At 65.4% G+C, this 57,045-nt stretch carries 50 protein-coding genes (2 of these 50 running past the window's edge); 27 read left to right on the forward strand and 23 right to left on the reverse strand.

Annotated elements, in window-relative coordinates:
- The 3 genes from AC0WRY_RS23945 to AC0WRY_RS23955 form a co-directional block, all read right to left on the reverse strand.
- On the reverse strand, window positions 1-88 hold the beginning of the coding sequence (locus AC0WRY_RS23945; protein ID WP_194403258.1) for a flagellar hook-basal body complex protein. The gene continues 2,171 nt to the left of window position 1, outside the view; 88 of the gene's 2,259 nt are visible here — the first part of the coding sequence; it begins with the start codon at window positions 86-88; its stop codon lies off the left edge, out of view.
- A 177-nt stretch (window positions 89-265) separates the two neighbouring features.
- The gene (msrB, locus tag AC0WRY_RS23950) at window positions 266-778 is read right to left on the reverse strand and encodes a peptide-methionine (R)-S-oxide reductase MsrB (RefSeq protein ID WP_211419746.1); all 513 of its coding nucleotides are present in this window, start codon (window positions 776-778) and stop codon (window positions 266-268) included.
- 85 nt (window positions 779-863) lie between these two features.
- The gene (locus tag AC0WRY_RS23955) at window positions 864-2,333 is read right to left on the reverse strand and encodes an NAD(P)/FAD-dependent oxidoreductase (RefSeq protein WP_491121247.1); all 1,470 of its coding nucleotides are present in this window, start codon (window positions 2,331-2,333) and stop codon (window positions 864-866) included.
- A 92-nt stretch (window positions 2,334-2,425) separates the two neighbouring features.
- On the opposite strand from AC0WRY_RS23955, the gene AC0WRY_RS23960 reads away from it, so the two are divergent.
- From AC0WRY_RS23960 to AC0WRY_RS24005, 10 genes are all read left to right on the forward strand, one after another.
- The gene (locus AC0WRY_RS23960) at window positions 2,426-2,962 is read left to right on the forward strand and encodes a SixA phosphatase family protein (RefSeq protein ID WP_491121249.1); all 537 of its coding nucleotides are present in this window, start codon (window positions 2,426-2,428) and stop codon (window positions 2,960-2,962) included.
- Between the two features lie 66 nt (window positions 2,963-3,028).
- Window positions 3,029-3,454, forward strand: coding sequence for a universal stress protein (locus AC0WRY_RS23965; RefSeq protein WP_194403262.1), 426 nt, complete (start codon window positions 3,029-3,031; stop codon window positions 3,452-3,454).
- A 182-nt stretch (window positions 3,455-3,636) separates the two neighbouring features.
- Complete coding sequence (locus AC0WRY_RS23970) at window positions 3,637-3,924, forward strand: hypothetical protein (protein ID WP_491121252.1); 288 nt, start codon at window positions 3,637-3,639, stop codon at window positions 3,922-3,924.
- 96 nt (window positions 3,925-4,020) lie between these two features.
- The gene (locus AC0WRY_RS23975; RefSeq protein ID WP_491121254.1) at window positions 4,021-6,201 is read left to right on the forward strand and encodes a GmrSD restriction endonuclease domain-containing protein; all 2,181 of its coding nucleotides are present in this window, start codon (window positions 4,021-4,023) and stop codon (window positions 6,199-6,201) included.
- 43 nt (window positions 6,202-6,244) lie between these two features.
- Window positions 6,245-6,847, forward strand: a complete 603-nt coding sequence (locus tag AC0WRY_RS23980) for a hypothetical protein (RefSeq protein WP_491121256.1) — start codon at window positions 6,245-6,247, stop codon at window positions 6,845-6,847.
- Window positions 6,848-7,315: 468 nt separating this feature from the next.
- Window positions 7,316-8,320 carry an alpha/beta fold hydrolase gene (locus AC0WRY_RS23985; protein ID WP_491121258.1) on the forward strand — a complete coding sequence of 335 codons (1,005 nt, stop codon included), beginning with the start codon at window positions 7,316-7,318 and terminating at the stop codon, window positions 8,318-8,320.
- 244 nt (window positions 8,321-8,564) lie between these two features.
- Complete coding sequence (locus tag AC0WRY_RS23990) at window positions 8,565-9,371, forward strand: transglutaminase-like domain-containing protein (RefSeq protein WP_211419751.1); 807 nt, start codon at window positions 8,565-8,567, stop codon at window positions 9,369-9,371.
- Window positions 9,358-9,486 (forward strand): hypothetical protein, encoded by a 129-nt coding sequence (locus AC0WRY_RS23995; protein WP_256438851.1) that lies wholly within the window; start codon window positions 9,358-9,360, stop codon window positions 9,484-9,486. The genes AC0WRY_RS23990 and AC0WRY_RS23995 overlap by 14 nt, the downstream gene beginning before the upstream one ends.
- A gap of 233 nt (window positions 9,487-9,719) precedes the next feature.
- Entirely contained in the window at window positions 9,720-9,914 is a 195-nt protein-coding gene (locus AC0WRY_RS24000; protein ID WP_491121260.1) for a hypothetical protein, read from the forward strand.
- 437 nt (window positions 9,915-10,351) lie between these two features.
- Window positions 10,352-10,558, forward strand: coding sequence for a hypothetical protein (locus AC0WRY_RS24005; RefSeq protein WP_249132327.1), 207 nt, complete (start codon window positions 10,352-10,354; stop codon window positions 10,556-10,558).
- Window positions 10,559-11,508: 950 nt separating this feature from the next.
- Here the strand turns inward: AC0WRY_RS24005 and AC0WRY_RS24010 are convergent.
- Window positions 11,509-11,745 carry a DUF1127 domain-containing protein gene (locus AC0WRY_RS24010; protein ID WP_491121262.1) on the reverse strand — a complete coding sequence of 79 codons (237 nt, stop codon included), beginning with the start codon at window positions 11,743-11,745 and terminating at the stop codon, window positions 11,509-11,511.
- A gap of 187 nt (window positions 11,746-11,932) precedes the next feature.
- Here AC0WRY_RS24010 and AC0WRY_RS24015 point away from each other — a divergent pair, with 187 nt between their 5' ends.
- Window positions 11,933-13,276, forward strand: a complete 1,344-nt coding sequence (locus tag AC0WRY_RS24015) for an aminotransferase-like domain-containing protein (RefSeq protein ID WP_491121264.1) — start codon at window positions 11,933-11,935, stop codon at window positions 13,274-13,276.
- Between the two features lie 153 nt (window positions 13,277-13,429).
- Here the strand turns inward: AC0WRY_RS24015 and AC0WRY_RS24020 are convergent, their stop codons facing one another.
- Window positions 13,430-14,017: a hypothetical protein gene (locus AC0WRY_RS24020; protein ID WP_491121266.1), complete on the reverse strand. Its 588-nt coding sequence runs from the start codon at window positions 14,015-14,017 to the stop codon at window positions 13,430-13,432.
- Window positions 14,018-14,110: 93 nt separating this feature from the next.
- Between AC0WRY_RS24020 and AC0WRY_RS24025 the strand changes: the two genes are divergently transcribed.
- Complete coding sequence (locus AC0WRY_RS24025) at window positions 14,111-14,545, forward strand: hypothetical protein (RefSeq protein ID WP_211419755.1); 435 nt, start codon at window positions 14,111-14,113, stop codon at window positions 14,543-14,545.
- 3 nt (window positions 14,546-14,548) lie between these two features.
- On the opposite strand, the gene AC0WRY_RS24030 is transcribed toward AC0WRY_RS24025, so the two are convergent.
- From AC0WRY_RS24030 to AC0WRY_RS24040, 3 genes are all read right to left on the reverse strand, one after another.
- Window positions 14,549-16,948: a bifunctional diguanylate cyclase/phosphodiesterase gene (locus AC0WRY_RS24030; protein WP_491121269.1), complete on the reverse strand. Its 2,400-nt coding sequence runs from the start codon at window positions 16,946-16,948 to the stop codon at window positions 14,549-14,551.
- 116 nt (window positions 16,949-17,064) lie between these two features.
- Complete coding sequence (locus AC0WRY_RS24035) at window positions 17,065-18,474, reverse strand: MFS transporter (protein WP_491121271.1); 1,410 nt, start codon at window positions 18,472-18,474, stop codon at window positions 17,065-17,067.
- 138 nt (window positions 18,475-18,612) lie between these two features.
- The gene (locus AC0WRY_RS24040) at window positions 18,613-19,119 is read right to left on the reverse strand and encodes a YciE/YciF ferroxidase family protein (RefSeq protein ID WP_194403272.1); all 507 of its coding nucleotides are present in this window, start codon (window positions 19,117-19,119) and stop codon (window positions 18,613-18,615) included.
- A gap of 426 nt (window positions 19,120-19,545) precedes the next feature.
- On the opposite strand from AC0WRY_RS24040, the gene AC0WRY_RS24045 reads away from it, so the two are divergent.
- From AC0WRY_RS24045 to AC0WRY_RS24085, 9 genes are all read left to right on the forward strand, one after another.
- Window positions 19,546-20,628 (forward strand): lysylphosphatidylglycerol synthase transmembrane domain-containing protein, encoded by a 1,083-nt coding sequence (locus AC0WRY_RS24045; RefSeq protein ID WP_194403273.1) that lies wholly within the window; start codon window positions 19,546-19,548, stop codon window positions 20,626-20,628.
- Window positions 20,629-20,714: 86 nt separating this feature from the next.
- Entirely contained in the window at window positions 20,715-22,667 is a 1,953-nt protein-coding gene (locus tag AC0WRY_RS24050; protein WP_491121274.1) for an SGNH/GDSL hydrolase family protein, read from the forward strand.
- Between the two features lie 297 nt (window positions 22,668-22,964).
- On the forward strand, window positions 22,965-24,317 hold the full coding sequence (locus AC0WRY_RS24055) for an MFS transporter (protein ID WP_259214283.1): 1,353 nt from the start codon (window positions 22,965-22,967) through the stop codon (window positions 24,315-24,317).
- Between the two features lie 125 nt (window positions 24,318-24,442).
- The gene (locus AC0WRY_RS24060; RefSeq protein ID WP_194403276.1) at window positions 24,443-25,348 is read left to right on the forward strand and encodes a LysR family transcriptional regulator; all 906 of its coding nucleotides are present in this window, start codon (window positions 24,443-24,445) and stop codon (window positions 25,346-25,348) included.
- A 131-nt stretch (window positions 25,349-25,479) separates the two neighbouring features.
- Window positions 25,480-26,424 carry a 5-dehydro-4-deoxyglucarate dehydratase gene (gene kdgD / locus AC0WRY_RS24065; protein ID WP_259214290.1) on the forward strand — a complete coding sequence of 315 codons (945 nt, stop codon included), beginning with the start codon at window positions 25,480-25,482 and terminating at the stop codon, window positions 26,422-26,424.
- 24 nt (window positions 26,425-26,448) lie between these two features.
- Window positions 26,449-27,792: a glucarate dehydratase gene (gene gudD / locus AC0WRY_RS24070; RefSeq protein ID WP_491121277.1), complete on the forward strand. Its 1,344-nt coding sequence runs from the start codon at window positions 26,449-26,451 to the stop codon at window positions 27,790-27,792.
- Window positions 27,793-27,867: 75 nt separating this feature from the next.
- Window positions 27,868-29,316 (forward strand): aldehyde dehydrogenase family protein, encoded by a 1,449-nt coding sequence (locus AC0WRY_RS24075; protein ID WP_491121279.1) that lies wholly within the window; start codon window positions 27,868-27,870, stop codon window positions 29,314-29,316.
- A 138-nt stretch (window positions 29,317-29,454) separates the two neighbouring features.
- Entirely contained in the window at window positions 29,455-30,996 is a 1,542-nt protein-coding gene (gene garD, locus AC0WRY_RS24080) for a galactarate dehydratase (protein ID WP_491121281.1), read from the forward strand.
- A 190-nt stretch (window positions 30,997-31,186) separates the two neighbouring features.
- A complete protein-coding gene (locus AC0WRY_RS24085) occupies window positions 31,187-31,456 on the forward strand; it encodes a hypothetical protein (RefSeq protein ID WP_491121283.1) in 270 nt (89 codons plus the stop codon).
- A gap of 54 nt (window positions 31,457-31,510) precedes the next feature.
- Here AC0WRY_RS24085 and AC0WRY_RS24090 read toward each other — a convergent pair whose 3' ends face one another.
- From AC0WRY_RS24090 to AC0WRY_RS24100, 3 genes are all read right to left on the reverse strand, one after another.
- Complete coding sequence (locus tag AC0WRY_RS24090) at window positions 31,511-31,867, reverse strand: hypothetical protein (protein WP_491121285.1); 357 nt, start codon at window positions 31,865-31,867, stop codon at window positions 31,511-31,513.
- A 248-nt stretch (window positions 31,868-32,115) separates the two neighbouring features.
- A complete protein-coding gene (locus tag AC0WRY_RS24095) occupies window positions 32,116-32,709 on the reverse strand; it encodes a DUF2147 domain-containing protein (RefSeq protein ID WP_194403283.1) in 594 nt (197 codons plus the stop codon).
- A gap of 105 nt (window positions 32,710-32,814) precedes the next feature.
- On the reverse strand, window positions 32,815-33,843 hold the full coding sequence (locus AC0WRY_RS24100; RefSeq protein ID WP_491121287.1) for an NAD(P)/FAD-dependent oxidoreductase: 1,029 nt from the start codon (window positions 33,841-33,843) through the stop codon (window positions 32,815-32,817).
- Window positions 33,844-34,025: 182 nt separating this feature from the next.
- Here AC0WRY_RS24100 and AC0WRY_RS24105 point away from each other — a divergent pair, with 182 nt between their 5' ends.
- A complete protein-coding gene (locus AC0WRY_RS24105) occupies window positions 34,026-34,493 on the forward strand; it encodes an acyl-CoA thioesterase (RefSeq protein WP_285807086.1) in 468 nt (155 codons plus the stop codon).
- A gap of 44 nt (window positions 34,494-34,537) precedes the next feature.
- Here AC0WRY_RS24105 and AC0WRY_RS24110 read toward each other — a convergent pair whose 3' ends face one another.
- Together AC0WRY_RS24110 and AC0WRY_RS24115 are read right to left on the reverse strand one after the other, a co-directional pair.
- On the reverse strand, window positions 34,538-34,858 hold the full coding sequence (locus tag AC0WRY_RS24110) for a 2Fe-2S iron-sulfur cluster-binding protein (RefSeq protein WP_194403286.1): 321 nt from the start codon (window positions 34,856-34,858) through the stop codon (window positions 34,538-34,540).
- A 164-nt stretch (window positions 34,859-35,022) separates the two neighbouring features.
- A complete protein-coding gene (locus tag AC0WRY_RS24115) occupies window positions 35,023-35,397 on the reverse strand; it encodes an Hpt domain-containing protein (protein ID WP_491121290.1) in 375 nt (124 codons plus the stop codon).
- Window positions 35,398-35,795: 398 nt separating this feature from the next.
- Between AC0WRY_RS24115 and AC0WRY_RS24120 the strand changes: the two genes are divergently transcribed.
- Window positions 35,796-41,570: an apolipoprotein A-IV repeat region-like domain-containing protein gene (locus tag AC0WRY_RS24120; RefSeq protein WP_259214320.1), complete on the forward strand. Its 5,775-nt coding sequence runs from the start codon at window positions 35,796-35,798 to the stop codon at window positions 41,568-41,570.
- A 70-nt stretch (window positions 41,571-41,640) separates the two neighbouring features.
- Here AC0WRY_RS24120 and AC0WRY_RS24125 read toward each other — a convergent pair whose 3' ends face one another.
- From AC0WRY_RS24125 to AC0WRY_RS24155, 7 genes are all read right to left on the reverse strand, one after another.
- On the reverse strand, window positions 41,641-42,294 hold the full coding sequence (locus tag AC0WRY_RS24125) for a response regulator (protein ID WP_491123497.1): 654 nt from the start codon (window positions 42,292-42,294) through the stop codon (window positions 41,641-41,643).
- Window positions 42,291-45,836, reverse strand: a complete 3,546-nt coding sequence (locus tag AC0WRY_RS24130) for a hybrid sensor histidine kinase/response regulator (protein ID WP_491121292.1) — start codon at window positions 45,834-45,836, stop codon at window positions 42,291-42,293. Before AC0WRY_RS24130 ends, AC0WRY_RS24125 begins: the two co-directional genes overlap by 4 nt.
- Window positions 45,837-45,978: 142 nt before the next feature.
- Entirely contained in the window at window positions 45,979-47,472 is a 1,494-nt protein-coding gene (gene mctP, locus AC0WRY_RS24135) for a monocarboxylate uptake permease MctP (RefSeq protein WP_259214323.1), read from the reverse strand.
- Window positions 47,462-47,638, reverse strand: coding sequence for a DUF3311 domain-containing protein (locus AC0WRY_RS24140; protein ID WP_194403291.1), 177 nt, complete (start codon window positions 47,636-47,638; stop codon window positions 47,462-47,464). Before AC0WRY_RS24140 ends, mctP begins: the two co-directional genes overlap by 11 nt.
- 323 nt (window positions 47,639-47,961) lie before the next feature.
- On the reverse strand, window positions 47,962-48,834 hold the full coding sequence (locus AC0WRY_RS24145; protein ID WP_194403292.1) for an MlaD family protein: 873 nt from the start codon (window positions 48,832-48,834) through the stop codon (window positions 47,962-47,964).
- Window positions 48,835-48,890: 56 nt separating this feature from the next.
- On the reverse strand, window positions 48,891-49,673 hold the full coding sequence (locus AC0WRY_RS24150) for an ABC transporter ATP-binding protein (RefSeq protein WP_259214328.1): 783 nt from the start codon (window positions 49,671-49,673) through the stop codon (window positions 48,891-48,893).
- 2 nt (window positions 49,674-49,675) lie between these two features.
- Entirely contained in the window at window positions 49,676-50,809 is a 1,134-nt protein-coding gene (locus tag AC0WRY_RS24155; protein WP_285807090.1) for an MlaE family ABC transporter permease, read from the reverse strand.
- A gap of 134 nt (window positions 50,810-50,943) precedes the next feature.
- On the opposite strand from AC0WRY_RS24155, the gene dgcA reads away from it, so the two are divergent.
- Window positions 50,944-51,939, forward strand: coding sequence for an N-acetyl-D-Glu racemase DgcA (gene dgcA / locus AC0WRY_RS24160; protein WP_211419773.1), 996 nt, complete (start codon window positions 50,944-50,946; stop codon window positions 51,937-51,939).
- Here dgcA and AC0WRY_RS24165 read toward each other — a convergent pair.
- Window positions 51,909-53,105, reverse strand: coding sequence for an MFS transporter (locus AC0WRY_RS24165; protein WP_491121297.1), 1,197 nt, complete (start codon window positions 53,103-53,105; stop codon window positions 51,909-51,911). The genes dgcA and AC0WRY_RS24165 overlap by 31 nt on opposite strands.
- 75 nt (window positions 53,106-53,180) lie before the next feature.
- Between AC0WRY_RS24165 and AC0WRY_RS24170 the strand changes: the two genes are divergently transcribed.
- A complete protein-coding gene (locus AC0WRY_RS24170; RefSeq protein ID WP_491121299.1) occupies window positions 53,181-54,638 on the forward strand; it encodes a hypothetical protein in 1,458 nt (485 codons plus the stop codon).
- A gap of 221 nt (window positions 54,639-54,859) precedes the next feature.
- Here AC0WRY_RS24170 and AC0WRY_RS24175 read toward each other — a convergent pair whose 3' ends face one another.
- Complete coding sequence (locus tag AC0WRY_RS24175) at window positions 54,860-55,219, reverse strand: hypothetical protein (RefSeq protein ID WP_211419776.1); 360 nt, start codon at window positions 55,217-55,219, stop codon at window positions 54,860-54,862.
- Window positions 55,220-55,368: 149 nt separating this feature from the next.
- Here AC0WRY_RS24175 and AC0WRY_RS24180 point away from each other — a divergent pair, with 149 nt between their 5' ends.
- A complete protein-coding gene (locus AC0WRY_RS24180; protein ID WP_491121302.1) occupies window positions 55,369-55,752 on the forward strand; it encodes a VOC family protein in 384 nt (127 codons plus the stop codon).
- On the opposite strand, the gene AC0WRY_RS24185 is transcribed toward AC0WRY_RS24180, so the two are convergent.
- Complete coding sequence (locus AC0WRY_RS24185; RefSeq protein ID WP_211419778.1) at window positions 55,749-56,192, reverse strand: RbsD/FucU family protein; 444 nt, start codon at window positions 56,190-56,192, stop codon at window positions 55,749-55,751. The two genes, AC0WRY_RS24180 and AC0WRY_RS24185, sit on opposite strands and share 4 nt — an antisense overlap.
- Before the next feature lie 159 nt (window positions 56,193-56,351).
- Between AC0WRY_RS24185 and AC0WRY_RS24190 the strand changes: the two genes are divergently transcribed.
- Window positions 56,352-57,045, forward strand: partial view of a caspase family protein gene (locus AC0WRY_RS24190; protein WP_491121304.1) — the start only. 1,109 nt of this gene lie beyond the right edge of the window; the window shows 694 of its 1,803 coding nt (coding positions 1-694); it begins with the start codon at window positions 56,352-56,354; its stop codon lies beyond the right edge, outside the window.

Raw genomic sequence — 57,045 nt, forward strand, 5'->3', positions numbered from 1 at the left:
TCGCGATGTTGCCGGAAATGTTCTGCAGCGCGTAGGACTGCGCCTGCAGGCCACCCACCGAGGTGTTCATTGCATCGAAGATACCCATAACTTTGTCTCCAAATCCGATCTCGGCGGCCGGTCGACCATGGCCGCAGTCGGTGGAGACAGTCGCAAGGGCCATGCCAATGCGGGTATCTCTAAGAAATCAATGGCTTAACGAAAAAGCCCCGGCCTGACGACCGGGGCACAATTGCCGGGACCGGCAACAATTGCCGGGGCTTTCTTACGTCGCCGACGCTGCTGCGGGATGGAAAACCAGCCCGAAACCGTCGATGCAATAGCGCAGGCCGGTCGGCTTCGGACCGTCGTCGAAGACGTGGCCGAGATGGCCACCGCAGCGCCGGCAATGCACCTCAGTGCGGACCATGCCGTAGGCCCGGTCTTCGGTCTTGCCGACATTGCCTTCGATCGGCTGGTAGAAGCTCGGCCAGCCCGTGCCGCTCTCGAATTTGGTTTCGGACGCGAACAGCGGCAGGTCGCAGCCGGCGCAGGCGAAGGTGCCCTTGCGGTGCTCCTTCAACAGCGGGCTGGAGCCCGGCCGCTCGGTGCCGTGATTGCGCAGGATCTCATATTGCTGCGGCGTGAGCTGGGCGCGCCATTCAGCCTCCGTCTTCGTGATCTCGAATTTTTCCGCGGTCTTCTCGCCGGCCTCGGCGGGCGTTGCTCTGAGCCAGCGGAAGGCCCCAAGGCCGAACAGGCCGGCGGCGGTCGTCAACAGGATGCGGCGATCAAACATCTCATTCTCCGTGCGGGAGCTCCACGCCCTGAGATACGGGCTCTAACGGCCGAAGTTACACGTCCGGGCGGAATTTTTCGCCGGTTTATCGCGCAACGCCGGCGTCGTGGGAGGCCGGTTCCGAAGGCGGGTCGCCGGCTTGGGCTGCGGGTTTCGGCGGCGGGGCCGGGCGCGGCCTGACGCCGGGCGGCGGGCGGCGCGGACCGGTGCCGGCGGCGCGGTTGGCTTCGGCAAGACGCGCCTCGCGCTGGTGATCCCTGAGCTTGGCCCGTTCACGGTACCGGGCGAGCGAGCCTGCGGCTGCGGAACTCGCCCTGCCCCAGATCCCGACCAACTGGCCTGCGACCCGTCCCGTGGCGCCGCCAGCCCAGACCAGCTCGAACGGCGAGAACAGCTTCCAGCGCTCATCGCCCCACAGGATGCTCCGCACGATCATCTGCCCGGCCATGGCCGAGGTATTCATGCCCTGGCGCCCGAACCCGCTCGCCACCCACAGGCCTTTGCGCAACTGGCCGATCTGCGGCATGCCGTGCACGGTCTGGCCGGTGGCGCCGCCGAACATGTCGGTGACCTCGACATTGCCGAGCGCCGGAAAGATCGTGCGGATCCGCCGCCTGACGGCGCCCGCAAAGCGCTGCGGACGCGCGGCCCAGGTGGTCTCGGGGCTTTCCCACATCAGCCGGTCGCCGTCGACGATGCGGAAATGGTCGACGCCGTCGGAGTCCATCACCGACCCCTTGAAGGCGATGATCTCATGCACGCGCTCGCCGAGCGGCGCGGTGATTCCGGCATAGCGCCAGACCGGCAGCAGCGTCTCCGACAGGCGCCGCAGGGGCGCGCCGAGATGGATGTTGCCCGCGAGCACGATGTGGGTGGCGCGCAGCCGCGCCGAGGGCGTGACGATGCGCTTGCGGATGCCGGAATGATCGATGCTGACGACCGGCGTGTCCTCGAAAATGCGGGCGCCTGCCCGACGCGCCAGCGCCGCGAGGCCATGGACATATTTGCGGCCGTCGACCTGAAACGCCTTCGGATAATGCACGCCGTGGAAGTAACGATCGGTCTTGAGCACCTCGCGGACGCGATCGACCTGCCAACCCTCGACCTCGGTGTCGAAATCCTCGTTGAGCATCTGCAACCGGCTGATCAGCCGGTCGCCGGCATCGACGTTGGAGACCTCCAGCACACCCTCGCTCAGTCCGATCCCCGGCATGTTCTCTTCCGTGGCGTTGGCCCGGACGAATTCTGCGCCCTCCTTCGACAGCGTCCACAATTCACGCGCGTCCTCGAAGCCGATGCGCTCGATCAGGTCGGTGAGCGGCAGCGCAAAGCCCGGCATCACCGTGCCGAGTTGGTTGCCGGACGCGTTCCAGCCGATATGACGGCCCTCGAGCACCGCGACACTGGCCCCCAACCGGGCCGCCTCCAGCGCGATGGTGAGCCCGGCCAGCCCGGCGCCGATGACGCAGATGTCGGCGTCAAGGTCGAACGACAGCCGTGTGCGGTCGCGAAAGCCGGCTTCGTCCTGGGACACGCTTGTGTAAGTCTCGCTCATGTCGTTTCTTAAGATACCAACCGGGCGCCTGTCACCTTGTCCTCAACCGGCACCTGTAGATTATTCTGGACGTGGAACGATTCGAGAATGCCATGCGCCGTTTGATGCTGCTGCGTCACGCCAAGACAGAGACTGACGCGCCGAGCGGCCGTGACCAGGACCGCCGCCTCGACGACCGCGGCCATAAGGATGCCGAGCAGATCGGCGACTGGATCGCCAGCCATCCGCCCTTCCCCGATACCGTGCTGGTGTCGCACGCCGTCCGTGCCAGGCAGACCTGGGACACCGCCTGGGCGGCGATGAAGGACCGCGTCCCGGTGCCGCAGGTCGAGATCCTGCCGGAACTCTACGGCGCCGATCCCGCGCAAATTCTGGACTCCATTCGCACTGCAACGGCTCCCGCCAATCCCAGGCAATTGCTGTTGGTCGCCCATAATCCCGGCATGCACGAGGCCGCGCTGATGCTGATGGGCGGCGGCGATCCTGCCGGTGCCAAGGCGCTCGCCGACAATCTGCCCACCTCGGGGCTTGCGATCTTCGACTTTGACGTCAAGGATTGGGGTGACGTGGCCTACCGCCGCGGCAAACTGGTGCTGTTCACCAGCCCCAAGCTGCTTCGATCGGCTTGAGACGCGCGAGCGCCGTCTCGACCGGTTGATGCAGTGCGATCAAGGGCTGAAGATTTGGAGGCGCAGATGTTCAAGTCCATCCTCGTGCCCATCGACCTCGCCGACACCGATCTGGCCAAGCCGGCGATCGCGACCGCGGCGACGCTGTCGCAAACGTGGAGCGGCCAGGTGCGGCTGCTCAACGTGCTGCCGATGACACCGGTGATGCTGGCCGAATACGTGCCGGCCGATTTCGACGAGCAGCAGCGCCAGACCTCGGAGGAGGCGCTCGCCATCGTCGCGCGCGAGTCCGGCATCGACCCCGCCCGCATCTCCAGCGTGGTCCGCCAGGGCGGCATCTACCACGAGATCCTGGAGGAAGCCGTGCACATGAAGGCCGATCTGATCGTGATGACCTCGCACCGGCCGGCGATGCGCACCTATTTCCTCGGCTCCAACGCCGGCCACGTCGTGCGCTACGCAAAATGCTCGGTGCTGGTGGTGAGGCACTAGCTCAGCAAACGCGGTCGTAGCCCGGATGGAGCGCAGCGTAATCCGGGGCGGCTGCTTTTGCGCGACTCGTGATCAGGCACAGCTCAGAGCAATGTCATGAAGCAATAGTGACGACCTACCTGACGGTACAAAGGTCGTCGCCTTCATCCCCACCGCGATCCTCGTATGCAATAGGCACAAAGATGAGCGCCGAACGATTTTGGACAGATGCTATTCGGCTTCGCTCCGAGACCGAAATCAGGACATGGGGCCGGGAAAGCGGATACGGCGTTGCCTTCAAGATCTACGAAACGAGGCCGCAGTCGATCACGATCTACTCCACGACGATCTCAAAGCCGCGGTCCATCAGCCAGAAAGACTTTCTGAAAATCGCCGAGTTCTGGTCTGCTTATTGCGGTGGCCGAACTGGACGCGAGGCGCTCGGCGCGCTCTCGCAGAACACTTCGTACATCTTTGGCATTCTCAAATAGCTAGAAGACAAAGACTAAGCTTGATGGCAACGTTGCACAAAAGCTTCTGGCAGGCCGACGCGTGTGAATCGGACGCGACAACCCAGAGACTAGACCATGGAAACGCAGGTTCGCACGCCTCAGTTGGTATTCATGCAGCCGCAGCGGCTGATCGTCCCTCTATTTCAAAGGCCGTACGTTTGGAACCAGGAAACCCAGTGGGAGCCGCTTTGGGAAGATCTCAGCCGCATCGCTGAACGTCTATTTTCCAAGCCTGAGGATAAGCACCAGCCGCACTTTCTCGGCGCTGTTGTGCTCCAGCAAATGCCAAACCAGGCTGGCCTGATGCAGCAGCGGACAATAATCGACGGTCAACAGCGCCTGACAACCTTGCAACTCCTCCTTGATGCGTTGGCTGCCGAGCTCATAGCTGTAAATGCCAACTCGTCAGCAGCGCGCATCGAACCGCTCGTTCTCAATGCCGAGCCTTTCTGTACAAAGCCAGAAGACCGTTTCAAAGTTTGGCCGACCAACCGCGACCGTCCTGCCTTCAACGAAGTCATGGGCGCCAAGCCTCCTGTTAACCACGCGAGCTTGGTTTATTGTAAAGAGAAGATGGCGCAGGCCCACCGGTACTTCAGCGAGCAGGCGCGCGAATGGCTGCGAGAAAAGGGCGCGGATTGCGAGCAAGCTCGAGGCGCAGCGATTGAACGTGCGGCGAGGGAGCTTCTGCAAATCGTCGTTATTGATCTTGCGCCAGACGAAAATGCCCAGGAGATTTTTGAGACGCTGAACGCGCGCGGCGCCCAGCTGACGGCCGCTGACCTCATCAAGAACTTTGTTTTTCAGCGCCTGCTGGAGTCGGAGGCGGATGTCGAGGACGCATACCAAAGATACTGGAAAGACTTCGAAACAGGGTTTTGGGAGACCGAAATCAGCGTCGGTCGCCTTCGCTATCCGCGATCGTCCGTGTTTCTAAACCATTGGCTCGCTGCGCAAACGACAGAGGAAGTTGTTGCACGTGAGGTCTTCGACCGCTTCAAACGGTATGCCGACCACGAATCTGGGCTCTCGATGCTCGAACTATTGCGGCGACTCCACGCCGCAGCTGACCGCTACCGCAAATTTATCGACGGCGCGGCTCGCGAGACTGGGCCTGTAGACCGCCTTGGGTTGTTCGGATATCGGACCGGCGTTCTCGAAAGCGAGATCATCAAACCGCTCGTCCTTGATTTGCTCGACCCAGACCGACCGTCAATCCCGTACGATCAACTGGTCAAAGCATTGGACGTCGTAGAGAGCTGGATGGTCCGGCGCATGCTGGTTCGAGCCCCGGCAAAGAGCTACGGACAAGCGGTAGCCGAGATCATCAAGCTCCTGCACACGGACGAGAGGCTACGCGCGGGCGACACCATCGAGAAGCAGCTGGCTGCGCAACCTAGCGGCGGCCGTTACTGGCCGGATGACGTTGAGCTGGAGCAAGCGCTTGTGGACCTGCTTGCCTATCGCCGCATTCGCCGCGGACGGCTGCGGATGGTGCTGGAGGCCATCGAAGACTATCTGCGGGGATGGCGTGACGGCAAACAGGGGTTGGGGGGTGAAAGAGTCGCTCGTGGAAGGCTGGCTATCGAACACGTAATGCCCCGGAAATGGCAGGCAAATTGGCCTCCCCCGACCGACGAAACAGAGCGAGATCGTCTTATTCACACCCTCGGCAATCTTACACTTTTAACAGGTAAGCTCAATTCTAAGGTTTCGAACGGCCCGTGGATGGGAACGGACAGTAAGCGTGCTGGTCTTGAAGGACATGATGTCCTCATGCTCAACCGCGAGCTTTTGAAGGCAGCCGGTGATCAGTGGACTGACGAGGGTATTCGGAGTCGCACGTCGGCTTTGGTGAAACTAATTAGCGCTATCTGGACAGTTCCCGCCGGCCATCGCTCAGGGTTCGCGGCAGCACGGCCCAAACCAGGCAGAAAGGTAGAGCTCTCCGACCTGCTCAATGCCGGCTTACTCCAACCAGGCATGTCACTGATTCCGAAGCGTAAGAAATTTAGCCATCGGGTCGCTACCCTTCTTGCGGATGGAAGCGTGGAGGTGGATGGCGCGGCATTCGCAAACGCACGGGATGCTGCCACTGCAATCGCAGGCAAGCGGACCGGAGGCTGGTGGTTCTTTCTGATCGACCCGGCCTCCGGGCGGACGTTGCGTACAGTTCGGCGCGAATACATCGAAGCCATGGCCGTCGATTCCGATGACGATGAGCAGGATGACGACGGGGACGACGAAGACGCGTGAGGTAGCCTGGTCCCGGCTGCGGCCCAAAGTTCGGAGCAATGCCATGAAGCAATGGTGGCGAAGATGGACCTACGAGGTCCCGCTCGCGATCGGTGATGCGCTGTGGGAGGTGCTGGTCGTCCAACTGGCTGCGCAGCTGGACAGGCTGACCGCGCGGAGGATCATCGCCTTGATCCCCATCGCGATCATCGTTCTGGCCTACTATCACAGGATTCCGATTCCACCGGAACTGATGCTGATCGGCGACTTCCTCGCCTATATCGACATCTTCTCTGTCCTCATCCTGGTCGGCATGCTGAGCCGCGTCGCGACGATCCTGTTCGTCGTCAAACAGGCCGCGGCGCGCATCACCCTGCTCGGCGGCCGCGTCATCACGCGCTTGCGACGGCTCGACATCCGGCATCGGCGCCGGCGCAGCGCCGCGACACGGCCTCGCCGCAAGCCCGAGAGGTCCGAAGATGATCGAGCTTATGGCTGTCCCTGGGATGACCTCGCATCGGCGATGCGCACCTATTTCCTCGGCTCCAGCGCCGGCCCCGTCGTGCGCTACACCAGCGGCGAGTTCGTAGAGCAGGATAGGATGGAACAGTTCCTCGGTTGGAACGTTCACCGTCATCGCCGCCCGGCTCTCGGCTATCATCGGTGATGAGAACGCCTGATCGCGCTCCCGCCCTCACGGAAAGGAACGCCAGATGCAGCGTCACCGGTTCAAACACACAAAATCGCTCAATGAGCGCCTACTCGAAGAGGCTACAAAGCTAAAAGAGGAAGCGAAGCTGCTACCGCATGGCCCGTTGCGGGAAGCTGCAACGAAAAGGGCCCGGCAGGCCGAGATGGCGGCACATATGGATGATTGGCTCTCCTCCCCGGCGTTGCGATCGCCGAAGAAAGACGAGACACCGGGCCCGGGCTAGGCATCTAGGCCCGCAACAGACTGGCGCTAACCTGCTCGCGTGCAGGTGCGGCGCTTTGCCTAAGAGTGAATGCGGTAACAAGAAGAACGATCAGATCTGGGCGCCACACAGGAACCAACGGACGACGCCCTCGTTTGAATTACCTGCAACATTTCTCATTTTGCCCTGAGGCATCGTGCAGAACCCACTGAGGTACTGCCATGACCTTGCTGCGCACACGCTCCCCTTCGCTCGTCTCCAACTCGCTCAGTGCCGCAAGGCAATATCCCGCGCTCGCCGCTGTTGCTGGAATTGGAGCGGTGCTTCTGGGGACAGCTCTCATCAATCGCCAGCTTGCCAGGAAGGCACAACGCGATAATCCGCCACAGGGGCGGTTCATCGAGGTCAATGGCGTGCGTCTGCACTATGTAGAGCGCGGCAACGGCCGGCCACTGGTGCTCTTTCATGGCAACGGCAGCATGATCCAGGACTTCGAGTCGAGCGGCTTGATTGATCTGGCCGCCAAGAACTACCGGGTTATCGTCTTCGACCGCCCGGGATTCGGACATAGCTTGCGGCCCCGCAATGCGGTTTGGACCCCTGAGACCCAGGCAGATCTGTTCAGGGAAGCACTCGGCCGTCTGGGCGTTCAGCGCGCGATTGTGCTGGGACACTCATGGGGAGCGTCGCTCGCAGTGGCGCTGGCGATCAGGCATCCATCGCTGGTCGAAGCATTAGTGCTGGCGTCGGGATATTATTTCCCGACCGCCCGCACCGACGCCACGGCCTCTTTGGCACCTGCAATCCCTGGACTCGGCGATATCATCAGTTACACAATATCCCCGATCTTCGGGCGGCTGATGTGGCCTGTGATGTTGCGCAAGCTATTTGGCCCGCGCACAGTGCCCGAGAAATTCGCCGACTTTCCCAAGGCAATGGCTGTACGGCCAGCACAGATGCGTGCCAGTGCCGCAGAAGCGGCCTTGATGGTCCCGGCGGCTTTTGTCGCTGCGAAGACCTATAGTGAGCTCAGGATGCCCACGATCATCATCGGGGGTGAGGACGACCGTCTGATCGACATCGAAAAGCAATCGGTCAGGCTCCACGAAGAGATCAAGCAAAGCAAACTGCACCGGATCGCCGGCGTCGGTCATATGGTCCATCAATCTGCGACGCCCGATTTGATGGCGGCCATCGACGAAGCCGCTGCCGCGACATTGCACTAGACAATGGCCGCCGCGAATGCTGGCGAGCACCGCGCCCTCCGCTCGGGATGGTCGGACACGGCATGGTGATGGGACGTGCCTTGGCCTTGCCGCACTTGGCATTGCGCTCGGTCAGTTGCATAGCCATTTCCTCTTCAGCGACGCCGCAGACCGGACTGTCGCAGCGATGCCGACCTGAGTTCGAGCCAACCCGACTCATCCGCCGGCCAATTCCAGTCAGCGCAGTTGGAGCCGAGGCCTAAGCATGCAGATTCGGGTCGGCTTCGAAATGATCTACGACTTCCCGCAAGTCACGCCATTGATCGCGATGGTCGGAACGCATTTCACGCGGGCATCCGATGTTGTCGTACCGGATCACCTCATCACCTCGCCTTCCGTTCCGATCACGCCTTACCGCGACAGCTTCGGGAACTGGTGCAGCCGGATGGTTGCGCCCCGCGGCCGCATGCGCCTTACTGCCGACGGAACGGTGCGCGACAGCGGCTTGCCCGATGTGATCGTGCCTTCAGCCGCGCAGCACGCGGTCGAAGATCTTCCATCGGACACCCTGCTCTATCTGCTCGGCAGCAGGTATTGCGAAACAGATCGGCTTTCCGACATCGCGTGGAAGCTGTTCGAGAAAACGGCGCCCGGCTGGGCGCGCGTCCAGGCGATCTGCGATTTCGTCCACGATCACATCGCGTTCGGATACGAGCACGCGCGGGCGACCATGACGGCGTGGGAGGTCTTCAACGAGCAGAAGGGCGTCTGTCGGGACTATGCGCATCTCGCCATTGCGTTCTGCCGCTGCATGAACATTCCAGCGCGCTACTGCACCGGCTATCTCGGCGACATCGGCATTCCGCCACCGCATGCCCCCGGCGACTTTGCGGGTTGGTTCGATGCCTACCTTGGCGGTCGCTGGTACACCTTCGATGCACGCAACAACACCCCGCGCATCGGCCGTGTCCTGATCGCCCAAGGCCGCGATGCGGCGGATGTTCCGATTGTTCATATTTTCGGACCAGGCGAGCTCATCAGCTTCAAGGTGTGGACTGATGAACTGGTATGAGCCGCTCGTCCGAGTCATTGCACGCAAGATCGACGAGATTGATCTCGCTAATTGGCAAGGTGAGTGCTACAAGGCTGGCATCACCGCACGCTTCTTGGCTGTTATCGGTGACTGAGAGCATCGCGCTCCCGCCTCCACCCGACAGAAGGCGGTCAGATGTCCGATTCGGTCAAATTCGACATTCGTGAGTGGCTCGTGCCACCTTTACTGGTGCCTATTTTCCTCATTCTGCTGATCGCGATCGTAGCCGTTCTCTAGCGGCGGGCGGTCCGTCGATGACCCGCGCCAAAATGCAAGCGCGGCGCTTCGGCCAACTCGCGAGCACGCGAGCCGAGACAGGAGGCGGCAATGGCAAACACAGCAATCATCAGAGATGCCTACGGCGTTCCGGCGGTTTTCACGGGTTCGAAGACGGGTCGGGACGATGCTCCCTTCGTGTTCGTGAGGGTCGGAAACGAGGAGCGCAGGATGCGCTGGTCCGAATGGGATGCTCTGCCGGCCTGGACCGGCGAGCGGCCCATTTGGGCGGGTGCAACCAAGTAATATGGAGTGTTCGGCATGACGCCGGCCCGAACGAGCACATGGACCAGAGCGCTCTTGCTGGCGGCGGTGGTGGGCACATCCACGACCGCAGCTGTGGCGGCGGAGCCAAACTGCCGTGCGATCGAAAGCACCAACGCGCGCCTGTCGTGTTACGATGCGGCATTTCCTCCAAGAACAGCGAGGCCCGCCCAAGCGAGCATCAGCTCATCGTCAGGTGACAAGGATCCGTTTCTTGCGGAAGACGCACGAACCGCCGCGAAGCTGAAGAATATTTGCCGCGGCTGCTGAGTTTCACAGATAGTTCCCGCGCGGAAGCAAAATAAAGCACTCGCTATCCAGCAGATAGAGTCGCATTGTCTCGCCACCGCCGAGCGGCCCGTAGCATCTATCGGTGGTGTGAACGCGAGTTGCGCTCCCGCTTTACCCCGCAGCGGAGCATGAAAATCTTGGCTCGACGATTCCCAGAACCATCATCGACATTCGAATATCGCCTGGCGCAAGAGGCACTCAACCTTCGCCAGCAGGCCAAAGGGATGCCCGCTGGTATCCGCCGCTCGGAGCTTTTGCGAAAAGCCCGGCAGATCGATGTTGCCGGAGAGGTCAACAAGTGGTTGACCTCGCCGGGCCTGTTGGCGCCGCTTTAGGTCTCAATCTCCAGTGGGCTGAACCTACGCCCTCTGCGTAAAGACCTATTGGTATCGGGATTTTACTCTCACCCTCCCGGGGCTGATCAGCCGCCGCCTGCGCTTCATTTCAAGCGGGCGGCGTTTTTGCTTGCGATGGCGAGCCCTTCTCCGGGACTGTTCCCCAGCAAGAGGGCTGCGCAGCCACAATCCCTTGCGCTGCCGCCGGGCAAAACACCCGAGCTATGGGTCAACGCGCGCCGCGGAAAATATTCCGCTTTACCGAAATTCGGAAAGCGCGCATCCATCGCGGCAACCCGGCCCAAGGACAAGGGGCGTATCGCGATCGTCACGAACGCGGGCCGGGCGGCGGTGGGCGCTGATGATACCGGCGCGAAGGGCTTTTGCAGGGCGGGCAACCGTGAGCAAGGCCATCGCGCACACGACCGGTGCCATCAGCGTACAGCAAAATCGTGTGGTCCTGGCGCCCGCAGTCTGTGCGTTAAGTCTTGTGGTGATGTGGCGGCCCGACCGGGTTCGCGCGTCAGCCATCCGCAAGGCGACGGGGGCAATAGTGCAACGCTCCCCGGGGAGAGCACGACATAAGCCGTTCAAACCACTGCGCAGGGAAGGCCGGGATGTCCCCGGTTGCCCTGTTCTCCGCTATGCAGCAGCACACGCAGTCTGCCCTTGGCATGGCGGTCCACGGGAGCCGACCGGCTCCCGGCCTTCCCTGCGCCCTTGTTCGATGAGGGCGAAGAGATCAAGCAAAGCTCGGGCGAAACGCGCCGCGAGGATGCGAAGCCGCGTCTGCAGAATTGCAGGATGGGTAGAACGGAGCGAAACCCATAGCGCAGCGCCAAGCGGTGCGATGCAGAGCCGGGGCCCATGTTGCAGCGTGTGCGCGGCCCCTGGGTCCTGGCTCTGCGCAGCAACGCGTTGCTGCGCGTCCGGGACGCGACAGTAGTGGCTTACAGATACCGCGTCAGCTCGGCCTTGAACTGCCCGTAGACGGCGTCCTCGATCTGGCTGCGCGTGATCCCGATGTCGCGCAGGGCGCGGTCGTCGAGCTCGTTCAGCGTCTTGACGGCGGTACGGCGCTCGAGGCGATCGAACAGCGCATAAGCGGCGTGGGCGAGCGTGGCGAAAAATCCGCCCGTCGAGGATGGGCGTAAACTCCGCCCGGCAGTTTGCGAGATAATGGTCATTTTTCTTCTCCGGCCTGTCGTTCCGCGCGGCGAAAGCAAATGCCGTTGGCGCGGACGCACTGGGCGTCTGCACCTCATTTGCCGTCGGATTGCTCTCGCTCTCCTCGGCTCAATCGCGGACCTTGATGGAACTTAAATGCTTCAGTACACTACTCGGAGCAAGTAAAACATTGCTCTCGGTGCAATAATGTCCAAGTTCGAGTACGTGAAGCTTGCCGATGCCATTGCCTCGGATATCTCTAACGGCACGTTAAGGCCCGGCGACCGGCTGCCGCCGCAGCGCAATTTTGCCTATGACCGTGGCATCGCGGTCTCGACCGCGAGCCGGGTTTATACGGAGTTGCTCCGCCGTGGGCTCGTGGTCGGCGAGGTCGGCCGCGGTACTTTCATCTCCGGCGACATCAGGCGCGAGGTCGAGGCGCTGAGCGAGCCGCGCGAGGCGCGGATCGATTTCGAGGTCAATTACCCGCTATTGCCGCAGCAATGGGCGATGATCGCCAAGAGCCTTGCGGGACTGGAGCGCGTCGATGCACTCGAATCGGCGCTGCGCGTCTCCACCAGCACCGGTACCAAGAGCGCGCGCAATGCGGCCGCCGCCTATCTCGCGCGCAAGGATTTCGCGCCGCAGTCCGAGCAGATCGTCTTCACGGCCAATGGCAAGCAATCGCTCGCGGCCGCGCTTGCGGCGCTCGTGCCCACCGGCGGCCGCTGCGGCGTCGAGGCGCTCACCTATCCCTACGTCAAGAGCATCGCGGCGCGGCTCGGCATCACGCTGGTCCCGATTCCGATGGACGAGTACGGCGCGCGGCCCGACGCCATTCAGAAGGCGCATCGCGAGGCGCATCTGTCGGCGCTGTATCTGCAGCCCATCATCCAGAACCCGCTCGGCGTCACCATGAACGCGACGCGGCGCGCCGACATCATGCGCGTCGCCGAAAAGCTCGACCTGACCATCATCGAGGACGCCGTGTACGGCTTCCTCGCCGACGACACGCCGCTGGCAGCTCTCGGGCCGGACCGCTGTATCGTGATCGACAGCCTGTCGAAGAAGGTCGCGCCGGGCCTTGCGCTCGGCATCCTCGTGGCGCCGCCGCAACTGCGCGAGAGCGTGATGAGCGCGGTCCGCACCGGCGGCTGGATCGCCTCCGGCCATGCGCTGGCGTCCGGGCAGCGGCTGATGGCCGACGGCACCGTCGCCGAGCTCACGCGCCTGAAACGCATCGACGCCTCGCGGCGTCAGCAGACCGCGGCACGGCTGCTCGCCGGCTACCAGCTCGCCGCCGACCCGCGCTCCTATCATCTGTGGCTGACGCTGCCGCCGCACTGGCGCTCGCAGACCTTTGTTGCCGCTGCGGCCCGGCGCGGCATTGCACTGACGCCGTCCTCCACCTTCGCCATCGCCCACGGTCATGCCCCGAACGCGGTGCGCCTCGCACTCGCCCCGCCCACCTTCGAGCAGCTCGATTCCGGCCTGCGCACCATCGTGTCGCTGCTCGGCACCAAGGAAGAGGATTTCGACTCGACGGAGTAGATCGCGGGGGCCCTAGCGCCGACGCACCTCCAGCCGAGTACAAGTTCCGCCGGGATGTCCGCTCGGACCATGGCCGCTCATCGGCGTTTATTCGGATTGCTCCGAGCCAGGCGGCAGGCCCCGCTGACAATCGATCAGCGGCCGGTTGCAAGACTAGGGCAGCAGCGATTGCGGCAGGCGCGCCAGGGTATAGGCGCGTGGCTGGTTGCGCCGCACGAAGCCGCCGACCTGCCAGGCGAACAGCGCGGCAAAGCCGACGATGAACAGCGCGCCGGCGAGCTCGCCGATCATCAGCGCACGGATCAACAGGCCCGCCATCACCACCGCCAGCGCCGCCAGGAATGCCAGCACGATCGCATAGGCCGTGCGGCCGAGCCCGGCGGTCAGCGCCGCGTGGCTGCCGGCCTCGGCCATCCGCGCATGCAATTCGACGATGAACGCGCGAAAGCCGTTGTCCTGCGGAGCCATCAGCGCCGCGGTCTGCCAGCTCGTCGACAGGATCGCGATGCGGCGGCCGCTCCTGTGCGTGACATCGGCGCGAAAGCGGTGCTGCTGCATCGACACCGGGCGGAACGACAGCCGGATTGCGCTTATCTCGTCATAAGGCCACAGGCCCGAGCGGCCGGAGATGTACCAGGACAGCCCCTGATCCGTCAGCTCGAAGCGATGCGCCGAGCCGATCAGCGACGCCTTGTAGGCATAGCTCACAACTGGCGCGGCCTCGGCCTCCGAACCCTGCATCCCGACAACCGATCCCGTCCGCGCGATCCCGTCCGCGCCATCCCGCCGGCGATCCGCTTGCGCGATCGCCCTCGCCCATCCTACAAGCGAGGCATGGTTGAGACGACCTTTTTTCCGCGCCGTCTGATTCTCGGCGCCGCAATGATCTCCGGCGTGCTGCTGGCGCTCGCGGTGCACATGCTGGGCGCGCGCTACGGGCTCGACCTCGGCGGGCTCTGGCGCTCCGACACGGCCGAGTTCATCCCCGCGGGCGCGGCGATTGCCTGGTGGCTGATCGCCACGGTCGGATTCTCCGGCGGCTATTTCACCGCGAGCTTGATGCAGAGCGCCGTGTCCGGCCAGATCCCGCAGCGGATGCGCCAGTTCCTGATCGCGGTCGGCGTGCTCCTGCTCGCGGGTGCGGGTCAGGTAGCCTCGGCGCCGAGCCCGATCCCGACCGTCTCGGGCGTGCTCGCCGGGCTCGCCGCGCTATGCCTTGGCGCCGTCATGGCGTTCTGCGGCGCCCATTTCGCGCTGCGCCGCGGCTGAACCTCACGCCGACGCCAGCAGCCGCGGGCGGTCCAGCATGATCGTCACGTCGGAGGCCGGCCGCGGCTTGCTGAACAGATAGCCCTGCGCCTGATTGCAGCCCTCGCGCCTGAGCAGCTCGAGCTGCGCATCATTCTCGACGCCTTCCGCGGTGGTGACGATGCCGAGGCTGCGGCCGAGGCCGGTCACGGCGCGGATGATCGCCATGGAATCCTCGCGCGTCGCCAGCTCCGACACGAACGAGCGGTCGATCTTGATCTTGTCGAACGGGAAGCTGCGCAGGTAGCTGAGCGACGAATAGCCGGTGCCGAAATCGTCGAGCGAGATCCGCACCCCCATGCCGCGCAGCTCGTGCAGGGTGGTCAGCGTCGCCTCGCTGTTCTGCAGCAGCACCGATTCGGTGATCTCGAGCTCGAGGCGTCGCGCATCGAGCCCCGAAGCGGCCAGCGCCTCGGTCACGGACGCGATCAGGTTCGGATTCTTGAACTGCACCGGCGACAGATTGACGGCGAGGTCGACGTCGTCAGGCCAGCTCGCCGCGTCGATGCAGGCGGAGCGCAGCACGAATTCGCCGAGCTGGACGATCAGTCCGGTCTCCTCGGCCAGCGGGATGAAGTCGATGGGTGCGATCAGGCCGCGGTGCGGATGGTTCCAGCGCAGCAGCGCCTCGAAAGCGACGACGCGACCGCTGATGACGTCGCGGATCGGCTGGTAGTACGGCTCGAACTCGCCACGTTGCAGCGCCGCGCGCAGATCCATTTCCAGGAGCCGCCGCGCCTGCGCGCGGGCATCCATGCCGGTCTCGAAGAAGCGATAGGTACCGCGGCCGTCCGCCTTGGCGCGGTAGAGCGCGAGGTCGGCGTTCTTCAACAGCTCGTCCGGGTCGCTGCCGTCCTGCGGCGACAGCGAGATGCCGATCGAGACGCCGATCACGATCTGATGGTCGTCGATCTCGTACGGTGCCGAGATGACCTCGACGAGACGGCGGGCGAGCGATCTCGCAGCGGTTTCCTCGGAGCGTCCGATCTGGACCACCGCGAACTCGTCGCCGCCCAGCCGCGCCACGGTGTCGCTTTCGTCGACGACGGCCGTCAGCCTGCGGCCGACCTCCTTCAGCAGCGCATCGCCGATGGGATGGCCGAGCGAGTCGTTGATGTCCTTGAAGTGATCGAGATCGAGACAGAGCACCGCGAGCTGCTCGCCCGACCTTGTCCGGCGCAGCCCCTGCTCGAGCTGCTCGTGGAACAGCACGCGGTTCGGCAGGCTGGTCAGCGCGTCATGGCGCGCCATGTGCGAGATCTTGGCCTGCGCCTCCAGCCATTCGGTGATGTCCTCGAAGGTCGCGACCCAGCCGCCGCCGTGCATCGGCTGGTTGACCACCCGGATGGAGCGGCCGAACCGGTTGACCACGTCGGTCGTGGTGCGGCCCTCGCGCGCGTCGGCGACGAGGCGGGCGAAGAATTCATCGGCATCGCCCTGCCACTGGCCCTTGGCCTGCTCGTCCCGCAAGATGTCGACCAGCCGGCGGCCGGTGAGCGCGATGTCGGTGCGGCGAAGCATCGCCGCATAGCGCTCGTTGAACAGGATGATCTTGCCGTCGGCGTCGAACATGCACAGCCCCTGCGACATGTTCTCGAGCGCCGTGTCCAACACCATTTGCTGGGCCCCCAGTTCGCCCTTGGCGCGGCGGTCGAGCAGCGCCGCCACGAGGGCGATCGCGATGATCGCGACCGCGGCGCTGGCAGTGAGGAAGGACAGCGAGGCCGGCGGGATCGACAGGCCGCTGATCGCGAGCGTCGGATCCGGCGTCAGCAGCACCGCGCCCATGGCCGTGAAATGATGTGCCACGATGGCGACCGTCAGCAGCGCAGTCGCCGTCAGCGCATGGAAGAGGTCATCGCGTCGCGCCGCCACAAACAGGGCAAGCGCCGCAAAGAGAATTCCGGACAGGATCGAGATAGCAACCGTGCTTCCGATCCAGCCCACCCGCGCGGGTATCTCCAGCGCCGCCATGCCGGTGTAATGCATCGCCGCGACACCGGTGCCGACGATGGCGCCGCCAAGGGCGACCCACGCCGCGCGCGAGGACGATACGGCGATGCTCAGCCCCACGAAGGTCACCGCGATCGCAAAGATCAGCGACATAATCGTCACCGGGATGTTGTAGGCGCCCGCGCCTCCCGGCCCATAGGCGAGCATCGCGATGAAATGCGTCGCCCAGATGCCGCAGCCGCTGACGGCAGCATCGAGGCCGATCCAGGCAAGACGTTCGAGCCCGTGCGTCGCACGCGCGCGATGGAACAGGCTGATCGCCGCTGCGCTGGCGAGCAGGCACACCGCACCGCCGAGCGCGACGAGGCGCAGATCGTGCTCCTCGGTAAGACAGTAAAGAACTTGATACATTGCGGGCCCCGTCCCTATGGACTCGCACTTGAACCGACAGAGGTGGACGATCGGTAACCGGCTACATGACCGGTCCGCGAATGGTAAATGGCGGATGTCCGGATTCGTTCACATTGTCATTCTCGCGCCGGTGCACCGAAGCCGATCACCGCCGCCGCCAGCAACAAGACCGCCGCTGAAATAATCAACGACACATGCAGGCCTTCCATGAAGGCGCCTGTTCCCGCCATCAGCGATCCAAACAAGGCAACGCCGAGGACGCTGCCGGTCTGCCGCGTCGCGTTGAGGACGCCCGCCGCGATGCCGGAGCGCGCTTTGTCGACGCTGCCCAGCAAGGTCGAGGTCAGCGGCGGTACCAATAGCCCTAGGCCGCCGCTGATCGCGATCATCTGCCCGCAGATCATCCAATAGCTCGTGTCGGCCGCGATCCACAGCAGACCGAGACAGCCGAGCGCCGACACGCAGGCGCCGACGACGATGGTCGGGCACGCGCCGATGCGCTCGGCGAGGCGCGGCGCCAGCAGATTGATCGGCAGCACCGCCGCCATCATCGGCACGAAAGCAAGCCCGGTCCACCACGCCGACAGCCCGTTGATCCGCTGGAAGTACAGGCTGAGCACGAAGATCAGGCCGTAGATGGCGATGTTGACGAGCAGGCCGACGAGCGAGGTGAGCGCGAACAGCCTGTGGCTGAACAGCGACAACGGCAGCATCGGCTGCGCCGCGCGCCTCTCGCGCCAGATGAAGAGCGCAGCGAGAATGGCAGAGCCGGCAAAGCCTGCGATCACCGCCGGATGTCTCCAACCCAGCGCACCGCCTTCGATAATGGCGCCGGCCAGCGCCCCCAGCGCTCCGATCGCGGCAAGCTGGCCGGGCAAATCGATCTCGCGCGAGCGCGCCCGTGTGGTCTCGCTGGCATAGCGCCAGCTCAGCCACAGGCCGGCGAGCCCGATCGGCAGATTGACCAGGAAGATGGCGCGCCATCCGACCAGCGTGATCAGCGCGCCGCCGACGAAGGGGCCGGCGGTGAGAGCAAGGCTGGCTCCGGCTGCCCAGACCGCAACGGCGCGGCCGCGTGCGCGGTCGTCCGCATAGGCATGATTGAGCAGCGCAAGCGAGTTCGGCACCAGGATCGCCGCCGCCAGCCCCTGGACCAGCCGGGCGCCGATCAGCACGGTCGCATTGGGTGACAGCGCGCAGGCGAGCGAGGCCGCGGTGAAGATGGCGAACCCCGCCATGAAGACGCGCTTGGCGCCGATCCGGTCGCCGAGAGCGCCAGCCGTCAGGATGAAGGCGGCAAACGCGATAGTGTAGGCGCTGACCACCCATTGCAGCTCGGCGACGCCGCCGCCGAGCGCCCGGCCCATCGCATCGAGTGCCGTGTTGACGATGGTGACGTCGAGCTGCACCACGCCATAGCCGAGACTCATTGCGGCCAGCGTGAGAGAAGTCGCAAGAGCCGAGCCCGCGCGTGGCGTGTCGGCCCTGCCGTCGAAGGTTTCATATTTGATGGTGTTGGCTCGCATGCTGCACCTCGATTGCAGCCCCATGCGACATGTACGCCTTTAACCCTCCGTCATGCTTCGAGAACGACCGAATAATGATGTTGAGCGTGAAAGCGCCGCGCGGACTACCGCGCGGCGCCAATCATGGTTGGCCTTGCATCAGCTCGCCGCGCGCAAATTCACCTTGCTCTCGGCGAGCGTCGTCAGCTTCTTGTCGGTCGCCTTTTCCTCCTCGAGCGTCTTGGCGAGCACGCTGGCGCAATCGTTGCGGCCGAGCTGCTTGGCCCAGGCGATCAGGCTGCCGTAGCGCACGATCTCGTAATGTTCGGCGGCCTGTGCCGCGTTGATCAGCGCGGCATCGAGCACCGCCTTGTCGGCGACTTCGCCGGCGGTCTCGTCGGCTTCCTCGATGATGCCGTCGATCGCCGGACAGTCGACCGCCTTCACGGGGACGCCATGCATCTTGAACACTTCCTCGAGCCGCTTGACGTGCTCCTTGGTCTCCTCGAGGTGCGTCAAAAAGCCCTGTTTCAGCTGTGGATCCGTGGCCTTGCTTGCCATCTTCGGCAGCGCCTTGGTCAATTGCTGCTCGGCGTAATAGATGTCCTGGAGCTGGTGCACGAACAGGTCATTCATGGTCTTGATATCTTTTGTGAACAGTCCCATCGTTCCGTCCTCTTCCGGTTCTTGGAACACGAAGGCCGCGGCTTGCACGAAAAGCCGCTTATTCCGCCATGCTCGGTTGCTGATGGGGCCCAACGAGCGCCCGGCATCGACGTTCCAAAAAAGACCCGTAAGGCTTGCGCTGGAACAATGCGGCCGGCGCCGGGACCTGAAATCATAGGGCCCATACGAACGCACGAGCCGGCCGGTTTCACGACTCATATGCTTAACGCGCCTCCGATGTGAACCACGTATGACAAAGTGGCCGGTCCAGCGCAGAACCTCTTGTTGTCAAGGGCTGCACAAGCCGCTGTTTTTGCCTTAAATGAGCTGGATCATGTCGAGCGATCGATGCCTGCCTTTGGCCATGATCACACCCGACTGGCCAATGCCTGGCCCGGTCGGTCTTGCCCCCCGCCGGGAGGATGAATGCACGGACTGCTGCCCGCGCTGAAACGCGGCTTCAAGAGATGGATCGGCTGGCGACGCCTTGGCGTTGCCGCGAGCATCTTCATCATCGCTTTCGCGATCACCACGCTGGTGCGGACCCTCAAGGGCATCGATACCGGGGTCATCCTGACTGCGTTAACCGAGATCCCCCGCGGGAGCATCGGGCTGGCGGCGATCTGCGTGTTTTTCGCGTTCTGTACGCTGACCTTCTACGATTTTTTTGCACTGCGAACGATCGGCAAGAAGCACGTGCCCTATCGCATCGCGGCGCTCTCCAGCTTCACGTCCTATTCGATCGGCCACAACATCGGCGCCACCGTGTTCACCGGGGGCGCGATCCGCTTCCGGATCTATTCGGACTACGGCTTGAACGCGATCGACGTCGCCAAGATCTGCTTCCTGTCGGGCCTGACCTTCTGGCTCGGTAACATCTTCGTGCTCTCGATCGGCATGGCGATCCATCCGGATGCGGCGTCCTCGATGGATCAGCTGCCGTCGTCGATCAACCGGCTGATCGCGCTTGGCGGCCTCGCCTCGATCGGCGCCTATCTGGTCTGGCTCTGCATGGGCGAAAAGCGACGCGAGCTCGGCCAGAAGGGCTGGAAGGTGGTGCTGCCTTCCGCGCCGCTGACCCTGGTCCAGATTCTGATCGGGGTGGTCGATCTCGGCTTCTGTGCCACGGCGATGTACCTCCTGATGCCGGCCAACCCGCCGATCGACTTCATGTCGCTCGCCGTGGTGTTCATCCTGGCGACGCTGCTCGGATTCGCCAGCCATGCGCCCGGCTCGATCGGCGTGTTCGACGCCGCCATGCTGCTGGCGCTGCCCGAATTCGGCCGTGAGCAGCTCCTGGCGACGCTCCTGGTGTTTCGCATTCTCTATTTCGTGATCCCGTTCGGCCTTGCCATCTCCATCATGGGCACCCGCGAGCTCTGGATGAACGTGGTGGAGCCCTGGCAGGAGCGGCGGCGGCTGGCGGAGGCCTGTGCCCAGGCCAATCTGCCCAAGGAGGTGACGCCCATGGAGCGCGAGCGGTTGCTGCGGCAGGCCAACAAGCGCTGAAATGGTCGGCCCGGACCAAAGGGTTGCGGGCGGCGGCGCAATGCTCTCTTATTTCCGCCTCAACTTTGCCGTTGAAGACGCGGGCCATGATCCCTGTATTCCTTCGTACCCTCTCCGCCTGCGCCCTGCTGCTGGCCGGGCTTTTGACCGTTTTGCCGGCAGAACGCGCCGCCGCCCAGGATGCCGGCACGCTGCAGATCAGTTGGGAGGTACGTAATCGCTTCCGGCTGTTCCGCGAGGAGCGCGACTTCCTGCTCCATGTCGAGAATGCGCGTAACCGCAACATCCTCGCCGCAGAACAATCGCTGGAGCAGCAGAGCGAAGGCCGCGGCTGGGCCCGCAACATGGTCAACCGCCTCTGCATCGACCTCCAGGGCCGCGTCAACCAGCCCTGCACCCGCGACAACACCAAGGAAAACTACCTCACCCCGATCGACCATCCCGTCACCGTACGCCTCGTCGGCGCGGTGCCGGTCGGCGCCATCTGCGCCTGGTCGTTCGACGACGGCGACGGCCCGCAACAATCGACCTTCGATTGCGCCGAGCCGATCAATTTGCGTGTCCGCTACGGCAAGCCGACGGTCGCGACCGTCGATGTCTCCTCCGGCTCCGATCCAACCCAGAAGATCCAGACCGAGATTCAGGTCCGCGACATCTTCGTCGCCGGCCTCGGCGACAGCATCGCCTCGGGCGAGGGCAATCCGGACCGGCCGCTGGCGCTGTCCGACGAAGGTTTCTGCTTCCGCTCTTATCTCGGCACCGCCGGCGGACAGTACTATCGGCCGAGCCGCCACGGCTACAAGGGCGGCCGCGCCTGCGAGGCGCCGGATACGCTCGCCAACTGGCAACGCTACAGTGCGCTCTGGTTCAACGCGCCCTGCCACCGCTCGCTGTACAGCTACCAGACGCGCACCGCGCTGGCCCTCGCGGTGCGCTACACCCACATTGCCGTGACCTATCTGCCGCTCGCCTGCACCGGTGCCAGCATCAGCGACGGGCTGCTCGGCTCGCAGCGCGCCCGCGAATGCCCGCCCGGCAAGACCGGGGTCTGCAACACCAGCGTGAACGCCCAGGTCGCCGAGCTGCGCGAGGCGCTGACCGCGGCGAAGAAGCGCCAGCCCGATCGCACGCTCGACCTCGTGCTGATCTCGGCCGGCGCCAACGATGTCTATTTCTCCGGCCTGGTCGCCGACGTCATCGTCGACACCGCGACCGAGCGGGCGCTGTTTCGCCGCTCCGGCGTGATGGCGAGCGTCGACGATTCCCGCGATGCGCTGGCCCGCGAGCTGCCGCAGAACTTCGTCAAGCTGCGCGAGGCCTTGAAGCCGCTGGTCGGCGGCGATCTCTCCCACGTCGTCTATGTCTCCTACGCCAATCCCGCGCTTGCCGATGGCGGCGTGCCCTGCCGTGGCGGCCGCGCCGGGTTCGACATCCATCCGTCCTTCAACGCCGACCCGCAGCGCCTCGCCCGCGTCTCGACCTTCGTCGACACCGAGTTCTTGCCCCAATTGAAGGCGCTCGCCACCTGCACCCGCGGCGCGCTGTGCCGCGATCCCGAGGCCGACCGCATGACCTTCGTTGATGCGCATCAGGCCGCCTTCGCCGATCACGGCTTTTGCGCGCATTCGGGCAACGATCCCGAATTCGACCGCGCCTGCTTTGCCGAGAACGGCCAGAGCTTCAATCCTGATATCGTGAGCGCAGCGAGCCAGCCGATGCTGTGCGGCCGTGGCGCCTCGGAATACCGCGCCTACCTGCCCCGCGGGCGCTGGATCCGCGACGCCAACGACAGCTACTTCGCCGCGATGACCTATCCGCAAGGGCTGCCGGCGGCGAGCCAGCCGACCGACATCCACGACGCCACATGGGGCGTGCTCTCCGCCGTCTATGGCGGCGCGGTGCACCCGAGCGCCGAGGGGCATGCGGCGATGGCGGATGCGGCATTGCCGGCCGCGAGTGCCGTGCTCGGACTGGATGCCGTGCCGCCGGGCGTGACGCGCGGGGTGCTGCCGCAGCTGTTGCCGAGCGCGCAGCAGTAAGCAACGCTGCCTTCGCAAACTCAATGTCATCGTCCGCGCAGCCGGACGATCCAATAATCCGTAACAGCTGCAATTGAATCGAGACGCTGCGGCATGCTGAATTCCCCGCCTGCGCGGGGAATGACCATGGAGTGCGCTGTGAGCGCATTCGCCATCTCCACGCAATCGTTCCCCTCATCTGCCGTTCCATCAATCCAAAAACGGCATCGATCGATACTGCCTTGAACTTGGACACTCCGCCGCACGCGCCTCTAGGAGTCGCCTGGAGGAAATGTTCGAGTTTCAAGGAGGCGCCTGATGAGCGCAGTGGTGTCCGCAGCGGACGTGAGGCGATCTCGCGTCAGGCTGTTCATCGTGACCATGTTGTTCCTGGTCACGACAGTGAATTATGCCGACCGCGCCACGCTGTCGATCGCAGGTCCCGCACTCTCCAAGGAGCTGCATCTCGATCCCGTCGCCATGGGCTGGATCTTCTCGGCGTTCGGCTGGTCCTATGTCGTGGCGCAGGTGCCGGGCGGCTGGCTGCTCGACCGTTACGGCTCGCGCCTCGTCTATGCCTTCAGCATCATCATCTGGTCGCTGTTCACGCTGATGCAGGGCTGGGTCGGCTTCCTCAGCGCCGGCACGGCCGTCGTGGTGCTGTTCGCGCTCCGCCTCCTGGTCGGCGTCGCGGAAGCGCCGTCCTTTCCCGCCAATGCCCGCATCGTCGCCGCTTGGTTTCCGGGCAATGAGCGCGGCACTGCGTCGGCCTTCTTCAACTCCGGACAGTATTTCGCGACCGTGATCTTCGCGCCGCTGATGGGCTGGATCGCCCACTCGTACGGCTGGCGCTTCGTGTTCTTCGTGATGGGCGCGCTCGGCATCGTCATGGGCTTCGCCTGGCTCAAGACCATCTACGGCCCGAAGGAGCATCCCTCGATCAACGAGGCCGAGTTCGACTACATCAAGAACGGCGGCGCGCTGGTCGATCTCGACGCGCCCAAGGACGACCTGCCGCGCGCGCGGTCGCCCGAGGCCGGCTCCGGCTGGGACCACATCCGCCAGCTGCTCTCCAACCGCATGATGCTCGGCGTCTATCTCGGCCAATACTGCATCAACACGTTGACCTATTTCTTCCTGACCTGGTTTCCGGTCTACCTCGTCAAGGAGCGCGGCCTGTCGATTCTGCAGGCCGGCTTCGTCGCGACCCTGCCGGCGCTGTGCGGCTTCATCGGCGGCGTGCTCGGCGGCATCATCTCGGACGCGATCCTGCGCCGGACCGGCTCGCTGACCATGGCGCGCAAGATCCCGATCGTCGGCGGCATGCTGCTGTCGATGTCGATCATCGCCTGCAACTATGTCGACGGACAGGCGCTGGTGGTCGGCTTCATGGCGCTCGCCTTCTTCGGCAAGGGCATCGGCGCGCTCGGCTGGGCCGTCGTTTCCGACACCTCGCCGAAGGAAGCCGGCGGCGTCTCCGGCGGCCTGTTCAACACCTTCGGCAACCTCTCCTCGATCACCACGCCGATCGTGATCGGCTACATCCTGGCCGCGACCGGCTCGTTCAACGGCGCACTGGTGTTCGTCGGCCTCAACGCGTTGGTGGCGGCGTTCGCCTACCTCGTCATCGTCGGCAAGATCGAGCGGGTGACGCTCAAACGTTCCTCCTGAGGGCTCCCATGGGAGCTTGACCAGGCAACTCAACGGCGGCCCTCAGAAGCCGCCGTCTTTGTTTTTGGGGGTGATCGATGCTAGAAGTCCCGGGGAAACGCCTTATTCATCTAAGGCATGTATCGATGTTCGACCTCAACCAGCTCCGCTGTTTCGTCACGGTGGCCGAAGAACTGCATTTCGGCCGCGCCGCCGCGCGGCTGAACATGACCCAGCCGCCGCTGTCCCGGCAGATCCAGGTGCTCGAGCACATCATCGATGCGCCGCTGCTGGAGCGCACCAGCCGCTCGGTCCGCCTCACCCCTGCCGGGCGCAGCTTCCTGCCGGAGGCGCGGCGCATCCTGAAGCTGGCGGAAAGCGCCTCGCAGGTCGCCCGACGCATCGCGCTCGGCAAGACCGGCTCGCTGAAGATCGGCTTCACCGCGGCCGCCGCCTACGGCTTCCTGCCGGAACTGGTCGCAGCCTGCCGCGCAAAATTGCCCGAGGTGGATTTCTCGCTGAAGGAGATGGTGTCGGGCGACCAGTTCGAGGCGCTGACTTCGGGCCAGATCGACGCCGGCCTGCTCCGGCCGCCGATCGCGCGGCCCGAGCTCACCAGCCGCCGCGTCGTCGCCGAGCCCCTGCTCGCCGCGATCCCGAAGAAGCATCCGCTGGCGAGCGCCGACAGCATCACCATCAAGGATTTCGACGACCAGCCCTTCGTGATGTATTCGCCCTATGAGAGCCGCTACTTCCACGATCTCCTGGTGGCGCAATTCACCCGCGCCGACGTGCTGCCGCGCTATGTCCAGCATCTCAGCCAGATCCACTCGATCCTCGCCATGGTCCGCGCCGGACTCGGCCTTGCCATCGTGCCGGCCGCGGCTGCGGGCCTGAAGATTTCCGACGTCCGGCTGCGTCCGCTCAAGCTGCGGGGCCGCGTGCCGGTCGAGTTGTTCATGGTCTGGCGCCGCGACGACGAGAATCCGCTGCTCTCGGCACTGGTCAAAATCGCCGGTGAATTGTCCTCCGCGGAGGTGGCGGAGGATTGATGCTCAATCCGCATCGGTCGATATAGGCTTTAGCTTGGACCCGCATCGAACGGTCTCCTAAACCACGGCGCATGGACGCGCAGGCATCGAGGCCCGCGTCCTCCACAACACGCACGAAGGGAACAGCGCCCGTGAGCAAGATGACCCCGCAGGAAATGGCCCAGAAGATCGGATCCGGCCTCCTGTCCTTTCCCGTCACGCCATTCAAGGCTGACTACTCCTTCGACGAGGCGACCTACCGCGCCAACATGGACTGGCTGTGCGGCTACGACGTCGCGGGCCTGTTCGCCGCCGGCGGCACCGGCGAATTCTTCTCGCTGACGCCGACCGAAGTTCCTGAAGTCGTGAAGGTTGCCGTCGACGAGACCAAGGGCCGCGTGCCCGTGCTCGCCGGCACCGGCTACGGCACGGCGATCGCGCGCGAGATCGCGATCGGCGCGGAAAAGGCCGGCGCCGACGGTTTGTTGCTGCTGCCGCCCTATCTCACCCATGCCGAGCAGGAGGGCCTTGCCGCCCATGTCGAGGCAGTCTGCGCGGCCGTGAAGATCGGCGTCATCGTCTACAACCGCGACAACGCCATCCTGCAGCCCGACACGCTCGCCCGCCTTGCCGAGCGCTGTCCGAACCTCGTCGGCTACAAGGACGGCATCGGCGACATCGAGCTGATGACCCGCGTCTACACCAAGCTCGGCGACCGCCTGACCTATGTCGGCGGCCTGCCGACCGCGGAGACCTTCGCGCTGCCCTATCTCGACATGGGCGTGACGACCTATTCCTCCGCCGTGTTCAACTTCGTGCCGGAATTCGCCACCAATTTCTACGCGGCCGTGCGCAAGCGCGACCACGCCACGATCCAGGCCGGCTTGAAGGATTTCATCCTGCCGCTGATCGCGATCCGCAACCGCAAGAAGGGCTATGCGGTCTCGATCATCAAGGCCGGCATGAAGGTGATCGGCCGCGACTCCGGCCCGGTCCGCCCTCCGCTCACCGACCTCACCGAGCAGGAGATCGCGGAAGTGACCGCGCTGGTGAAGAATCTGCCCGCCATCCGATCGACACAACAGGCGGCAGAATAGGCCGACCACAACGAGGAGCGAGCGATGGCCCTGACCGAGATTTCCGGCGCACCAATCGTCACGGCGATGCAGGTGATCCCGGTCGCCGGCCGCGACAGCATGCTCCTCAATCTGAGCGGCGCGCACGCGCCGTTCTTCACCCGCAACATCATCATCCTCACCGACAATGCCGGCCACACCGGCGTCGGCGAGGTGCCGGGCGGGCAGAAGATCTGGCAGACGCTGCAGGACGCGCGCGACCTCGTGATCGGCAAGACCGTCGGCGCGATGAACAACATCCTCGCCGACGTCCGCACGGCTTTCGCCGACCGCGATGCCGGCGGCCGCGGCAAGCAGACCTTCGATCTGCGCGTGATGATCCACGCGGTCACCGCGATCGAATCCGCGCTGCTTGATCTGCTGGGTCAGCACCTCAACCTGCCGGTCGCCGCCCTGCTCGGCGAAGGCCAGCAGCGCAGCAGCGTCGAGACGCTCGGTTATCTCTTCTTCGTCGGCGATCGGCGCAAGAGCAAGCTCAGCTACGTCAGCGGCGAGACCGGCAAACCCGAATGGTTCAACCTCCGCCACCAGGAGGCGATGACGCCGGAGGCCGTGGTGCGGCTCGCGGAAGCCACCCACGACCATTACGGCTTCGCCGACTTCAAGCTGAAGGGCGGCGTGCTGCGCGGCGAGCGGGAGATCGAGGCCGTCACCGCCATCGCAAAGCGTTTTCCCAACGCGCGCGTGACGCTCGACCCCAACGGCGCCTGGTCGCTCGACGAGGCGATCAAGCTTTGCAAGGGCATGCACGGCATCCTCGCCTATGCCGAGGATCCCTGCGGCGCGGAGGCCGGCTTCTCCGGCCGCGAGATCATGGCCGAGTTCCGCCGCGCCACCGGGCTGCCCACCGCGACCAACATGATCGCGACCGACTGGCGGCAGCTCTCCCATGCGCTGCGCCTGGGGGCGGTAGACATCCCGCTGGCCGATCCCCATTTCTGGACCATGCAGGGCTCGGTGCGCGTCGCCCAGACCTGCCGCGACAATGGCCTGACCTGGGGCTCGCATTCCAACAACCATTTCGACATTTCGCTGGCCATGTTCACCCATGTCGGCGCCGCCGCCCCCGGCAAGGTCACCGCGATCGACACCCACTGGATCTGGCAGGACGGTCAGGCGCTGACCCGAGAGCCGCTTCAGATCAAGGGCGGCAAGATCGCCGTGCCTGACAGGCCGGGCCTGGGCGTCGAAATCGACAGGGCCGCTATCGACGCCGCGCATGACCTCTACAAGCAGCATGGACTTGGCGCCCGGGATGACGCTATTGCCATGCAGGACCTGATCCCCGGCTGGACCTTCGACGACAAGCGTCCGTGCCTGGTACGGTAAACACTCAGGCCTGATCCCGGAAAAGTGGACACCGGTTTCCGATCAGGATCATGCCCCTTGAATATGGAGGAAACGATGACTGCGATCCTTAAGAACTTCATCGGCGGCGAATGGGTCGACGGCTCGGGCGTCACCAGGAACATCAACCCCTCCAACACCAACGACGTTGTCGGCGAATACGCCAAGGCCGACAAGGCGCAGACCGAGAAGGCGATCGCCGCCGCCAAGGCCGCCTTCCCCGCCTGGGCGCAGTCGACGCCGCAGGCGCGCTTCGACGCGCTGAACAAGATTTCGCTGGAAATTCTCGCCCGCAAGGAAGAGCTCGGCCGCCTGCTCGCCCGCGAGGAAGGCAAGACCCTCCCCGAGGGCATCGGCGAAGTCGCCCGCGCCGGCCAGATCTTCGCGTTTTTCGCCGGCGAGGCGCTGCGCCTGATCGGCGAGAAGGGCGCCTCGGTTCGCCCCGGCCTCGACGTCGAGCTCACGCGTGAGCCCGTCGGCGTCGTCGGCATGATCACGCCCTGGAATTTCCCGATTGCGATCCCCGCCTGGAAGATCGCGCCGGCGCTCTGCTACGGCAACACCGTCGTGTTCAAGCCGGCCGAGCTGGTGCCCGGCTCCGGGCACGCGCTCGCCGAGATCATCACCCGCTCCGGCATTCCCGCCGGCGTGTTCAACCTCGTGGTCGGCTCAGGCTCGGTGGTCGGCCAGACCCTGCTCGAGCACCCGGACGTCGCCGCGATCTCCTTCACCGGCTCGGTGCAGACGGGGCGCAAGATCGCGCAGGCCTGCGTGCTCTCGAACCCCATGAAGAAATTCCAGCTCGAGATGGGCGGCAAGAATCCGCTGGTCGTGCTCGACGACGCCGACCTCAAGACCGCCGTCGAGGTCGCCGTCAACGGCGCCTATTTCTCGACCGGTCAGCGCTGCACCGCCTCCTCCCGCCTGATCGTCACCGAAGGCATCCACGACCGCTTCGTCGCGGCGGTGGCTGAGCGCCTGAACAGCCTGTCGGTCGACGACGCACTCAAGGCCGGCGTGCATATCGGCCCCGTGGTCGACCAGAGCCAGCTCGACCAGGATCTGCGCTACATCAAGATCGGCCAGGACGAGGGCGCCAAGCTCGCCTTCGGCGGCGAGCTGCTCAAGCGCGAGAACCCCGGCCATTATCTCGCGCCGGCCCTGTTCACCGAAGCCAACAACAACATGCGCATCGCGCGTGAGGAGATCTTCGGCCCGGTCGCCGCCGTCATCCGCGCCAAGAACTACGAAGAGGCCCTCGCCATCTCCAACGACACCGAGTTCGGCCTTGCCTCCGGCATCTGCACCACCAGCCTGAAATACGCCACGCACTACAAGCGCAACAGCGAGTCCGGCATGGTGATGGTCAATCTGCCGACCGCCGGCGTCGACTATCACGTGCCGTTCGGCGGCCGGAAGGGCTCGAGCTACGGCGCCCGCGAGCAGGGCTCCTACGCCCGCGAGTTCTACACCACGGTGAAGACGGCCTATACGTTCCCGGGCTGATGCACGTTCGTAGGGCGGGCTAGCCGGCGGCTGCGCAAAGCGCAGTGCGCTGGCGTAACCCGCCTCCTATCTTCCAGCATCGAGAGAGGTGGCGGGTTACGCCTACGGCTGACCCGCCCTACAAGACGGAGTCCTCCCATGGACCAGGACGTCGCAGCGAAAGAGCAGCCCCGCTACATCAAGCTCAACGATCGCGACAATGTCGCGATCGTGGTCAATGATTTCGGGCTTCCCGCCGGCTCCCGCTTCGCCAGCGGGCTGACGCTGCGCGCCTTCGTGCCGCAGGGGCACAAGACGGCGCTGGTCGACATCGCGGAAGGCGCGCCGATCATCCGCTACGGCGAGATCATCGGCTATGCGTTGTCGCCGATCCTGGCCGGAGAATGGGTGGACGAGGCGCGCATCCGCATGCCGGAGGCCCCCGACCTCGACAAGCTCGAGATCTCCACCGCCGTCCCCGCCCCGTTGCCGCCGCTCGAAGGTTTTACGTTCGAGGGCTACCGCAATCCGGACGGCTCGGTCGGCACGAAAAACATTCTGGGCATCTCCTCCTCCGTGCAATGCGTCAAGGGCACGATGGAATATGCGGTGAAGCGCATCCGCGCCGAGCTGCTGCCGAAGTACCCCAACGTCGACGACGTCGTGCCGCTGACCCACGCCTATGGCTGCGGCGTCGCCATCACCGCGCCCGACGCCGTGGTGCCGATCCGCACGCTGCAGAACCTCGCGCTCAACCCGAATTTCGGCGGCGAGATTCTGGTGGTCGGCCTCGGCTGCGAAAAACTCGCGCCCGAGCGGCTGGTGCCGGAGGGCGTCAGCGATGCCATCGTGCGGATGCAGGACGAAGCCTTCGACGGCTTTGGCGCGATCGTCGATGCCATCATGACCCAGGCGGAAGCCCGCCTGAAGATCCTCAACAAGCGCACACGCGAGACCTGCCCGGCCTCCGATCTCGTCATCGGCCTGCAATGCGGCGGCAGCGACGCCTTCTCCGGCGTCACCGCGAATCCCGCCGTCGGCTTTGCCGCGGACCTCCTGGTGCGCGCCGGCGCGACCGTGATGTTCTCGGAGGTCACCGAGGTGCGCGACGCCATCCAGCTCCTCACGCGGCGCGCGATCAACGAGGATGTCGGCCGCGCGCTGGTGCGCGAGATGGCCTGGTACGATTCTTATCTGGCCCGCGGCGGCGCCGACCGCAGCGCCAACACCACGCCCGGCAACAAGAAGGGCGGCCTCGCCAACATCGTCGAGAAATCGCTCGGCTCGATCGTCAAGTCCGGATCATCCGCGATCACCGGCGTGCTCTCGCCGGGCGAGAAGGCGACGCAGAAGGGCATGCTGTTCGCGGCAACGCCGGCAAGCGACTTCATCTGCGGCACGCTCCAGCTCGCCTCCGGCATGACGCTGCAGGTGTTCACCACTGGCCGCGGCACGCCCTACGGCCTTGCAGCGGCGCCCGTGATCAAGGTCGCGACCCGCAGCGAGCTCGCGCGGCGCTGGAAGGACCTGATCGACTTCGATTCAGGCAGCATCGCCACCGGCGAGAAGACCATCGAGGAATGCGGCTGGGACCTGTTCCGCCTGATCCTCGATGTCGCCTCCGGCCGCACCAAGCCATGGTCGGACCGCTGGGGCATCCACAACGATCTCACGCTGTTCAATCCGGCGCCGGTGACCTGAAGCGCCGACTTGGGTCTCCGCGAAACCGTCCGGAAACATTGGCGCGGAAAACTTCGTCGCCATTTCGTGCTGTCGCCTGACGCAATCAAGAAGTTCGTCAATGGACACATGAATGTTCGCACAGGAGCGAACCTGTTCCGGCATCGTCACGACCAAACCTCCGATTGACATCTTCAACGGAGATTTTCCAATGCGTGTTCTCACAATGATTGCCCTCGCCAGCGACGTGATTGCGAGCTCGACCTGCGCGTTCGCCGGAGAGCTTCCCTCTTACGAAGTGAAGTCGTTGCCGATCTCGGCGACCCAGGTGCAGGTGCTCGGCGGTGCCGGTGTCGAGGAGCAGTCGACCGCGCCCACCATGATCGTCGCCGGCATGCCCGCCTCGCCCGCACAGGTCTCGGTGTTGTCGCCGCGCGTCAAGCGGCTTGCGAGTGCAAATTCGGAAAGCGAGGCGCGCTAAAACCTACCGCATCGCTTGCGGCGCCTGCATCCGGTGCGGGCGCCGTCAGCGTTTTCAGGTCATGCTGCCCGGCATGAAGCAGCGCACGCGCGGATGACCGTCGATATAGTGCTTCCACACCATGGTGCGGCCGATCTTGTTCGGCACGGTGATCACGGCACCGTCGGGCACCACGACCCACTCGTCGTCGATGCGGACGCGGTAGCGGCCGCGATCGGACTCCCAATCGACGTCGGCAATGATGTAGCCGTCGGCGTCGGTGCAGCACTGGCCGAATTCGCTGTGCAGGCTTTCGAACCAGGGTTTCAACGGCGAGTTGGCGTAGCGCCCGTCGTCACGCGCCTGGGCCGGGAATGTCAGAAGCGACGTCACGCCCAGCAGCGTCGCTGCGCACAAGCTTGAAAATTTCATCTCGTCGTCCCGCGATCACAATGATCCGTGCGGGGGACGACAACGCCATCCGTTGCCCGCGCCTTGAATCCGGCGCGGCACCGGCGACTCGTTCCCCCAGCAGCTGACGATAACTATGCAAATCCGCTGCCAGCGCGCATTCCGGGGAACTACTGCCGCAGGCGCAAAGGCATCCGCCTTTCGACGGATGCGGCCTAGGATCAAAATCCGACGCCGAGACGGCGATGCTCAAGAAGACCGCAACCGGTCTACTGCTTCGCCGGTGCCATCATCATGCCGCCGCCCTTCTTCGGTGCGGGTGCCGGCGGCTTGGTCGCCGCCGCCTGCGCGGGCAGATATTTTGCCACGATGGCGGGATCGACCTGGGCGATGTTGGCGTCAGGCAGGCGCGTCCAGGCCTCGTCCTTGCCGAGCAGCGAAATCCCGAGATAGCCGCGCAGCGTCAAGGTCTGACCGTCGGGACTGACCTTCATGTTGGCCTTCCAGATCTGGCCATCGCGCGGATTGAGCACGTTGCCGCCTTCGTACTTCAAGCCTTCGCGCTTCATGTTGCGGACGAAGGAGATGCCGAGCACAGGCGCGTTCTTGCGGTCGTCGGTACACTTGCTGCAGATCTCGTTCGGATCGTCGCCGGGGCGCGGGAAGGTCTTTGCGATCACGCCTTCGAAGATGCCGTTGCGGTCGATGAAGAGAAACCATCCGACCGTCTTGCCGTCTTCGACCTTCTGCCACAGGCCCGCCGCCGTGGGCTCGGCGGTCTGCGCCGCAGACGGTGTCACCGTCGCGAGCGACAATGCGAGCGCGAGGAAGGGGAGCAGCCGAAAGCTGGAAAAATTCCGCATTAGATCACCTTGTTAGTCCACGACCGGAATGGCCGCAGACTACGGCGATTTCGCGAACGGTTCCAGCACCAGAAACATGGGGCAACCCCTTGCCGCCCGTTGCCGTCAGTTGACACCGAGCTTCTTTTGCAGGCTGGAGGACGAGGTCGTGTACTGGAACACGAGCCGCTTCTCCGGATAAACGTAGCGATGGGCTTTTTGCGACATCAGCGCGCCCTCGTGGAAGCCGCACAGGATCAGCTTGATCTTGCCGGGATAGGTGTTGATGTCGCCGATCGCGAAGATGCCGGGCACGTTGGTCTCGAACGCGGAGGTCTCGACCGGCACCAGATTGTTCTCCAGCGCAATGCCCCAATTCGCGACCGGACCGAGCTTCATGGTCAGTCCGAAGAACGGCAGCATGGTGTCGCAGGCGACTTCGCTGATGCTGTTGTCGTTGCCCTTGACGGTGGCACCACTGAGTTTGCCGTCGGCACCGGAGAGCGCGGTGACCTGGCCGAGCCGCAGATCCATCTTGCCGCCGGCAACCAGCGCCCGCATCTGCTCGACGCTGTGAGGCGCGGCGCGAAACTCGTCGCGCCGGTGCAGCAGCGTGATGCGCTTGGCGATCGGATGCAGATTGAGCGTCCAGTCGAGCGCGGAATCGCCGCCGCCGACGATCAGCACGTTCTTGTCGCGGAACGTTTCCATCTTGCGCACGGCGTAATGGACCGAGGTGCCTTCATAGGCCTCGATGCCCGGCACCGGCGGACGCTTGGGCTGGAACGAGCCGCCGCCGGCCGCGATCACCAGCACCTTGCATTCGAACACCTTGCCCGCATCCGTGGTGCAGCGAAACAAGGGATCGCCGATCTTCTCCACGGTCTCGACCATCTCGCCGAGATGGAAGGTCGGATGGAACGGCTTGATCTGCTCCATCAGCGCGTCCGTGAGGCCCTGCCCCGAAACCTGCGGAATGCCGGGAATGTCGTAGATCGGCTTTTCCGGATAGAGCTCGGCACACTGGCCGCCGACCTTGTCGAGGATGTCGACGAAATGCGTCTTCATGTCGAGAAGGCCAAGCTCGAAGGCGGCGAACAGACCGCAGGGGCCGGCGCCAATAATCAGCACATCGGTTTTGATCGCGTCGCTCATGTCGTCTCTTTGTCTGTCGTTATCTGTTGGACGGCGCCCTTTGGGCAGAGGTGACCCCGCCTGTCTAGCCAACGGGGATGGATCAGGGAAGGCATAAAAGCGGGAGCGCCCCGCGGCCGCGCCCACTTGCCGGGGCAGGATAACTGGGCTGTAACCAGCAAGGATATGACGGAGATCAATCGGTGAACGCACCTAGTCGCCTCGATACGACGCCGCGCCTGGAGGACTTTCCTTACCGCCTCAGCGACAACGTCCGCTTCGGCGATCTCGATCCCAACCAGCACGTCAACAACGCCGTCTACGCCACCTATTTCGAGACCGGCCGTGTCACGCTGATGAAGAGCCCCGAATACGGGCTGACGCCGCCGGGACTCGCCTGGATCATGGTGCGGCTCGACATCCATTTCCGCGCCGAACTGCACTGGCCGAACACGATCGAGCTCGGCCTCGGCGTCGTGAAGCTGGGACGGACGTCCGTGACCTTCGAGCAGGTCGTGTTCTCGGAAGGCAAATGCATCGCCTCGGCGATGTCGGTCGGCGTCATGCTCGACGAGGCGACACGGCGGCCCGCGCCGCTCAGCGCGGAGATCGTCGAGAAGCTCAGACCCTGGCACAAGCGCGGCATCGAGGTCGCGCCGCCGACCCTCTAGTTCAACTCAAAAAGGGCAGGACCAGGTCTATCAGGCCGACCCAATCAGGCCTGACGTTCCGGCGTCGACACGACGAGACCATCGAGATCGTCGCTGACCTTGATCTGGCAGGACAGGCGCGAATTCGGGCGAACGTCGAAGCCGAAGTCGAGCATGTCCTCTTCCATCGGCGTCGGGCTGCCGACCTTCTCGCGCCAGGCTTCGTCGACATAGACATGGCAGGTCGCGCAGGCGCAGGCGCCGCCGCATTCGGCCTCGACGCCGGGAATGCTGTTGCGGATCGCGGCTTCCATCACGGTTGCGCCGTTCTCGATTTCCACCGTGCGGGTTTCGCCCTTGTGGTCGACAAAGTGAATCTTGGCCATGTGTGCTCGTGCTGCCGCGGTGCTGGGAATGAAGGAGGGTCCGGGCTGTCCTATAACGGGTCGATCAGCCCGGCGCCATAGGGTTTTGCGACGAAGTAAATGCCGCTTTGCGGCAAGAAAATGCGTCAAAACAAGAGACTAGAATCCGGCTCGGCCGCGTGGCCTCAAGACTTCAGGATCGCCTCGATGGCGGCGCGGGCCTCGGTCACCGCCTCCTTCAACGCCGCGAAGGCGTGGCGCTCGTTGTGGCCGGTCTGGATCGCGGTCTCCAGGCTCGCTGCGGCATCGGCTACCGCAAAGGCGCCGATCCCGCGGGCCGACCCCTTGAGCTTGTGGGCAAGTGCGCCGGCCTCGGCCGGCAGTCCCGCCGTCGCCGCCATCAGGCGGACCGCCTGCTCGGCGAACATGGCCAGCACTTCCTGCTCCAGCTCCGCATCGCCGAGCGTCATCCGGGAGAGGTGCTCGAGGTCGAGCGGGCTGTCGATAGGTGCAAGCGGGGGCGAGGGCATCCAGTCCATCCGTTGCAGTTCAGGCGTCATGGCGAAAGGCCCCGGCATCGCGCGACGGTTCCGCCGGTCCGGCGGTGCGTTCGCCTCACCCAAGCATGGAAATGGTTAACGAAATGTTGGGGGTCGGCGACGCAGTTCTGCCAGTTTATTGACGAAAAGTTGCCGCAATCGGCCAAGTTCAGTGGAGAATTGCATTTATTGCTAAGGCGTTACGGCGCGATCCTGTTAACGATGATTAAGATTGTCTTAATCGCGGGCATTTCATTCGCGACGCTCTGCCAATAGGATGTTGCAGAAATTGGCGGACAAGCCGTCCGGGTGGGGACGGCTCGGAGATCCGCGCAAGCGGCATGATCCGGTCTGTGGGCTTGCGTAGCGCGCAGGGCTCGCGGGGGGACGCGTACAAGTAACGAGGGCTCGGACTGAACATGGCGAACACTCCGAAAAAGGTCAAAGACCCCACAGAAGTTGCGCTTTCTGCGATCCAGGAAGCCCTGAACATTAGCGACACGGCCGCGGACACCAGCCGCAACGCCTCGATGCGCAACGAGCCCGCGCCCTCGGTGGCGCCGCCCCCGATCTTCGACGAGCCGAGCTTCGAGCCGCGCCCTGCCGCCAACGAGCGGTCGACCGTGTTCGACCCGGTCGAGGAGCCCCGCTCTTCGCGCCGCGCCGCCAATGACGACCGCGAGACCATCGGCCAGCTGCTCCAGGCGCTTCAGAAGGGCCGCCCTGCCCGCAGCGTCTATACTTTCGCCACCATCTTCGCCGGCGTCTGGCTCGCGGCCTGCGCCGCGCTGACCTTCGGCTTCCTGCCCTCGATCCAGGCCGCCATGGGCCAGAGCGGCGGCGTGCTCGTCATCGCCGGCCTGATCGCGATGTTCTTCGCGCCGATCATGCTGTTCTACTTCCTCGCCAGCCTCGTCTGGCGCGGCCAGGAAATGCGCATGATCGCGCAGGCGATGGCGCAGGTCGCGATCCGCTTCTCCGAGCCCGAGGGCTCGGCCTCCGATTCCATGGTCACTGTCGGCCAGGCCATCCGCCGCGAAGTCGCGGCGATGGGCGACGGCATCGAGCGCGCGATCGCACGCGCCGGCGAACTCGAGACGCTGGTGGCCAACGAGGTCGCCGCGCTGGAGCGCGCCTATTCCGACAACGAAGTGCGCATCCGCGCCCTGCTCCAGGACATCGCGCATCAGCGCGACAATCTGGTCGGCCAGGCCGAGCAGGTCCGCAGCGCCATCTCCGGCGTGCAGATCGATCTGCGCCACGACATCGCACTGATCTCCGACGCGATCGCCTCGCGCGTCGACGAGGTCGCCAAATCCATCACCGGCGCGCTCGAGGAGCGCGGCGCCCACATCACCAGCGCGCTGAGCAATGCCGGCGACAACATGATCCTGGCGCTCGGCGAGCGCGGCGGCGACCTGCTCGACCGCCTCGAGGAGGCTAGCAACGAGACCACGCGCGCCGTGCTCGATGCCAGCGAGCGGCTGACCACCAGCCTCAACTTCAAGACCGGCCACGTCCACGACGAGTTCGTCGACCTCGCCGACCGCGTCCACGAGATGCTGAACGAGCGCATCGACCGCATCACCGGCGAATTCGAGCAGCGCTCCGCCGCGATCGTCGACGGCATCTCCGAGCGCACCGAGCAGGTGCACGACAGCCTGAAGAATTCCTCGGACTCGCTGCTGCTCGAGCTCGAGCTGCGCTCCAACGACCTTTCCGCCAAGATCGACGACGCGGGCAACCGCCTCGCCGGCCAGATCATGACGAGCGGCGACAAGGCGAGCGAGGCGCTCGACGCCACCGTCAACACCCTCGTCGCCAAGGTCGTCAGCCAGACCGAGACCGCGCACGACTCGTTGTCGCTGCAGATGAGCGCGTTCGACGAGCTGGTCAGGAACCAGGGCACCGAGCTGGTCGAGAAGTTCGCCCGCGACTCCGGCACGCTGGGCGCCCTGATCACGCGCCACATCTCCGAGTTCGACCGCACCGTGAAGACCTTCGGCGGCGAGATCGTCGAGCGCATGGGCCAGCGCACGCAGGACATCCATGAATCGCTGAAGACCTATGTCGAGAATTTCGACACCCGCTTCACCGCCAACGGCGGCGAGATCACCGCGATCCTCGACCAGCGCCTGATGCAGTTCGAGACCACCATCGGCGACCGCGTCAGCAATTTCGACGCTTCGCTGAACGGCAAGATCGCCGGCCTCGACTCCACGATCGAAGGCCACATCAAGACCTTCGACGAGCAACTCGGCGGCCGCGTCACCGCGCTCGAACAGTCGTTCGACAGCCGTGCGAAGTCGATGACCGAGACGATCGACGGGCGCATCGAGACGCTCGCCTCGTCGCTGACCGACGGCGCCGCGCAGGCGATCCAGTCGATCGACAACCGCCTCACCCACCTCACGAGCACGCTGACCGACGGCGCGTCGCAGACCATCCAGTCGATCGACACCCGTCTGACCCACCTCACGACGACGCTCACCGGCGGCGCCTCTCAGGCGCTCGAATCCATCGATAGCCGCCTCACCTACCTCACCACCACGGTGACCAACGGCGCGTCGCAGGCCGTGCAGTCGATCGACACGCGCCTGACGCTGCTGACCTCGACCCTCACCGACGGCACCGCCCAGGCGATCGAGGCGGTGGACCGCCGCATCACCGGCGTCACCGAGGTCATCGACGGCCGCACCACGCATCTAACCGACACGGTCACGGCACGGTTCCAGGACATCCAGCGGGCCATCGAGACCAAGGTCGGCTCGGTCGCGAGCGACATCGACGTGCGCGTGGCGCAGTTCGAGGACCTGCTCGGCTCGCGCGTCGAAGCCGTCGCTGGCCGCATCGAGAGCAGCGGCCGCCAGGCCAGCGAGGACATGATGTCTCGCGCCGAGATGATCTCGACCGCGATCCGCTCGCATGTCGAGGACGCCGAGCGCTCGCTCACCAACCTCGTCGTCAACACCAGCGAGACGATCCAGACCGGCGCGCGCACCGCCCAGCAGTCGCTGATGACGGTCTCCTCCGACGTCAACGCCCAGCTCAAGATGACCTCAGCCGAGGTCGAACAGGCACTGACCGCGGTCGGCACCGGTGCAGCGAACTCGATCCTGACCAGCGCCCGCGATGCGCAGTCGACTCTCATCGCGGCGTCGGGCGACGCCTCCAACCAGATCAAGGGGCTCGCGGCCGACGTCGAACGCACGCTGTCGGCGGCAGGTTCTGCCACCGCGGCCTCGATCCTGGCCGGCGCCCGCGAGGTGCAGACCACCCTCGTCACGGCGTCCTCGGACGCCGCCAACCATGTCAAGACGCTCACCGCCGATGTGCAGCGTTCGCTGTCGCTGGCCGGCACCACCACCGCGGAATCGATCACCGCCGGGGCGCGCGACGCCCAGAGCGCGTTGATCGCGGCCTCGAGCGAGACCGCCAACCAGATCAAGGCGCTGTCCTCCGACGTGCAGCGTTCGCTGACGATGGCCGGCACCTCGACCGCCGAGATCCTCACCAGCGGCGCGCGTGAGGCCCAGAACACCCTAGTTGCCGGAACCGCGGACGCGGCGGGCCAGGTCAAGTCGCTCACGGCCGACGTGCAGCGCTCGCTGACGATGGCCGGCACTTCGACCGCTGAAACCATCACGGCCGGCGCGCGCGAAGCGCAGAACATGCTGGTCACGGCGTCTTCCGAGGCAGCCAACCAGGTCAAGTCGCTCGCGGCCGAAGTGCACCGTTCGCTCTCGCAGGTCGGCCAGTCGACCGCCGAGACGATCACCACCAGCGCCCGCGACGCCCAGAGCACCCTGCTCACGGTCTCGGCCGAGCAGACCAGCCAGGTCCGTTCGCTCGCGGCCGAGATGCAGCGCGCGCTGGCGACCGCCGGCGGCGCCACCATCGAGGCGCTCACCAGCGGCGTGCGCGAGGCCCAGGGCTCGCTGATCTCCGCGTCGACCGACGCGGCGAGCCAGATCAAGTCGCTGACCACGGACATCGAGCGTACGCTGACCGCGGTCGGCGCCGACACCGCCTCGACCATCCTCAACAGCGCCCGCGAGGCCCAGACCTCGCTGACCTCGACCTCGGCGGACGCCGCAAGCCAGATCCGCGCGATCTCGACCGAGATCGAGCGTACGCTGAGCTCGGCCACCGCGAATGCGACCAACGACATCCAGACCAGCGCGCTCAACGCCCAGAACGCGCTGATCTCGGCCTCCAACGAGGCGAGCTCGCGGGTCAAGTCGAGCTCCTCCGACGTCGAGCGTTCGGTGCTCGCCGCCAGCTCGAGCTTCGGCCAGGCCATGACCGGCAAGACCGACGAGATCGTCACCTACGTGCAGCAGCAGGCCGACCGCCTGTCGAACATGATCGACGCCAAGCGCGGCGCGCTGGTCGACGCGATCGGCTCGAAGACCAGCCAGCTGACCCTCGACATCGACCGCGTCACCTCGGACGCGCTGAAGTCGATCGAGACGCGCGGCCAGGCCTTCTCGCAGACCATGATGGGCAACGGCTCGGAAGTCGCCCGCACCATCAACGCGGCGAGCGAGATCGCCACCAGCGCGGTCGGCAAGTCGCTCAAGGACCTCGAGCAGGCCTCGCGTTCGGCGATCGACCAGTCGCGCCAGGTCTCGATCGCGGCCGTCACCGAGATGCAGGAGACCAGCAAGATCCTGCGCACCGACACGGTGGCGCTGTTCGAACGTCTGCGCGAAGGCAACATCCTGCTCCAGGAGGTGCTGACCGGTGCGCACGACAACCTCAACTCGCTCGAGCGGGCGCTGGTGACGCGCGTCGCCGACTTCGTCTCGGCGATGAACGACGTCACCTCGCGCAACGGTGCGGCGACGCAGAACCTGGAAGAGCAGCTCAACGTCTTCAACAGCAAGACCACCAAGGCACTCCAGGACCTCGGCGAGTTGTCGACCCAGTTCGACGCGCACGGCAAGGCGCTGGTCGAAGCCGCGCAGGTCGTCGAGCAGAGCAACAAGAACACCACCGCCTCGCTCGCCGAGCGCAAGCAGGCGCTGGAATCGCTGGTCACCACGATCGACCTGCGTACCGCCGATCTCGACCAGCGGCTGTCGCGCTTCACCGGCCTGCTCGATGAATCGCTGGCCGCGGCCGAAGAGCGTGCCCGCGACATCGCCCGCGTCGTCGCCGAGACCGCCGGCGCCGGCTCCGCCGCGATCACCCGCCAGTTCGAGGCGGTGCGCGCGGCGTCGGAAGAGGAGCACCGGCAGACCATCGATGCCATGCACGACATCTACCGCCAGACCACCGACGAGGCGGATGCGATGTTCAAGCAGTCGACCGAGAAGTTCACCAACCTCGTGTCGAGCATGAAGCAGATGGCCTTCGAGATGCACAACGAGCTCGAAGCCACCCGCAACGAGCTGCGCCGCGGCGTGCTCGAGATGCCGCAGGAGGCCGCCGAGAGCACGGCGCAGATGCGCAAGGTGATCGTCGACCAGATCGAGGCGCTCGCCGAGCTCAACCGCATCGTGGCCCAGCACGGCCGTGGCCTCGACGTCACCACGGCGGGCCGCGCCTCCGTCGCCGTCCAGCGCCAGGAAGAGCCGATGATGGCCGTTGCGGGCGCTCGCGCCGCCGAGACCCGCATGCGCGACACCGGCAGCGCGTCCACGCTGCCGCCGCCGGACCTCGGCATGCCGGCGCCCTCGCGCCGCACCGAAGCGCCGCCGGTCGCCCCTGTTGGCAACGACCAGGGCCGTGACGGCTGGCTGTCGGACCTGCTCAACCGGACCGACGCCAACCAGGGTGCACCGACCGGACGTGAGGCTCCCCGTGGCCGCGCCGCAACCGCGCCGCAGCCGCAGGCCCCACAGGCCAGCAGCAATCCGCTGGAATCGCTGTCGCTCGACATCGGCCGGTTGATGGACCGCAACCTCGCGGCCGAGATGTGGGACCGCTACCAGCGCGGCGAGAACAAGGCGTTCACCAAGCGCCTCTACACGCCCGCCGGCCAGAAGGCCTTCGACGAGGTCGCCCGCAAGTACCGCGCCGACCGCAACTTCAAGGGCACGGTCGACCGCTACGTCGCCGAATTCGAGCGCCTGCTCGACGAAGTCGCCCGCGACGGCCGCGGCCCGCAGGAGCTGCGCAGCCACCTGACCTCGGAGACGGGTCTGGTGTACACGCTGCTGGCGCATGCGGCGGGCCGGCTGGGGTAAGCGGCCAACCAACCGCGAATGAGAAAACGGAGGCCTTGCGGCCTCCGTTTTTAGTTTGAAGGTGCCGGGCTCAATTGCCGCCGGGCTGGCCGAACGACAGCCGCTCGGCGAGCACGGCGGCCTGGGTGCGCGAGCCGACGCCGAGCTTGCGCAGGATGGTCGAGACGTGGCCCTTGACCGTCTGCTCGGCGATGTCGAGCTCGCCCGCGATCTGCTTGTTGAGCTTGCCCTCCACGATCATCGCGAGAATGCGCAGCTGCTGCGCCGAAAGGGTGGCCATGCGCGCGGCCAGCTCCACATCGGCGCTCTGGATCGAGCCGCGGCCGCCGACATTGGGCGGCATCCAGATCTCGCCGGCGAGGATCTTCGTGATCGCCTCGGCCAACTCGGGCAGGCCGAGCGATTTCGGGATATAGCCGGATGCGCCATAGGCGATGGCGCGGCGGATCGTGGCCGCGTCCTGCCGCGCGGAGATGATCGCCACCGGCACGGTCGGGAATTGCGCCGACAGGATGAACAGCGCGGCAAAACCCTGGATACCCGGCATCGTCAGATCCCAGAGGATCAGGTCGATGTCGCCGGACTGGACCGTCAGGACGCCGATCGCCTCATCCAGCGATTGGCAGGCGACGATGTCGAGATCGGGCAGCACGCTCGACAGCGCGCTGCGTAGCGCAGCCTGCACCAGCGGATGGTCGTCGCCGATCAGGATGCGCATCGTCAGGGAGTCTCCGGTTCCGTCCCGAACTGTCGGCTCAATGCCTCACCACCGAGAAAGCGCCGAAGGGCCGCCGGCTTGACCGGCTTCGACAGTATCTCGCAGCCGCGTGCCCTCGCCTCGTTGCGCACCGCCTCGCTGCGATCACCGGTGACGACCAGCGCGCGGACGGCGCGGCCCGACTTCTGCCTGAGATCGTCGAGAAAGTCCAAGCCGTTGCGGCCGCCGTCGAGATGGTAATCGAGCAGCACGATGTCGGGCGGGACGGCCGCGGCCGTCTCCTTCGCCGCGGCCGCGTCGGTTGCGACCAGCACGCGATGCCCCCAGCCGCCGAGCAGCGCGGAGAGGCCTTCCAGGATCGTCGCATCATTGTCGAGGCACAGGATCGTCAGCGGCCGCTCCGCCACCGCTGGAGCCGCAGTCGCAATCTGGCGCTGGAGCGGCATTCCCGGCCCCTCGGCGAGCGGCACCGTGACGGCAAAGCACGACCCGTGACCCGGCCGCGAACGAACATCGACGGGATGACCCAGCAGCCGTGAGACGCGATCGACGATCGCGAGCCCGAGGCCCAGCCCCTTCTCCGATCCTTGCGCCAGACGCTGGAATTCCTCGAAGATGCGCTTCTGGTCCGCCGCGGCGATGCCGACGCCGGTGTCCCAGACTTCGATGCGCAGTGCGTTGCCGCGCCCCCGGCAGCCGAGCAGGATGCGTCCCCTCGGTGTGTAGCGAAGCGCATTGGACAGCAGGTTCTGCAGGATCCGGCGCAGCAGATGCGGATCGCTGCGCACGGCGCGGCGGCAATCGACGACGCGGAGGACCAGGCCGCGTTCGCGCGCCATCGCGGAGAATTCGACGTTCAACTGCACGAAGAGATCAGCGATCGGAAAGTCGGATATCTCGGCCCGAACGGCGCCGGCATCGTAGGAGGAGATGTCGAGCAGCCGGTCGAGCACATGCTCGGTCGAGCGCAGCGCCGTGATGGCGCTGCCGGTGAGGGTTCGCTCCTTCTCGGCCGCGCCGGATCGCGACGCGGCATGCAGGCTTTCGTCGAGCGCGGACAGAAACAGACGCGCCGCGTTCAGCGGCTGCAGCAGATCATGGCTCGCCGCCGCCAGGAAACGGGTCTTGCCGAGATTGGCCTGCTCGGCCTCCGCCTTGGCCTGCTCGAGCGCCTCGGTGCGCTCGCGGACGCGCAGCTCGAGTCCTTCATTGGCGCGTCGCAACGCTTCCGCGGCCCGATGACGCTCGGTGACGTCGGTGTAGGTCGAGACGTAGCCGCCCTCGGCGGCGCGGTCATAGACGATCTCGAGCACCGTGCCGTCCGGCCGCTTGCGCTCGTAGAGATAGGGCCAGCTCTGCGTGGCGACGTCGCGGTTGACCAGGAGCGCGGCGAATTCGGACGCGGCATATTCGCCGCGCTCGACATTGAAAGTGATGAGATCCGCCAGTGGAAGCCCGACGCGCACGAAATCCGGCGGCAGATCCAACAGCGCGATGAAACGTCCGTTCCAGGCCGTGATGTTGAAATCGGCATCGAAGGCGCAGATGCCCTGCGGCACGCTCTCCAGCGTGCTTTGCAACAGGCTGCGGTTGAAGCGCAACGCTTCGGAGGCCTCGTCGAGCATCGCCATCGCCTCCCGCCGCGACAGCGAGTGGCCCTCCAGCGACGCTGCAATCACCACGCGCGCCGATGCCGCGCCGATCGCGCCGGCAAGCAGGTTCTCGGTGAATCGGATCGAGTCGAGATCGACCAGTCCCGACGGATCGAGGCGCGATCCCGTCCCCGCAACACGGGCCGCCAGATAAGCGTCAAAAGCTGCCGCGCCGCGCTCGACGCCGACGAAACGCAGCGCCAGCGCGCGGAGATCGTCGAGCCGGATCAGCACGCGCGACGACAATTTCGGGATGGATTCACGAACGACACCGTCGGCGAACGCGGCCGCCTGGTTGCGCTCGACGGTCGATTGCCGTCCGAGCGCCGAGACGATGAGGAAGCACACGAGATTCGCGCCAAGGCTCCATAGCGTGGCGTGCGAAATCGGATCGACGCCTTCGAGGCCGAACAGCGCATTGGGCTTGAGCCAGGCGAGTTGCCACGGGCCGTGGCGGACGATCTCCTCGATCCCAGGCCACAGAGGCGCGGCCGAGGGCAGCAGCAGCGTGTAAGCCCAGACGAAGAAGCCGACCGCGATCCCGAGCGAGGCGCCGGCCTTGTTGGCCCGCGGCCAGAACAGCCCGCCGACGAACGCCGGACCGAATTGCGCGACCGCGACGAACGACAAGAGGCCAATCACGGTGAGCGGATAGGACTGATTGACCAGGCGGTGCATCAGATAGGCGAGCAGCAGGATGCCGAGTATCGACAGCCGGCGCACCGTCACCAGCACCGAGGTCATCGGCCGGCTCTGCGCGCGCAGGCCGAAGACGCGCGAGCGCAGCAGCAGCGGCATGACGACGTCGTTGCACAGCATGGTGCTGAGTGCGACCGACGTCATGATCACCATGCCGGTGGCGGCCGACAGTCCGCCCAGGAACGCGATCAGGCTGATGGTGCCCGCATCGGCCGCGATCGGCAGCGAGATGACATAGGTGTCGGGGTCCATCATCGCGCCGAACCGGTTGAGCCCGGCCGCGGCGATCGGCAGGATCAGCAGGCTGAACAGCGCAAGGTAGGCCGGGTAAAGCCAGGCCGCGGTGCGCGTGTGACTCGGACTTTCATTCTCGACGACGGCGACATGGAAGGCCTGCGGCAGGCACAGGAAGGCGATGCCTGAGATGATGATGGTCGCGGGCCACACCGGCTGCGTCGGATCGAAGCTCAGGATTCCCGCGAGCTGCGGTTCCGACTGGAATTGCGACAGCAGAGCGGCCGGCCCGCCCGATAGTCCGAACAGCACGAACAGCGCGACGATCAGGAATGCGAGCAGCTTGACGACGCTCTCGAAGGCGATCGCGAGCATCAGGCCGCGATGGTGCTCGCTGGCGTGGACGTGCCGGACGCCGAACACGATCGCGAACAGCGCCATCGACGCGGCGACGCCGAACGCGGAATCCTGCCAGAACCGCAAGCCCTCGCCGCCGGCCCGCTCGGGCTGGAGGATGAGATAGTCGAAGCTCTTGCCCACGGCCTTGAGCTGGAGCGCAATGTAGGGAAGCACGCCCAGCAGCGATGCGAGCGTCACGAAGGCCGCGAGCACCTGGCTCTTGCCATAGCGTGCGGCGATGAAGTCCGCGATCGAGGTGACGTTCTGCGCCTTGGCGATCGCAATCACCTTGGACAGCAGCCTCTGGCCGAACAGCAGCACCAGCGTCGGGCCGATATAGATCGTGGCGAAGTCCAGCCCGCTGGTCGCGGCGCGCCCGACCGATCCGTAGAAGCTCCACGAGGTGTTATAGACCGCAAGCGTCAGGCAATAGCTGATCGCGGCCGCCCAGGAGTTTGGCGACACCAGCGGCCCAGCGGCGCTCCGCCGGTCGCCCCACCAGGCCACCAGGAACAGCGTGGTCACATAGCCGGCAGCGACCGCAAGAACGAACCACGCCTGCACGACATCCTCACCCGAGACCTCCGATCCGCCGGCGACGAGCGGGGCCGGATCGCCGGCGGATACTAAGGCGTTTTCAATCGCATGGAAGGCTATTCATGCCGGAGAGAGCGGCGGCCGGAAGATCTCCGGCCGCCGACGGCAGTCATTCAGCTGCCTCGCGGGACAGCCGTTGCTGCGGTACGCGCTTGAGCGCCAGGTTGACCGCGACGGCCACCGCGATGTTGAGCGCGAGCGCGAGCAGACCGGTGTAGATCGCAACCTTGCCGGCGCCGAAGTCGATGCTGTGCAGCGGCTTCAGCCCGTCGGACCAGGCCAGCCACGATCCTCCGACGAGACCGACTGCCCAGCCGGCAAGCAGCGCCGTGCTCGAGAACCAGTTCAGGTAGAGACCGAACACCAGCGCCGGCAGCGTCTGCAGGATCCAGAGGCCTCCGAGCAGTTGCAGGTCGAGCGCGAACTGCGTCGGCATCAGCAGGATCGCGAGCAGCGCGCCGACCTTCACCAGCATGGAGGTGATCTTGGCGACCTTCGCCTCGCCGGCCGGCGTCACCTTCGGATCGACCCACACCTTCCAGAAGTTGCGGGTGAACAGGTTGGCCGCGCCGATGCTCATGACGGCGGCCGGCACCAGCGCGCCGATCGCGATCGCGGCGAAGGCGAAGCCCGCGAACCAGCTCGGGAACAGCATCTTGAACAACTCGGGCACGACGTCGTTGTTGCTCGCGAGCTTCAATCCCGCCGCGTGGCCCATGTAGCCCAGCAGCGCGAGCAGGCCGAGCAGCAGCGTGTAGGCCGGCAGCAGCATCGCATTCTTGCGAATGGTGTTGCCGCCCGAAGACGCGAAGATGCCAGTCAGCGTATGCGGGTACATGAAGGCGGCGAGCGCCGAGCCGAGCGCCAGCGAGGCGTAGGGCACGATCTGCGCCGGCGACAGCAAGGTGCCGCCTGCGCCTTTCGCCGCGAACGCCGCGTCCGCCGCGGTGAAGATCGCACCGTAGCCGCCGAGCTTCGAGGGCACGATCGCGATCGCTGCGATCACCACGATGTAGATCATGATGTCCTTGACGAAGGCGATCAGCGCCGGGGCGCGCAGGCCCGACGAATAGGTGTAGAGCGCCAGCACCAGGAAGGCGAGCACGAGCGGCACCTCGCCGTGCAGGCCGAGCGCCTTGATCGCGACCTCCATGCCGATGAGCTGGAGCGCGATGTAGGGCATCGTCGCCAGCACGCCGGTGGCTGCGACCGCAAGCTCGAGCCCGCGCGAGCCGTAAGCGCCGCGCACCACGTCGCCGGCGGTGACATAGCCACGCTCCTTGGCGACTTTCCACAGCACCGGCATCACCGCGAACACGAAGGGATAGACGATGATGGTGTAGGGCAGCGCGAAGAAGCCGTAGGCGCCGACCGCATAGACCAGTGCCGGAACGGCGATCACGGTGTAGGCGGTGTAGAAGTCGCCGCCGACCAGGAACCAGGTGATCCAGGTTCCGAACTTGCGGCCGCCGAGGCCCCACTCGTCGAGATGGGCGAGCGTCTCCGGCTTGCGCCAACGCGAAGCGACGAAGCCCATGCCGGTGACGAGGATGAACAGTGCGAGGAATACGGCGAACGCCGCGCTATCGACATCAGCCAGCACGACGCACGCTCCTGTAGACGATCCAGGTAAGCAGCGAGGTGAGCGGCACCCAGGCGAGCTGGTACCAGTAGAAGAACGGGAAGCCGAACAGATAGGGCTCCCGGATATTGTAGAACGGCACGATCATCAGGCCGATGAACGGCAACAACAGCAGCAGGCGTACCATGCGCTCTCCTCCCCCTGTGAGTGAAGTCGACGCGCCTTGTCGTGGGCACGCCTTGAGCGCGATATAGCTGACAACGACCGGCAGCCCCTCCCCCTACCTTGGCTCGGCCAGACCCCCATACTTTCGTATCGTCCCGTCATTGCGTGGAGCCCGCGACAAAATTGCGAAGCAATTTTGCGCTGGCGACGAAGCAATCCAGATTGCCTTTCGCAGAGACAGCCTGGATTGCTTCCGCCTTCGCCGAGGCTACGGCGGACAAGTCGCTACGCTCGCAATGACGGCTGAGAGAGCACGCCTCCCTCGTCTCGCGCGAACTTGCGGCGCTATCGCCTGCCGCTCGGCGCTGCGGCGGGCTTCGGCGGTTCGGGCGGCGGGGCGGCCGGCGCGCTGTTGCTGGCGCCGAACAGCACGCGGGTCGGGTTGCGGTCGAAATTGTTCACGGCGCGGCTGATGTCGCCGAGGGTACGGCGGCCGTCGGCCATCAATGCGCCGGAGCGCTTGTCGAAATCGTCGGCGAGCTCGCGGATCGACTTCACCGCCTGGAACAGCTCGCCGCCGTCCTTGCCGCCGGCGAGCGTGTTGAGGCCGAGCATGAGATTGTCGGCCTTGAGCATGACGCCGTCGACCTTGGCCATCACGCCGTCGATCTTCTCGGAATTGCGCGCGAGCGAGTTGGTGAAGGTCTCGAGATTCTTCAGCGAGTTCTTCACGGACTCCTGGTTGTCGGCGACGATCTTGTTGATGTTCTGCAGCGTGCCGCGGATCGCCTCGGTGACGTCCTGCAGCTTGTTGGGGTCGGCCGTCAGCGTCGGGATGCCGTCCTGGTCGAGCGGCGGCGGGGCCGCGGCTTCGTCGCCACCCTTGAGCGAGATCGCGGCAACGCCGGTGAGGCCCTGGAATTCGAGGCCGACCAGTGTGTCCTTGCGGATCGGGGCGTTGTTCTCGATCATGGCGAGTGCGACAACCCGCCGCGGGTTGTCGAGCTTCACCGAGACCACCTCGCCCACCCGGATACCGTTGAAGTTGACGCTGCCGCCGTTGCGCAGGCCCGCCGCCGGGCCCTCGAACACGACGCGCAAGGGGCTGCGCTGCTTGGTGGTATGCAACGACTGGAACCAGAGCACGAAGCCGATCGCCGCGGCGATCACCGCCAGCGTGAACGACCCGATCAAGACGTAGTTCGCCCGCGTTTCCATCAGGTGCTCCGGCTACTCATCCCAGCTACTCAACCCAGCCACTCAACCCAAGGCACTCAACCCATGACCGCGCGGGCGCGCTTGCCATGGAAATACTGCCTCAACCAGGGATGCTGCGAGGCCTGCATGTCGGCGATCGACCCTGCCGCAATGATCTTACCGTTCCCTAAAACGGCGATGCGGTCGCATGCGGTGTAAAGGCTGTCGAGATCGTGGGTTACCATGAAAACCGTCAGCCCCAAAGTGCGCTGGAGCGTCCTGACCAGCTCGTCGAAATCGCCGGCGCCGATCGGATCGAGGCCCGAGGTCGGCTCGTCCAGGAAGACGAGGTCGGGATCGAGCGACAGTGCGCGCGCCAGCGCCACGCGCTTGATCATGCCGCCCGAAAGCTCCGAGGGAAATCGCTCGGCAACCTCCGGCTTGAGGCCGACCATGGCCAGCTTGGCCATGGTGATCTCGTCCATCAGCCGCTGCGAGACGCGGAGATATTCGCGCATCGGAAACTGGATGTTCTGCCGCACGGTCAGCGAGGAGAACAGCGCGCCCTGCTGGAACAGGACGCCCCAGCGCCGTTCGACGTTGCGGCGCTGCGAGGTGTTAGAGGAATCCAGATCGACGCCAAACACCTCGATGGAGCCCGCGACCTTCGGCACGAGGCCGATGATGGTTCGCGTCAGCACCGATTTGCCTGCGCCTGACGGACCGACGAAGCCAAGGATCTCGCCGCGCTTGACGTCGAGGTCGAGGCCGTCGAGCACGCGCGTTGAGCCGAACTGCACGGTGACGTCACGGACGCGGATGATGGGGTTTTGAATTTCGCTTTGAGCTACTGTCGCCATCGTCACATTCCGATCGCGGCGAAGAAGATGGCGAACACGCCGTCCATGACGATGACGAAGAAGATGCCTTTGACGACGGATGACGTCGTGTGCTGCCCCAGCGATTCCGCACTGCCCTGCACGGCAAGCCCTTCGACGCAGGCAACGATGCCGATCACCGCGGCCATGACCGGGGCCTTGACGATGCCGACGATGAAATGGTCGATCGAGATGGCGTCGCGCAAACGCAGCAGGAAGGCCTCGGGCTCGACCCCGCCGTAGAGCCAGGCCACGAGCCCGCCGCCATAGAGCGCGGCCATCGCGCCGAGGAAAGCCAGGATCGGCAGCGCCAGCACCAGCGCCATCATGCGCGGTAGCACCAGCACCTCGATCGGATCGAAGCCCATGGTGCGCAGCGCGTCGATCTCCTCGCGCATCTTCATCGAGCCGAGTTCGGCGGTGTAGGCGCTGCCCGAGCGCCCCGCGACCATGATCGCGACCAGCAAGACGCCGATCTCGCGCAGCACCAGCACGCCGAGCATGTCGACCACGAAGATGTCAGCGCCGAATCTTCGGAAATGGAAGATGCCCTGTTGCGCGATGATGCAGCCGATCAGGAAGGTGATCAGCACGATGATCGGCACCGCGCGCCAGCAGACCTGCTCCATGTGATGCACGGTCGAGGTCAGGCGGAACGAGCGCGGATGGATCAGGACGCGAAACCATGCCGCGAGCACGGCGCCGAGCATGTCGACGAGCCCCGCGATCGTCCCGCCGACGCCGGCCACGGCCCGGCCGATCTGCTCCAGCATGCCGGCGATGGTGATCGGATTGTTGTCGATTTCGGCCCCCGCCCGGACCCGCCGCACCTCGTCCACGAGGCTGGAATAATTGGCGGACAGCCCGGCGATCTGCGCCTCGACCGGCCCCTTGGTGAGGCTGCGGCGCAGCCGCTCGATCAGCCAGGCCCCGAAGGTGTCGAGCTTGGCGACTTCGGACACGTCGATGAAGATGCTTTGGGGGGTGCCGGCGAGCTTCTCGGCGTCGGCCACCATCCGTTCCAGGACCGGCGCGAAGCTCGCGGTCCAGGTCCCAGTGGCGCAAAGTGCCAGCGCGTTGCCCTTGGCAATCCGTTCCAGCTTCGGATCGCTGTTCAAGATGTCCGCTCCCGTACCGGGGCGGAGAAAATCAGAGAGTTGCGCACGCGCCCTTACCCAGAGAAGGTATCCCCAAGTGGTTAATGTTAGTTGCTAGAGGTAACTAGCAGGTTCAGATTTCGCCAGAGTTCAAAATGACTTCCATGAAATTTGCGTCCCTGGCGGCGCGAATCGAGCGCTTCCCGATCGCGGGCAGCTTTACCATCAGCCGCGGGGCCAAAACCGAGGCCGTGACCGTCATGGCCGAGGTCAGCCGGGACGGGCTGACCGGCCGCGGCGAGTGCGTGCCCTATCCCCGCTATGGCGAGACGCCCGAGGCGACGCTGGCGGCCATCCAGGCCATGCAGCAGGCCGTTGCCGATGGTATCTCCCGGCAGGCCCTGCAGGCCGCCATGGCGCCGGGTGCGGCCCGGAACGCCCTGGATTGCGCCCTGATCGACCTCGAGGCCAAGGCGGCTGGCCAGCGGGCCTGGAACCTGCTCGAGCGCCCGGTGCCGGGCGAGCGCACCACGGCGTACACGATCTCGTTAGGGACCCCCGAGGCCATGGCCGCCGCGACCGCCAAGGCGGCGCACCGGCCGCTGCTCAAGATCAAGCTCGGCGGCGACGGCGATCCAGAGCGGATCGCGGCGGTGCGCAAGGCCGCTCCCGAATCCGAACTGATCGTCGATGCCAACGAGGCCTGGACCGAGGCCAATCTGGAAGCCAACCTCGCCGCCTGCGCCGCCGTCGGCGTCACGCTGGTGGAGCAGCCGCTGCCGGCGGGCAAGGACGCGATGCTGGCACGGATCAAGCGGCCGCTCGCGGTCTGCGCCGACGAGAGCGTGCACGACCGCTCCTCGCTTGCGCCCTTGCGTGACCGGTACGACGCCGTGAACATCAAGCTCGACAAGACCGGCGGCCTCACCGAGGCGCTGGCGATGGCCGATGCGGCGCAGGCGCTCGGCTTCGAGATCATGATCGGCTGCATGGTCGCGACGTCGCTGTCGATGGCCCCCGCCATGCTGGTGACGCCGCAGGCACGCTTCGTCGATCTCGACGGCCCGCTGCTGCTGGCCCGCGACCGCGACCATGGGCTGCGTTACGACGACAGCCTGGTCTATCCGCCGGACGTCTCGCTCTGGGGCTGAGCCATGAGCCGGTGCCGCGCCGACCAGATCAGCAGCGCGCCACCGGCGGCCATCGCCGCCATGACGTAATACAGGCCGTCGCCGATGCGGGCGTAGATCGCGCCTGACGCGATCGAGGTCGTGGCGCCGAGGAGACCGTTGCACGCGGCATAATAGCCCTGACCGCGCGCGATCTGGTGCGAGGGCACGCGCTGCACCAGGAGGTTCATCGTGCCGACGATGGTCATGCCGAAGGTGAGGCCATGGCCGAGCTGCACGATCGCGAGCAGCGCCAGCGGCGGCTCGCTCGCGGTGACGATCCAGCGCACCACTGCGCTCAAGCCTCCGATCGCGATCATGGTGGAGGGATGCAGCGAGAAGCGCGGCGACAGTGCGAAGACGATGATTTCCGCGATCACGCCCAGCGTCCACAGGCCCGCGATCGTCAGCCCGCTGATGCCATGGAGCTGCCAGTTGATGGCCGAGAAGGTGTAATAGGCGACGTGGCTGCCCTGGATCAGCGCCGCCGAGACGATGATCGCCCAGAAGCCGGCATCGCGCAGCAGCGCCTTGCCGACATGCCTCTCCGCCGTCTTGCGCCTGACATCGTCGAGCGGCTGCAGCAGCAGGCTGGCTGCGACCGCAACGACGGCCCAGGCGACGATGATCCAGATCAGGTCGCGCGGCGCGATGACGTCGATGAGATAGCCGCAGGCGAGCGAGCCGGCGGCGAAGGCCGCCGAGCCCCACAGCCGCAACGGTCCGTAATCGAGCCCGTAACGAGCGACGCCGCGCAGCGCATAGGCATCGGTCAGCGGCGTCGTCGGCGTCCACATCGTGCAGGTCAGCGCGTAGATCAGGAACAGCGCCAGCGGCTGCTGCTGCAGGCCGACCGCCGCAAATCCGATCGCGGTCGCCAGCACCGACAGCATCATGGCGGCGCGGATGGCGTGTCGCTTTTCGGCAAAGGCGGTCATCTGCGGCAAGGTGGTGAAACGCGTGATCGCCGGCAGCGCGTTGATGAGCCCGATCCAGGCCGCGTCGATGCCGATCGCCTTCAGCCACACCGGGAAGAACGGCAGATGCGTGCCCGAGACCGCGAAGACGGCCGAGTAGAACAGGGCGAGACTGACGGCGAATCGCCGCTTCCTGGCTGCCGCGGTGGGGATTTGTGATTCGGACTGCATCAAACCAATTGCGATTCGGTCGATATCGTGGTGATCGTTACATTAACGCGCACTGATTTGCGCGACGAGATCGCCATGGCCAACGAAGCATTCGCACTCTCGCCTATGTCTGCCCGCGCAGCGGAGCCGAACGAGCAGGATTACGACGCGATCCGCGAAGCCTTCATGGAGACGGCGCGCGGCCGCTGGTTCCTCGGCGAATACGCCAAGCGCAACCGCAATGCCGACACGCGCATGGTGCTCGACGCGGTCGCGAAGATCGAGGAAACCCTTGCGGCGCAGCGGCAACCCGTCGTCGAGGACCGCCTGCCCGAGGCGCTGATCGAGATCCGCCGCGCGATCCGCGAGGCCGAGACCATTGCGCTTGCTGCCTTCGACCCTGCGGCGATCGAGGCGAGCCTCGCGCCGATCCCGCGCGGGGTGCGCATCATCAAGGAGATCTCCTGGCGCTGGCGCGAGATCGGCGCCGACGGGCGAATCTGCGACCTCATTGATTCGCAGCTCGCCTCGATCGAGTCCGCTTGCGGACAGGCCTCGACCATCGATCCCCGTGTCGAGCTCAAGATCGCCTTCGATCTCCTCAAGGATCGGGTCGACCAGACCGAGGGCGGCGCAACGCCGCAGGCGGCGCCCCCGGCTCCGATGCAGGACGTGCCGTCATCCGTCGCCGAAGCACCCGTCGAGACCGCGCCTGCGGCGATGACCAGCGAAGCACCCGTGGCTTTTACGGAGCCGCCGCAGGACGTCGCAGCAAGTGTCGAGCCCGAAGCCGCCATGGCAGCGACCGGCACCGCAGAAGTATCCGCCGCGGCTGAGCAGGCACTGCACGAGCAGGCACTCGACGAGCAGGCAGGGGATACGGCCGCCGCTACGGAGATGGCTGCCGAAAGCCTGATCGCCGTTCAAGATATCGCGCTCGACCAGGTCGCGCCGGAGACCGTCGCGCCCGAAGCTGCCGCGCATGAAGAGATCTCGTTTGAGGCGCCGGCGACCGAGCCTGCCGTCGATGCGGATGCCGCCTTCGCGCTCGATGCGGCCGCGCAGGCCGAGGACGACGCCGTGCTCGAGGCCATTGCGCTCGAGATGGCCGCGCCCGATCCGGAGTTCGACGAGATCATCGCCCCGGTCGAGTTGGACGCGGCTGTTCCGGAGCCGATGCAAGCGGAGACCGCAGCACCCGTCGCCGCCGAGCTTGCCGAGCCGGTCGCACCAGAGCCTGTCGCCGCCCCTGTCGTAGAAGAACACCCGGCGGACGCACCGATCGCGTTGGACTCGCTCGCGCGCCTCACCGACGCCATTGCGGAGGCCGCCGCCGAAGTGATGGAGCAGCAGGCCCCGGCGATGGCAGCCACCGCCATCTTCGCCGCGGCGCCGGCCCCGTCACTGCCGACGCCCTCGCCGGCCCCGGAGCCCTCGCTCGGCGCCACGATCCTCGCCAGCGGCATCCTGCAAAAGCCCCGCGCGCCGGCAAATGACCCGCTCGCTCCGATCCGCCGCATGACCCAGGCCGAGAAGATCGCGTTCTTCTCGTAAAGGGGCCGCGCACTTTCTTGTCCCGGACAAGCGAAGCGCAGATCCGGGACCCAGAGGCCACGAACTCCTCGGCAGCATAGGCCCCGGCTCTGCAGCGCACCGCCGACCGGACAATGTTTCACATCGCCGGGTTAGCGCTGTGCTGCGTCTGGGGCACAGGAGTGAGTATTGATGCGCGCTCTTTCCGCATCGTCATTGCGAGCGTAGCGAGGGTTACTTAATCACCCGCAATTCCACACCGCCCCGATCGGCGTGCGCGTCCAGCACGGGCCGAAGCTGCCGCCATTGTAGCGGCCGCCGTTGAAGCCGGGGCGGCCGAAATAGTGCCACTCGCCGTCCCAGCGGTAATATTGCGGAACCGGATCGATGTACCAGTGACGCCGATCAGCGCGCGACATTCGGCGCATCGCGTCCTTCTGCTTGTAGAGCGGAATGCTGTTGCTCAAGGGCTGGCGATAGCCCGGCAGGAAGCCGTAGCCCTGCCAGGCCTGCTTTGGGCGCTTTTGCGTTGACGCAGCGGACGCGACGACCGGCAGTAGCGACAGGACGATGGCAACAAATAGACACATAAGGCGAGACATGGCGCGAACATAGACAGTCAGGTGCAAGCGCGCCATTCAAATTCGAGTGCGGGACGTTTCGCCGCTTCTGCCGATCAGCCGCTGCGGATAGACTTGCAACGCGCAGCGTGAACGCTGTGCGGACAGCTTGAATGTTCCGGAGTGACCGAATGCCTGAGAGCCCGCACGTCGGCGCATTTGCGATCGTTCCGAGCAACGATCTTCCCGCTGCGACTCCCTTCTGGGAACGTCTCGGCTTCGCGCGCATGGGCGGCGATGCCGGTTACGTCATCATGAGGGGCTGGAATTGCGAGGTGCATCTCACGCAAGCCGGCGACGGCCCGTGGCGCGTGCCGGAACACAATCCCTTCGGCGTGTTCATTCGCACGCCCGATGTCGAGGCCATTGCCGCGCGCGTGGACGATCTCATCATCCGGCCCGGCGGCGTGCTGCGTCACCGTGAATGGGGCATGTATGAGGTCGGCATCAACGGCCCCGACGGTCTCCTCGTCCGCATCGGCTGGCCCTCGGAGCTGATGCGCCAAGCCGGCTAGCTGATCACGCCCTTCCTGATCAGGAAGCAGCCGTAACCCCTGCTGTCGCCGACCTGCACGACGCCGAAGCCCGCCGCCGCCGCGCGATAGAAGTCCGCCCGTGAGAGCTTGCCGGGAGCTATGGCGCCGCCGCTGGCGCGTTCGATCTCGGCCAGCACCGCGCGCTGCACGTCGGGCACGCGATCGGGATCGTCGACCGGCAGCATCACGCGCACCGGATCTGGATCGAAATCATCGAGCGGATAGAGCGACATGATGGCGCGGACGGCCGTCTCCATCGTCATGCCCGGGAGCTGGATCAGGCGCTGCGACGATGTCGAGCGGGCGATGTGCGTGGCCGGGTGGTTGGCATCGACGACCACGAGATCGTCGCCGTGGCCCATGGAAGCCAGCAGCCAGAGCAGGTCGGGCGTCAGGATCGGATCGATCGATTTCAGCATGTGACGGCGGTTCCTCTTAGCGATCGTTTAGCAGGTTCCAAGCGTGATTCAGATCACGGAGGCCATCATGGTGACTGGGATCACGGACCTCAAGCTCGAACGCGGTCAGGCTTCGTCGCAACCAATCTCGTATCGAGATCAGTGCCAAAGGAGCACGCCATGTTCCGCCTAAAGCCTCTGCTGATGACAGCCAGCCTTGTGGGAAGCCTGTTCGGCTTCGCCTGCGGCCCTGTTTCCGCGCAAGTTGCCCCGGTCGAGCCGGCCCCCACCGCGCTGCAGGGCCCGGAGCAGCGGGTTGCCCTGGTGATCGGCAATTCGAACTACCAGAACGCCCCGCAGCTGCAAAACCCCGACAATGATGCGCAGTCCATGGCGCAGTTCCTGAACTCCGCCGGCTTCGAGGTGGTTGCCGCAACCGACCTGACCCAGAACGACATGCTGCGCGTGGTGCAGGACTTCTCCGCAAAAGTCTCCGCGCGCGGCCCGAACACCGTGGCGATGGTCTACTACGCCGGCCACGGCGTGCAGCTCGCCGGCGAGAACTATCTCGTTCCCGTCGATGCGAAGGTGTCCAACCCTACTGAGCTCGTCAACAATTCGGTGCGCCTCGTCGACGTGATGTCGACGCTGGAGACGATCCCGAGCCGCATGCGCATCGTCATCCTCGATGCCTGCCGCAACAACCCGTTCCCGACCGTCAATGATGCCGGCCGCGGCCTTGCCATCGTCGATGCGCCGAACGGATCGATCGTCGGCTACTCGACCGCGCCGGGCGCCGAAGCGCTCGACGGCACCGGTGGCCACAGCCCGTACACGCAGGCCTTCCTGAACGTCGCGCGCGAGCCCAACGTGC

This window comes from Bradyrhizobium sp. T-12, from assembly GCF_058314695.1.

Excerpts from the sequence above, each read along its gene's own strand:
- AC0WRY_RS24040 (WP_194403272.1), bottom strand. The coding sequence starts at position 19,119 with ATGGGACTGTTCACAAAAGATATCAAGACCATGAATGACCTGTTCGTG.
- AC0WRY_RS23995 (WP_256438851.1), top strand. The coding sequence starts at position 9,358 with ATGAACTGGTATGAGCCGCTCGTCCGAGTCATTGCACGCAAGATCGAC.
- AC0WRY_RS23990 (WP_211419751.1), top strand. The coding sequence starts at position 8,565 with ATGCAGATTCGGGTCGGCTTCGAAATGATCTACGACTTCCCGCAAGTC.
- AC0WRY_RS23985 (WP_491121258.1), top strand. The coding sequence starts at position 7,316 with ATGACCTTGCTGCGCACACGCTCCCCTTCGCTCGTCTCCAACTCGCTC.
- garD (WP_491121281.1), top strand. The coding sequence starts at position 29,455 with ATGGACCAGGACGTCGCAGCGAAAGAGCAGCCCCGCTACATCAAGCTC.
- AC0WRY_RS24015 (WP_491121264.1), top strand. The coding sequence starts at position 11,933 with ATGTCCAAGTTCGAGTACGTGAAGCTTGCCGATGCCATTGCCTCGGAT.
- AC0WRY_RS23975 (WP_491121254.1), top strand. The coding sequence starts at position 4,021 with ATGGAAACGCAGGTTCGCACGCCTCAGTTGGTATTCATGCAGCCGCAG.
- AC0WRY_RS24185 (WP_211419778.1), bottom strand. The coding sequence starts at position 56,192 with ATGCTGAAATCGATCGATCCGATCCTGACGCCCGACCTGCTCTGGCTG.
- AC0WRY_RS24055 (WP_259214283.1), top strand. The coding sequence starts at position 22,965 with ATGAGCGCAGTGGTGTCCGCAGCGGACGTGAGGCGATCTCGCGTCAGG.
- AC0WRY_RS24110 (WP_194403286.1), bottom strand. The coding sequence starts at position 34,858 with ATGGCCAAGATTCACTTTGTCGACCACAAGGGCGAAACCCGCACGGTG.
- AC0WRY_RS23970 (WP_491121252.1), top strand. The coding sequence starts at position 3,637 with ATGAGCGCCGAACGATTTTGGACAGATGCTATTCGGCTTCGCTCCGAG.
- AC0WRY_RS24075 (WP_491121279.1), top strand. The coding sequence starts at position 27,868 with ATGACTGCGATCCTTAAGAACTTCATCGGCGGCGAATGGGTCGACGGC.
- AC0WRY_RS24115 (WP_491121290.1), bottom strand. The coding sequence starts at position 35,397 with ATGACGCCTGAACTGCAACGGATGGACTGGATGCCCTCGCCCCCGCTT.
- AC0WRY_RS24145 (WP_194403292.1), bottom strand. The coding sequence starts at position 48,834 with ATGGAAACGCGGGCGAACTACGTCTTGATCGGGTCGTTCACGCTGGCG.
- AC0WRY_RS23965 (WP_194403262.1), top strand. The coding sequence starts at position 3,029 with ATGTTCAAGTCCATCCTCGTGCCCATCGACCTCGCCGACACCGATCTG.
- AC0WRY_RS24100 (WP_491121287.1), bottom strand. The coding sequence starts at position 33,843 with ATGAGCGACGCGATCAAAACCGATGTGCTGATTATTGGCGCCGGCCCC.
- msrB (WP_211419746.1), bottom strand. The coding sequence starts at position 778 with ATGTTTGATCGCCGCATCCTGTTGACGACCGCCGCCGGCCTGTTCGGC.
- AC0WRY_RS23980 (WP_491121256.1), top strand. The coding sequence starts at position 6,245 with ATGAAGCAATGGTGGCGAAGATGGACCTACGAGGTCCCGCTCGCGATC.
- AC0WRY_RS24095 (WP_194403283.1), bottom strand. The coding sequence starts at position 32,709 with ATGCGGAATTTTTCCAGCTTTCGGCTGCTCCCCTTCCTCGCGCTCGCA.
- AC0WRY_RS24000 (WP_491121260.1), top strand. The coding sequence starts at position 9,720 with ATGGCAAACACAGCAATCATCAGAGATGCCTACGGCGTTCCGGCGGTT.
- AC0WRY_RS24165 (WP_491121297.1), bottom strand. The coding sequence starts at position 53,105 with ATGCAGTCCGAATCACAAATCCCCACCGCGGCAGCCAGGAAGCGGCGA.
- AC0WRY_RS24035 (WP_491121271.1), bottom strand. The coding sequence starts at position 18,474 with ATGCGAGCCAACACCATCAAATATGAAACCTTCGACGGCAGGGCCGAC.
- AC0WRY_RS24175 (WP_211419776.1), bottom strand. The coding sequence starts at position 55,219 with ATGTCTCGCCTTATGTGTCTATTTGTTGCCATCGTCCTGTCGCTACTG.
- gudD (WP_491121277.1), top strand. The coding sequence starts at position 26,449 with ATGGCCCTGACCGAGATTTCCGGCGCACCAATCGTCACGGCGATGCAG.
- AC0WRY_RS24180 (WP_491121302.1), top strand. The coding sequence starts at position 55,369 with ATGCCTGAGAGCCCGCACGTCGGCGCATTTGCGATCGTTCCGAGCAAC.
- AC0WRY_RS23960 (WP_491121249.1), top strand. The coding sequence starts at position 2,426 with ATGCGCCGTTTGATGCTGCTGCGTCACGCCAAGACAGAGACTGACGCG.
- AC0WRY_RS23955 (WP_491121247.1), bottom strand. The coding sequence starts at position 2,333 with ATGAGCGAGACTTACACAAGCGTGTCCCAGGACGAAGCCGGCTTTCGC.
- AC0WRY_RS24120 (WP_259214320.1), top strand. The coding sequence starts at position 35,796 with ATGGCGAACACTCCGAAAAAGGTCAAAGACCCCACAGAAGTTGCGCTT.
- AC0WRY_RS24020 (WP_491121266.1), bottom strand. The coding sequence starts at position 14,017 with ATGCAGGGTTCGGAGGCCGAGGCCGCGCCAGTTGTGAGCTATGCCTAC.
- AC0WRY_RS24060 (WP_194403276.1), top strand. The coding sequence starts at position 24,443 with ATGTTCGACCTCAACCAGCTCCGCTGTTTCGTCACGGTGGCCGAAGAA.
- AC0WRY_RS24090 (WP_491121285.1), bottom strand. The coding sequence starts at position 31,867 with ATGAAATTTTCAAGCTTGTGCGCAGCGACGCTGCTGGGCGTGACGTCG.
- AC0WRY_RS24030 (WP_491121269.1), bottom strand. The coding sequence starts at position 16,948 with ATGTATCAAGTTCTTTACTGTCTTACCGAGGAGCACGATCTGCGCCTC.
- AC0WRY_RS24140 (WP_194403291.1), bottom strand. The coding sequence starts at position 47,638 with ATGGTACGCCTGCTGCTGTTGTTGCCGTTCATCGGCCTGATGATCGTG.
- AC0WRY_RS24045 (WP_194403273.1), top strand. The coding sequence starts at position 19,546 with ATGCACGGACTGCTGCCCGCGCTGAAACGCGGCTTCAAGAGATGGATC.
- AC0WRY_RS24050 (WP_491121274.1), top strand. The coding sequence starts at position 20,715 with ATGATCCCTGTATTCCTTCGTACCCTCTCCGCCTGCGCCCTGCTGCTG.
- AC0WRY_RS24010 (WP_491121262.1), bottom strand. The coding sequence starts at position 11,745 with ATGACCATTATCTCGCAAACTGCCGGGCGGAGTTTACGCCCATCCTCG.
- AC0WRY_RS24005 (WP_249132327.1), top strand. The coding sequence starts at position 10,352 with ATGAAAATCTTGGCTCGACGATTCCCAGAACCATCATCGACATTCGAA.
- AC0WRY_RS24025 (WP_211419755.1), top strand. The coding sequence starts at position 14,111 with ATGGTTGAGACGACCTTTTTTCCGCGCCGTCTGATTCTCGGCGCCGCA.
- AC0WRY_RS24085 (WP_491121283.1), top strand. The coding sequence starts at position 31,187 with ATGCGTGTTCTCACAATGATTGCCCTCGCCAGCGACGTGATTGCGAGC.
- dgcA (WP_211419773.1), top strand. The coding sequence starts at position 50,944 with ATGACTTCCATGAAATTTGCGTCCCTGGCGGCGCGAATCGAGCGCTTC.
- AC0WRY_RS24150 (WP_259214328.1), bottom strand. The coding sequence starts at position 49,673 with ATGGCGACAGTAGCTCAAAGCGAAATTCAAAACCCCATCATCCGCGTC.
- AC0WRY_RS24170 (WP_491121299.1), top strand. The coding sequence starts at position 53,181 with ATGGCCAACGAAGCATTCGCACTCTCGCCTATGTCTGCCCGCGCAGCG.